The organism is Hyphomicrobium sp. (assembly GCF_019744875.1).
GTDB lineage: Bacteria > Pseudomonadota > Alphaproteobacteria > Rhizobiales > Hyphomicrobiaceae > Hyphomicrobium_C.
The window spans coordinates 451063-508323 of record NZ_JAIETU010000002.1 but is presented as its reverse complement, the minus strand read 5'-3'; the positions used below and the strand labels follow the sequence as shown (position 1 = coordinate 508323).

Genomic DNA, 57261 nt, shown 5'->3' with positions numbered 1-57261 from the left:
CGCAGGAGCTACAACGCGGGCTACGGCGTGCGCTCGCTCGATGCGCTGCATGAGGTGATCGCCTTTTTCGAGGAGCGGCGTGGACGCTTCCACGGGTTCCGCTGGCGCGATCATGCGGATTGGAAATCCGGCCCGCCCGGCGCTGCCACGACGCCGCTCGATCAGGTCATCGGCACCGGCACCGGAGCGGCGCTGACGTTCCAGCTTAAAAAGACCTACGGCGCCGCGCACGCGCCCTACGCGCGCGATATCAAAAAGCCTGTGTCAGGCACCGTGAAAATCGCGGTCGCCGGCGCGACCAGGACCCTCGGCACGCACTTCACCGTCAACGCCTCAACCGGGCTCATCACGTTTGCGGGCGGGCAAGCGCCTGCCAATGGCGCGCTCGTCACGGCGGGCTTCGAGTTCGACGTGCCGGTGCGCTTCGATACCGACAAGCTCGAGATCAACCTGTCCGGCTTTCAGAGTGGCGCCATTCCGAGCATTCCCGTGGTGGAGATCCGCCTATGAAGCAGCTCGAAAGCGGGCTTGCCGCACACATTGCAACGGGGGCGACGACGCTGTGCTGGTGTTGGCGGCTGGTGCGCCGCGACGGCACGGTGCAGGGCTTCACCGATCACGACCGCGACGTGGTGTTCGACGGAACGACGTTCGAAGCCGCCAGCGGCATGACGGCAAGTGAAATGCGGGAGTCGGTCGGGCTCAGCGTCGACAACCTCGAGATCACGAGTGCGGTCACGTCCGACAGCCTGGATGAGGAAGATCTGGCGGCTGGCGTCTACGACGATGCGTCGGTCGAGATCTTCCGCGTCAACTGGACGGCGCCCGCGCAACGCGCTCTCATGCGCAGCGGCAACCTCGGCGAGGTCAAGCGCAGCGGCATCGTGTTTGCGGCTGAAGTGCGCGGCCTTGCCCATCGGCTCGGCGAAACGAAGGGGCGGCTGTTTCAATACGCCTGCGATGCCGATCTCGGCGATACGCGCTGCGGGATCGGCCTCACCAATCCGGCCTATCGCGGCACGGGCGCGATTGTGAGCGTCCAGAGCCCGCGGCGCTTTACGGTGAGCGGTCTCTCGGCCTTCCAGGATGCGTGGTTCACGCACGGGCTATTGACGTTCACGTCGGGCGCGGCCAGCGGCCAGGCCATCGAAGTGAAGAGCCACGGCAAGGCCGGCGGTGTCGTGACGATTGAAATCTGGAGTCGCGCGCGTCTGCCTTTGACGCCGGCGCAGACATTCACGATCACGGCCGGATGCGACAAGCGCGTTGAGACCTGCCAGGCGAAGTTCGCCAACGTCGCGAACTTCCGCGGCTTCCCCGACATGCCCGGCAACGACTTCCTGACGGCCATTCGCCGGCCCGGCAAATCGCGCTGAGGACTAACCATGGCCAATCTGACAGGACCGCGCCCCGCACCACTCTCTCTTGCGAGAGCCGGGGAGGGAGAAAGCCAGCACGCGCGCGAGATCCGCCCAACGCCTGACGACGTGGTCGCGGCCGCGCGAAGCTGGATCGGAACGCCCTATCATCATCAGGCGAGCCTGAAGGGTGTGGGTACGGATTGTCTCGGGCTCATTCGCGGCGTCTGGCGCGATCTCTACGGCACGGAAGCGGAGCGCCCGCCGGGCTACTCGCGCGACTGGGGTGAGGCGAGCGGAGAGGAAACGCTGATCGCAGCCGCCACGCGCCACCTCGTCCGCAAGGACATCGCGCGAGCAACGCCCGGAGACGTGCTCGTTTTTCGCATGCGGGAAGGCGCCGTCGCCAAGCATGCGGCCGTGCTCGCGACGCCGGGCACCATCGTGCACGCCATCGAGGATCGCCTGGCGGCCGAGATTCCGTTCACCGCATGGTGGCGCCGCCGCGTCGCCGCCGTTTACTCCTTTCCTGGGATTGAGACCTGATGGCCACGCTCGCACTCGCAGCCGTCGGCGCCGCCGCCGGCGGAGCTCTGCTGCCGACCGGCCTCTCCGTGCTCGGCATGACGCTGACCGGCGCCACCATAGGCAGCCAGATCGGCGCGTTCGCGGGATCCTACATCGACAACGCGCTGTTCGGCGCGTCGGGCCAGAAACGCAGCGTCGAGGGGCCGCGCCTTTCCGATCTGCACATCACGTCGTCGACCGAAGGCGCGCCGATCCCGCGGCTGTTTGGGCGCGCCCGCCTCGGCGGCCAGATCATCTGGAGCGACGACATTCGCGAGACGATCCGGACGTCGCGCTCGGGCGGCAGCGGCAAGGGCGCGCCGCAGTCCGGCCCCGTGACGGAAACGACCGAGTACAGCTATTCGGCCACGTTCGCCGTGGCGCTGGCCGAGGGTGAGATCAGCGGCATCGGCCGCATCTGGGCCGACGGCGCGGAGCTCGACCTCTCGCGGCTCACCTATCGTCTTCATGAGGGAAGCGAAACGCAGGCGCCCGATCCGGCGGTCGTCGCCATCGAGGGCGCGGCGCGCGCGCCCGCCTATCGCGGTCTCGCCTACGTCGTCTTCGAGAACATGGCGCTTGCGGATTTTGGCAATCGCATCCCGCAGCTCTCATTCGAAGTGCACCGCTCCGTCGAGCCGTTCGGAGAGGACATCAAGGGCGTCGTGCTGATCCCAGGATCGGGAGAATTCGTCTACGCGACGAGCGCCGTTTCGAAATCCATCGGCCGGGGCATCTCGGATGCCGAGAACGTTCACACCAAGCAGGGCGGCGCGGATTGGAACGTCGCGATCGATCAGCTTCAGGCAACACTGCCGAATGCGAAATCCGTGTCGCTGGTCGTGAGCTGGTTCGGCACGGATTTGCGCGCGGCGCAATGCCGGATCAAGCCCGGCGTCGACACCACCGCCAAGGTCACGACGCCCGTGACATGGAGCGCAGCCGGACTCACGCGCGCGACGGCTCATCTCGTCAGCCAGAAGGACGGCCGGCCCGCGTATGGCGGAACGCCGTCGGATGCGTCTGTCGTCCAGGCGATTACCGACCTCAAGGCGCGCGGCCTGAGCGTCGTGCTGACGCCGTTCATTCTGATGGACGTGGCGGACGGCAACGCGCTGCCGGATCCCTATAGCGCGGCGGCGTTCCAGCCCTCCTATCCGTGGCGCGGTCGCATCACGTGCTATCCCGCGCCGGGCCGTCCGGGCACGGCGGACAAGACGGCGACCGCCGCCAGCCAGATCGCGGCCTTCGTCGGCACCGCGGCGATCGGACATTTTTCCATCTCAGGCACGAACGTCACCTACTCCGGTCCCAACGAGTGGACGTTCCGGCGCATGGTGCTGCACAACGCGCACCTGGCCAAGGCGGCGGGCGGCGTCGATGCGTTCGTCATCGGCACCGAGTTGCGCGGGCTAAGCTGGGTTCGCAGCGCCGCGTCCACCTATCCGTTCGTCACGGCGCTGATCGCGCTTGCAGCAGACGTGAAGACCGTGCTCGGGCCAGGCACGAAAGTCGTCTACGCCGCCGACTGGTCGGAGTACTTCGGCCACCACCCGGGCGACGGCACGGGCGACGTCTATTTTCATCTCGATCCGCTCTGGGCCTCCGCCGGCATCGACGCCATCGGCATCGATCTCTACTGGCCGCTTGCCGATTGGCGTGACGGCACGACGCATCTCGATGCGCAGGCCGGCGCGAGCGCCATCTACGATGGAGACTACCTGCGCGCCAACGTGGCCGGCGGCGAGGGCTATGACTGGTATTACGCCAACACGTCGAACCGCGAGCTGCAGGTGCGCACGGCGATCACGGATGGGCATGGTAAGCCGTGGGTCTTTCGCTACAAGGACATCAAGTCGTGGTGGCTCAACCTCCATCACAACCGCCCGGCGGGCGTGCCGAGCGGATCGCCCACCGCGTGGGTGCCGCAGTCGAAGCCGTTCTGGTTCATGGAGATCGGCTGCCCCGCAGTCGACAAGGGCGCCAACCAGCCGAACGTGTTCATCGACCCGAAGAGCGCCGAGTCCGCCTATCCCTATTTCTCGCGTGGCGTACGCGACGACCTGGTGCAGCGCCGGTATCTGATGGCGCTGATCGATGCCTTCGATCCGGCGAGCCCGCGCTACGTCACGGGGCTCAATCCCGTATCGAGCGTGTACGGCGCGCGCATGGTCGATCTGGCGCGCATCCACGTCTATTGCTGGGATGCGCGGCCTTATCCGGCCTTCCCCTACAACCTTGAAATCTGGAGCGACGGCGAGAACTGGCGGCTCGGCCATTGGCTCAACGGACGCTTCTCGGCCGCCCCGCTCGCCGAGCTGGTCGACCAGATCATGACGGACTATGGCGTCTCAGGCCCCGATGCGTCGAAGCTTGCGGGCGTCGTGCCGGGCTACGTCATCGACCGCCTGATGTCACCGCGCGATGCCTTGCAGCCGCTCGAGCTGGCCTACTTCTTCGACAGTCTCGAAAGCGAAGGGCGCATTCTGTTCCGCCATCGTGGAGCCGCAGCCCCCGTGCTCGACCTGACGGAGGACGATCTCGTCGAGGAGCGCGCGGGCGATGCGCTCGTGACGCTGACGCGCGCGCAGGAAACGGATCTGCCCGCCTCCGCCAAGGTCAACCACATCGCGGCGAGCGGCGACTACCGGCAGGCCGTATCCGAGGCGCGCCGTCTTGCGGGCGCGAGCGGGCGCGTGGCGCGCGCCGACCTGCCTATCGTGCTGGAGCACGAGAGTGCGTCGCAGATCGCGGACTCATGGCTGTTCGAAGCCTGGGCCGCGCGCGAGCGGGCGGCGTTCAAGTTGCCGCCGAGCGCGCTTGCCATCGAGCCGGGTGATGTCGTCTCCGTCGACAAGGGCGGATCGAGCCTGCTCGTGCGTGTGACGGAGGTGGGCGAGCGCGGCCTGCGGGAAATCGAAGGCCGGAGCATCGATCCCGATGTCTACGGTGGCGTTGCCCCGCGCCCGCGTGGAAGCCCGGTCGACACGCCAGTCTTCGAAGGCGCGCCGTATCTCGAATTTCTCGACCTGCCGCTCCTGCGCGGCGATGAAGCGCCGGACGCCGGATATGTCGCGGCGTTCCAATTGCCCTGGCCGGGCGCGATTGCGGTTTATGGCTCGCCCGAGGTCGCGGGCTACGATCTGCGTGCGCGCCCGCTGGCTCCCGCCGTCATGGGCGAGACGCTCGATCCGTTGCCGCGGGGCGTCGTGGGCCTTTTGGATCGCGGCACGCGCGTGCGCGTCAAGCTCGGCAGCGGCGCGCTGGAATCGGTGACGCGCACGCAACTGCTGGCTGGCCGTAACGCCGCCGCGATCCGCAATCCGGACGGCGGTTGGGAGGTGCTGCAATTCGAAACGGCGACCCTCGTCGGCGCGAGCACGTATGAATTGTCGAACCTGCTGCGTGGGCAGGCCGGCACCGAGAACGAAATGCGCGCACCCCTCGCGGCAGGCGCATCGTTCGTGCTGCTCGGCCCGGAGGTCACAGCCGTGCCGCTCGCGGCGGGCGAGGTCGGCGCTCCGCTCAATTGGCGCTACGGTCCTGCCACGCGCGACATCTCTCACGCGTCCTATCAGACGGCGATCCATGCTTTTACGGGCCGCGGGCTGCGCCCGCTGTCTCCGGCGCACGTTCGTGCAGCACGGAGCGCGGGCGACATCGCGATGACCTGGAAGCGGCGGACCCGCATCGGCGGCGACAACTGGGGCGCAACGGAAGTGCCCCTCGCCGAGGACAGCGAGCGCTACGAGGTCGATGTGCTGTCCGGCCTTTCGGTTGTGCGGACGCTGTCCGTCACGGCGCCCGCGTGCGCGTATTCCGCCGCGCACCAGACGGCCGATTTCGGCGCGCCGCAAAGCACACTGTCGGTCGCGGTCTATCAGATCAGCGCCACCTATGGCCGCGGTACGCCGAAGATCGCCGTCGTCTAGCTAACGAACAACGAGACCCTCATGGATAGCGAACGCTGGCTCAGTCAGGCCTGGCGCGAGTTCGGCCAGGCCGAGCACGCGGGCGCGAAAGAGAACGCGCGCATCGTTGCGATGTTTCGCGATGCGGGGCACGCGTCCGTCGTGCGCGACGAGGTGGCATGGTGCGCGGCGTACTGCGGGGCATCCCTCGAAAGAGCAGGCATCCGTTCCACGCGCTCGCTGATGGCGCGCTCGTATCTTGCGTGGGGTGAAGCGCTTGCGGAACCGCGCATGGGCGCGGTGGCGGTGTTCTCGCGCGGCAGCGATCCCGCGCTCGGCCATGTCCTCGAAATGGAAGGGGGCTTTACAGATGATCCACATGACCCTGGGGGCCCGACAAATCTCGGCATTACGCTCGCGGTGTTCGCGGCATGGCGCAAGACGGCGGTCAGTGCTGCAAATCGCGCCCGCTTGATCCGCGACCTCAAGGCGATCGATCGCGCGACGGTCACGGCGATCTACCGCACCCGATACTGGGACGCAGCACACTGCGATGCGCTGCCGGCTCCAATCGCCTTCATGCATTTCGATGCGGCCGTGAACCACGGCGTCGGCACTGCGATCCGTTGCCTGCAGGAGGCGCTGGGCGTGTCGATCGATGGCGAGGTCGGCCCTGAGACGCGCGCCGCCGCCGCGCGCGCATCCATAGCCGCGACGCTCGACGCCTACGCCGCGATCCGCGAACGCCGCTACCGCGCGCTTCCGCACTTCTGGCGCTTCGGACGCGGCTGGCTGCGCCGCGTCGACGTCACGCTCTCGCGCGCCCGCGCCGCGCTCGACACCCATCGTGAAACTTCAAACACAGAGCAAGGAGATGCCGATATGAACCTGACGCCCAGCATGCCGTCCGACGGAAAGTGGTGGGGGCATTCCCTCACGATCTGGGGCACCATCGTGACCGTTCTGTCGAGCGTTCTGCCCGCGCTCGCGCCCGTGACCGGCATCGACGTGACGCCCGATCTGATCGAGAGCGCAGGCCGCGGCGTGGTCGAGACCGTCCAGGCCGTGGGCGCTCTGATCGGAACGCTGCTTACGATCTATGGCCGTGTGCGCGCCGATCAGCCGATCCAGCGCGTGATCCTGAAGCCGAAGCGGTGACGGCAGGGAGCATGACGTGAGCGGCTGATCAGAGCGCTGCAAATTCTCTCAACGCACCGAGCACGAGGGGCATGAAGTCGTTGCCCCCGCCGTGTCCGGCGTCGTCGAGGATGTGCAGCCGGCTGGTCGTCCAGCGGCGCGACAAATCCCACGCGGTCACCAAGGGTCCGCTGACATCGTAGCGCCCGTGGATCAACACGCCCGGGATGCCGTTCAAACTGGCGGCATCCCGGATCAGTTGGTTCTCTTCAAGGAACGCGGCGTGGCGCCAATAGTGCGTCACGAGGCGCGCGAACCGCAGGCGGAACGGCGGGTCCTGATAGCGCCGATCTGGCGTATGCCCAGGCGTGAGCGAGACGTGAGCATCTTCCCACGCGCACCACGCGATTGCCGCGCGATCGCGAACGGCAGGGTCGGGATCGGCGAGCAGGGCGGCATAAGCATCGACGAGCCGGCGTTGGCGCAAGTGGCCGGGAACGGCGCTCGCAAACTGCTCCCACTCGCGTGGAAAGATGCGCCCGACATCCTCCGTGATCCATTGCACCTCGCGGCGCGAGGTCGTCGTGACGAACCCCAGCACCATCGCCGTCACACGATGGGGATGCGCCTGCGCATAGGCCAGGCCGAGCGTGGTGCCCCAGGACAGGCCGAGAATGGTCCAGCGATCCACACCCAGCCTCTCGCGCAACATCTCGATGTCGGCGATAAGGTGAGCGGTGGTGTTGGCGCCGAGGTCGGCATCGGGCTCGCTCGCGAGCGGCCGGCTGCGCCCCGAACCGCGTTGGTCGAACAGCACCGCGCGATAGAGGCTCGGATCGAAGAAGCGACGCTGACCGGGCGAACAGCCAGACCCGGGACCGCCATGCAGAAAGAGCGCGGGCTTGCCGTCCGGAGCCCCGCAACTCTCCCAGTACACCTCGTGCCCACTGCCAACGTCGAGCCACCCGCTTGCGTAGGGTTCGATGGGCGGGAACTGCTCCGGCATGGACGGGCTCCACGTTCGAGGGTGAGGAAACAGCGCGCCATGACGGGAGGGCCGCTGGGGCAGTCTCGGCAGTATTGGCAGAGATTTGCCGGGCGGTTAGGGGTTTGTGCGGACACGGCCTAGGCTCCGCTCTCTCGCCCCTCTATACTCGGAGCCCTCGCAATCCCGAGGCAGCCTTCGAGAGACGAACCCCGTGAGAATACTCGTCGTTGAAGACGATAAAGACTTGAACCGGCAACTCAATGTCGCGCTGACCGGCGCCGGCTATGCGGTGGACGCCGCGTTCGACGGCGAGGAGGGGCATTTCCTCGGCGATACCGAGCCATACGATGTCGTCATTCTCGATATCGGCCTGCCGAAAATGGACGGCATCTCGGTGCTGGAGCAGTGGCGCCGCACCGCCCGCAACATGCCGGTCATTCTGCTCACCGCCCGCGACCGGTGGAGCGACAAGGTCTCCGGCATGGACGCGGGCGCCGACGACTATCTCGCCAAGCCCTTCCACATGGAAGAGCTACTCGCGCGCGTGCGCGCCCAGGTGCGCCGCGCCTCGGGGCACGCCAAGAGCGAAATCGAATGCGGTCCCATCCGCCTCGACACCAAGAGCTCGCGCGTCACCTGCGACGGCCAGCAGATCAAGCTCACCTCCCACGAATACCGCCTGCTGTCGTATCTGATGCACCACGGCGGGCGCGTCGTCTCGCGCACCGAGCTCGTCGAGCACCTGTACGATCAGGACTTCGACCGCGACAGCAACACCATCGAGGTGTTCATCGGCCGTCTGCGCAAGAAGCTGCCCGACGACGCCATCGAAACCGTGCGCGGTCTCGGCTACCGCATGAGCCGCGGCGACGGCGACAATGAAGTTTAAGTCTCTCGCGTTCCGGCTGCTCGCGACGTCGGCGGGGTGGGTGCTGCTTGTGCTGCCGATCGCCGGCTTCATCATCTATCAGCTTTACCGCGACGACCTGCAGACCGCGTTCGACGCGCGCCTCGAAAAGCTGGTCAACTCCATCGCCATCGACAGCATGGGCAGCGGCGGCCAGCCCATCGCGCCCAAGAACCGCTACGAGCCCCTCTTCGAGGATCCCCGCTCGGGCTGGTACTGGCAGATCAAGCCGCTCGATCCGACCGGCGGCCCGCCGCTGCGCTCGGTCTCGCTGGGTGATGCCGCAATCGATCTCCCCATTGAACGCAAGGTCAAGGCGGACGAAGACGGCGCCCGCTGGATGAACGCCGTCGGCCCCGCGCACGAAGGCATCCGCATGGTCGAGGTGATCGACGGTCCCGATCCGCTCGGCAAGGGACCGCGCTATTCGGTCATCGTCGCGGGCCCCATCGATTGGCTCGACAGCCGTCTCGCCAACTTCATGACGCGCCTTTCGATTGCGTTGTTCCTCACCGGCGTCGGGCTCGTGGCCGTGACGCTCTTCCAGGTCCGCTTCGGGCTGCTGCCCTTGCGGCGTATCGAGCAGGGGTTGGCCGAGGTCCGCTCGGGGCGCGCCACGAAGCTCGAAGGCGCGTTGCCGGCCGAGATCGAGCCGCTGCAGCAGGAGCTGAACGCGCTGATCGAATCCAATCAGGAGATCATCGACCGCGCCCGCACGCAGGTCGGAAACCTCGCCCATGCGCTGAAGACGCCGCTCGCGGTGATCACCAACGAGGCGCGCGAGGACAAGGGGCCGTTCGGGACGAAGATCGCAGAGCAGGCCGCGATCATGCGCGACCAGGTCACGCACTATCTGGATCGTGCGCGTGTGGCTGCCCAGGTGGGCGTGATCGGCCGCGCGACGCCCGTGCACGAGGTGCTGGAGCCCCTGGCCCGTGCGCTCGAGCGAATCCACCGCGAGCGGAACATCTCGGTCAGCATCGAGTGCCCCCCCGGCGTCCGGTTCGCGGGCGAACGGCAGGATCTAGAGGAGATTCTGGGGAATGTGTCCGACAACGCCTGCAAATGGGCGAAATCGCGCGTCAGCGTGAAAGTGACCCCCGGCCCGGCCCGAACCGGGCGCGCCCGCCTCTCGATTTTCATCGACGACGACGGCCCGGGTCTCTCCGCCGACCAGCGGGCCAGGATCGGCAAGCGGGGCGTGCGTCTCGACGAAAGCAAGCCCGGCTCGGGACTTGGCCTCTCGATTGTGACAGATCTTGTTCAATCCTATCTAGGCAGTCTGCAACTGGCGCGCTCGCCGCTTGGTGGGTTGCAGGTCGAGATCACGCTTCCCGCCGCGTGAAAGTGACGGCGCTTTTTCGGTGATAAGTGCCGAATTTCCGCCTGATTCCCCGTAGAAACCGAGGGGCGGATGTGCTTGAAGTCGAGTCAACATTCTAGGCAGTGTTTGGGCGTGTGGAGTTTAGCTCGGCAGTGCTGAGGCCGAGATGTGCTCTCGGGCAAACACGGGGATCTTCATGCGCTCTCTTTGCGCTACCGCAATTTTGATCGTCTCGATCGGCCTCGTCGGCTGCAGCGGGGAAGGTCCGAACAAGGCTGACACGGGCATGGTCGTTGGCGCCGTAGCCGGCGGCATTCTCGGCAACCAGGTCGGCAAGGGCACGGGCAACATCGCAGCGACCGCCCTCGGCGCCGTGGTTGGCGGCATCGTCGGCAGCGAAATCGGCCGCTCGCTCGATGCACAGGACCGCCGTCTCGCACAGGATGCCGAGTTCGAAGCGCTGGAGCGTGGCCAGTCGGGTGTTTCCCGTCAGTGGCGCAACCCCGACAACGGCCGCTACGGTGAAGTTGTGCCGAGCCGGCCCTACAAGCGCGGCGCCATCGACTGCCGCGACTACACCCACAAGATCTACATTAACGGCCAGCCCCAGTCGATGCGCGGCACCGCCTGCCGCAATCCCGACGGCACTTGGAGCAATGTCAGCTAACGCTGACATTAACGGGGGCCATACCCTCCCGATCACCTTCAGATTGTTATCGTTGCGGCGCAGCATAATGATTGCGCCGCACGACATTTAAGGCTGTGTGCGACCTTAGCGGCGCGCCCAAACGGCCCTGCGCCTCTTGTCGGCCCAAGTCTCACCCCCTATTGAACCGGGACACTTAGGCGACAAGGCTTCAAATGCTCCTTTGGCTTTGCTTTGCATTTTTGACGGCGGCCGTGGTCGCGATGCTTCTTCGCCCGCTCCGCGCTGGCGGCAACGGAGCCGTTGCGCCCGCTGAAGCCGACCTCGCGGTCTATCGCGATCAGCTCCGCGAACTCGAAGCGGAACGCGAACGCGGCCTGATCGGCGACAGCGACGTCGAAGGTGCCCGCGCGGAAGTTGCGCGCCGTCTCATCAAGCGCGCGAACGCCGGGCCGGATGCCGGCCCCGCGGCCCCCTCCGATCCCGCCCGAGCCCGCACCATCTACACTGCCGTTGCCATCGCGTTGCCCGTGCTCGCCATCGGCCTCTACGTGTTCACGGGCTCGCCGCAACTTCCGGCGCGCCCCTTTGCCGAGCGCCAGAGCAAAGACATCCCTGATGCAAACCAGGCGGCCGGGATTGTCGAGCTCATCCAGCGGGTCGAGGCCCGTCTCAGGGAGGATCCGCAGGACGGTAAGGGCTGGAACGCAATCGCGCCCGTCTATCTGCGTCTCGGCCGCTTTGCGGACGCCGCGCACGCCTTTGCGGAGGCCAATCGCCTCGAAGGCGAGACCGTGCGCCGCCTGACCGGCTTTGCCGAGGCGACGCTGATGGCGGAGAACGGCATCGTGACCGAGCCTGTCCGCCGCGCGACGCTCCGCATTCTCGAACTCGAGCCGAGCAGGATCGAGGTCCGTGTTTGGCTGGCGCTCGCCAAGGAGCAGGACGGCGATCTTCAGGCCGCCGCCGCCGAATATCGCGACATCCTGACGAAGAGCGCCGCCGACGCACCGTGGCGCAAGGCCGTGTCCGATCGGCTGGCGCTGGTCGAAAAGAGGATCGCGGGCGTGCCGGACGAGCCCAAGCCGTCTGCCGCCGCGCCCGCCGCCGCCGCCCCCTCTCAACCTCAGACGCCCGGCGCATCTCAGGGCGACGCTCCCCCCGACATCGCAAAGATGTCGCCCGCCGAGCGCGATGCCTTTATTGCCTCGATGGTCGGACGGCTGGCCGACCGCCTCGAAAAAGACGGTAAGGATCTCGACGGATGGCTCCGCCTCGCGCGCGCCTATAAGGTGCTGGGCAAGGATGACGAAGCGCGCGGCGCGCTGAAGTCCGCTCGTACCCATTTCGCGACCGAGACGGCAGCGCTCGCCGAAATCGATAAAGCCGAGCAGGCCCTGAGCCTGCCGACAAAGGAATGAGACGAGACGCATGACGAGGAAACAACGGCGCGGACTTGTGATCGGTTTGGGAGTGGGCCTGCTGTCGGTGGCCGCCATTCTGATGATGTTCGCGTTCCGCCAGTCGGTGGTTTTCTTCCACACGCCGACCGATGTCGCCGAGCACAAGATCGCGCCCGGCATGCGCTTCCGCCTCGGCGGCCTCGTCAAGGCCGGTTCCGTCGTGCGCGGGCAGGGAACGAAGGTGCAGTTCTCCGTCACCGACACGCTGCAGGCCGTGCCCGTGAGCTATGAGGGCATTCTGCCGGATCTGTTTCGTGAGGGGCAGGGCGTTGTGACCGAAGGCACGCTCGGGCCAGACGGGCACTTCGTGGCCGACACCGTGCTCGCCAAGCACGACGAGACTTACATGCCGCCCGAGGTTGCCAAGGCGTTGCAGGAGAAGGGCGTGAAGCTCGGCGAAGGGGCAACCCATCCCGAAGCGGTCACGCAATGACGCGAGCGAGGTTGCCGTCGTGATCATCGAGTTCGGACACTTCGCGCTGATCCTGGCGCTGCTGGTCGCGGTGGCGCAGATGATCGTGCCCGCCTGGGGCGCGCACATGCGCGATGAGCGCCTGATGGCGTTTGGCGCGCCGGCGGCCGTGGCGCAGGTCGCCCTCGTGCTGATCGCGTTCCTGTCTCTGATGTACGCCTACGTCACGTCGGATTTTTCCGTCGCCAACGTGGCAGCCAACTCGCATTCGTCGAAGCCGCTGATCTATCGCATCTCGGGCGTCTGGGGGAACCATGAGGGCTCGATGGTGCTCTGGGTGCTCATCCTCGCCATCTTCGGCGCGGCGGTGGCGCTGTTCGGGCGCAATCTGCCCGCGAGCCTCAAGGCCAACGTGCTCTCCGTGCAGAGCTCGATTGCCGTCGCGTTCCTGCTGTTCATCCTGCTGACGTCGAACCCGTTCGAACGCCTGGATCCGGCTCCGTTCGATGGCCGCGGCCTGAACCCGATCCTGCAGGACCCCGCGCTCGCCTTCCACCCGCCGTTTCTCTACATGGGCTACGTCGGATTCTCGCTCGCGTTCTCGTTCGCTATTGCTGCGTTGATCGAAGGACGTACCGATGCGGCCTGGGCGCGCTGGGTGCGCCCGTGGACACTGCTCGCCTGGATGTGCCTCACGATCGGCATCGCGATGGGCTCCTGGTGGGCCTACTACGAGCTCGGCTGGGGCGGCTGGTGGTTCTGGGACCCGGTCGAGAACGCATCGTTCATGCCGTGGCTCGCGGGAACCGCGCTTCTGCACTCGGCCCTCGTGATGGAAAAGCGCGAGGCCCTCAAGGTCTGGACGATCCTGCTCGCCATCCTCACGTTCTCGCTCTCTCTCATGGGCACGTTCCTCGTGCGCTCGGGCGTGCTCTCGTCGGTCCACGCCTTCGCCGTCGATCCGGAGCGCGGCGTGTTCGTGCTGGCCATCATGGTGCTGTTCACCGGCGGCGGCTTGGCGCTGTTTGCGCTGCGCGCACGCGATCTCGCGCAGGGCGGCGTCTTCTCGCCGATCTCGCGGGAAGGCAGCCTCGTGCTCAACAACGTGCTGCTGACGATCGCCTGCGTCACCGTTCTCGTCGGCACGCTCTATCCGCTCGCGCTCGAATCTCTGACGGGCGCGAAGATTTCCGTCGGCGCGCCGTACTTCAACATGACGTTCGTGCCGCTCATGATCCCGTTGCTGCTGGCGTTGCCGTTCGGCCCCCTGATGGCCTGGAAGCGCGCCGACATCGCAGCCGCCCTCGAGCGGCTGGTCGCGGCCGGGCTTCTCTCCATCGTGGTCTTCGTGGCGGCCTTCGCGGTGACGGAGCGCGGGCCGTGGCTCGCGCCGTTCGGCTTTGCCATCGGCGTCTGGGTGATGGCGGGCGCGCTGTCGGAGACGGCCTTCCGCATCAAGCTCGGAAGCGTGCCGCTGAATGAATCCGTGCGCCGCTTGACCAATCTCCCCCGCTCGGCCTTCGGCACGATGCTGGCACACTTCGGCGTCGGCCTGATGGTATGCGGCATCGTCGGCACGACGGGCTACAAGAGCGAAGAGATCCTCCTGATGCGCCCCGGCGAGACGAAGGAGATTGCGGGCTACGCGCTCACCTTCCGCGGTGCCGCGCCGTCCAAGGGACCGAACTATACGGAAACCATCGGCGCCTTCGACGTCACGCGCAACGGCGCGCCGGTGACGCACCTCGAACCCTCGAAGCGCCTCTACGACGCGCCGCCCCAGCCGACCAGCGAAGCCGGCATCTATGCCGCCTGGACCGGAGATCTCTACGCCGTGCTGGGCGACCAGCAGCCGGACGGCGCATTCGCGGTGCGGTTCTATTTCCACCCGCTCGTGCGCTGCATCTGGATCGGCACGCTCATCATGTTCCTCGGCGGCGCGATCTCGCTTTCCGACCGGCGCTTGCGGGTTGGCGCGCCGCGCCGCGCCGGGCGGGCCCCGGTTGCCGTTCCCGCAGAATGAAGGCGCGCATGGCACGAACTCGCACACGCTATGCTTTGCTCGCCGCATTCGCGATCGGAGCCGCCGTCTCCGCCGGCCAAGCACACGCGGTCACGCCGCAGGAGATCCTGCCCGACAAGGCGCTCGAGCACCGCGCGCGCGAGATTTCAGGCGGCCTTCGCTGCCTGGTCTGCCAGAATCAGTCGATCGACGATTCCGATGCGCCGCTCGCCCACGATCTCCGTGTGCTGGTGCGCGAGCGCCTGACGGCCGGCGACAGCGATCAGCAGGTGCGCGATTTCATCGTCGCCCGCTATGGCGAGTTCGTGCTTCTGAAGCCGCCGTTCTCGGCCGAGACGCTGCTGCTGTGGTTCATGCCGTTGATTGCGATGCTCGCCGCGGCCGGCATCCTCTGGACGAGCTTCCGCCCGCGCGACGCGGCAGTTCCGTCGAGCGCGCCGGATCTCTCGGCGGAAGAGCGCGCCGCGCTCGATACGCTGATGAGCGACGACGACACCAAGAAAAGCTAGCTAGCGCGGCACGCGCGGCGTGCGCCCCATGATGTCGTTGGTGACGTCATGCGAGCCGACGCTGCCCGTTTCGACGTTGGGCGGGCGCGCGCGAACGCCCGGCGATTTCCCGCGCCGCTCCGCATCGAGCGCGTTGAGCCGGCGCAGCAGCACCGTCGTGGCAAGCCCCGTTTCCTTGCGCCCCTCGGCGCGCTCGAACGCGCGGATGGCCGTGTTGAGCCGCCCGCCGTAGACGCCGTCGCGTGGGCCCGCGTCATAGCCGGCCGCCGCGAGCAGCGTCTGCAACTCCATGATCTCGGTGCGCGCGGCGAGAATGTCCGCACGCGCCAGCGCATCGAGCGTGTCGCGGAATGCGCCCGCCGCAACGCCCGTGTTGGCCACCGTCTCTGATTTGTAGCGGTGCACCACCTCGCCGTGCTGCGTCAGCACGCGCGACTGCAGGTACGTCCCGACGTTGATGCCGATCACCTCCGGCCCCGATGGCCCGTCGATCAGCATCGGCGAGCCGGACGAAGCCCCGCCCGTGTCGCACGTGTGCAGGATGACGTGGGCCGCATCCACGAAGTCCTTCGAGATCGCCGACCAGTCCGCGCCGTTGAACGAGCGGCGAATGGCGCAGGGCGCCCCGAGCGCCAGATCCCAGTTTCCGAAATCGCGATGGTAGGCGACCTGATAGACGCGCTGCGCCGCAGAGAGCTTGATCAGCTCGTCTTCGGGCTGGCGGCTGATCGCGAGCGCATGCCCTTTGCACACCGGCTTCATGAGCCGCACGAGCGCCCAATCGGCCGCCGCGTCGATGGGTGGACGCACGCGCAGCTTCTGCGATCCGTTGGCCACGTGCTGGGCTTCCGCGTTGCGCCCCGAGCCTGCGATCGGCGAGGACTGGGGCGGCGCATTGCGCGGCTGCAACCGGAACTGAAATCCCTTCAGCCGGAGCGGGCGCTCGTCGGCCGTGCGGAAGAGGCAGTGCCCGGCGGTCGCGATCACGTCGTCGCCGACGCAGAAGGCGGTGCAAACCGAATGCGAGCGGGTGTCGTAGAGAAGGCCGATGGACTTCGTCAGCGCGTCCTTGTCGGCGGGTAAGGCAAGCCGGTCGTCGGTGCCGAAAACGGCGACCGGGCGCGCAAGCGTGCCGGTCTCATTTTCGGACAGAAAGCGCGCCCTGCCAATCGGTTCGGCCTGCGCGCCAGTCGCGGCGAGGCCCGCGAGAATGAGTGCGATCGCAGCCCGCAGGCGAGGGGCCGGACGCGGTGCATCCCCCTCCGATCGGCGGCTCGCGAAGTGAATAAAATCCCTCATTACCAACTCTTAACGTACCCGAAAGGCAGCCGTAAGGCCGGACGGTCTACCTCTGCGATCGACAACAACTGCATCGCTTTTGAAAGCGGAGGACTTGAATGCTTAATTCCGGTGACGTGATGTCCCCAGCTCAGACCGGAGCAAAGATTGGGCCAAAGCCGGCTCGGGTCGGGGGAAGCCGCCTTGCTCAGGCGACCGTCTCGGCCATGGTTTCTGCGGCCCTCCTGAGCGGCGTCATGACGGCCACGCCGTCTTATGCTCAGCTCGCACCCGACGCCCCCAGCGTCGAGACGCCGTTCGGACGCGCTCCCCTGAGCTTCGCCGACGTGATCGAGAAGGTGAAGCCTTCGGTGGTCTCCATCTCCGTCGTCGCCGGCGGCGGCAAGACCGCGGGCAAGACGGGCAAGAACGGTTTGCCGGAAGGCTTCCCGGACATTCCCGAGGACAGCCCCTTCTATGACTTCTTCAAGAACCTGCCGAAGGAGTTCCGCAACGCGCCGCAGCAGCAGCGCCCGACGCAGGCGCAGGGCTCCGGCTTCATCATTTCGACCGACGGCTACGTCGTGACCAACAATCACGTCATCGACGGCGCCAACAAGATCCAGGTCAGCTTCGACGATCAGGAGAAGCTTGACGCCGAGTTGGTCGGCACCGACCCGCGCACCGATATTGCGCTTCTGAAGATCAAGGCGAACGGCAAGTCGTTCCCGGCCGTCAAGTTTGCCGCCAAGCCCGCCCGCGTGGGCGACTGGGCACTGGCCGTCGGCAATCCGTTCGGCCTCGGCGGCACGGTGACGGCAGGCATCGTCTCGGCGCTCGGCCGCGACATCGGCTCCGGCCCCTATGACTTCCTCCAGATCGACGCGGCCGTGAACAAGGGCAACTCCGGTGGCCCGACGTTCAACCTGTCGGGCGAAGTGCTCGGCGTGAACACCGCGATCTTCAGCCCGTCGGGCGGTAACGTCGGCATCGCGTTCGCGGTCCCGGCCGTGACGGCCACCGAGGTGATCGATCAGCTCAAGAAGAGCGGCACCGTGAGCCGCGGCTGGCTGGGTGTGAAGATCCAGAACGTCGATGAGGACACGGCGGCAGCCATCGGCCTCAGCGAGCCGAAGGGCGCACTCGTGAACGAGATCACCCCGAACGGTCCCGCGATGAGCTCGGGCCTCAAGGTTCAGGATGCGATCATCGCGGTCAACGCCGAGAAGATTGCCGACAGCCGCGACCTTGCCCGCAAGATCGCGAACTATGCACCCGACACCACGGTCGACGTGAAGGTCTGGCGCGGCAACAAGGAAGAGAACGTCAAGATCAAGCTCGGCAAGTTCCCGGGTTCGAGCGACGAGATCGCCAAGCTCGAGCAGGGCGGCGGCGCGCCGGACGACCAGACCGGTACCGAGCTCGAGCAGCTCGGCCTCAAGCTGGCGCCTGTGCGCGGCGGCGAGGGTGTCTCGATCATGGACGTCGATCCGGACTCGGATGCCGCTCAGAAGGGCCTCAAGGCCGGTGACGTGATCATCGAGGTTGGCGGTTCGTCCGTCTCGGGTGCTTCCGACGTCGCCGACGGCGTGAAGAAGGCCAAGGACATGGGCCGCAGCGCAGTGATGCTGTACATCAAGTCGGCTGAGCAGCGTCGTGTCGTGGCCCTCCAGCTCAAGAAGAGCTGATCCCGCCGAGGGTGAGTGACAAAAATGGGGCGGCGCGGCTCTTGAGGAGCCGGGCCGCCCCGATGTATCTCGAAGTGGCGTACGAGGCGTAACAAACGCTATCCCTGGGAGGCCGCGACCGATGCGCGTGTTGGTGATCGAGGACGACCGCGAAACGGCGCAGTTCCTGCAGAAGTCGTTGAAGGAAAGCGGCCACTCGGCCGACCTCGCGGGCGACGGCGAAACTGGCCTCGCCATGGCCCAGAGCGGCACCTACGACATCCTGGTCGTCGACCGCATGCTGCCGCGCCTCGATGGCCTCACGGTGATCAAGACGCTGCGCACGGAAGGCAACCGCACGGCGGTGCTGATCCTCTCGGCGCTGGGCGACGTCGACGACCGCGTCAAAGGCTTGCGCGCCGGCGGCGACGACTACCTGACGAAGCCCTATGCCTACACGGAGCTGCTGGCCCGCATCGAGGCGCTTGCCCGCCGCGCCATTCCCGAAGAGCAGGAGACGCGCTACGCCGTGGGCGATCTCGTGCTGGATCGTCTGTCCCATCGCGTGACGCGCGCGGGCGAAGCGATCCAATTGCAGCCGCGCGAGTACCGCCTGCTCGAATACCTCATGAAGAATGCCGGCCAGGTCGTGACGCGCACGATGCTGCTCGAAAACGTCTGGGACTATCACTTCGATCCTCAGACCAACGTCATCGACGTGCACGTCTCGCGGCTCCGCTCCAAGATCGACAAGGGCTTCGACAAGCCACTGCTGCACACCGTGCGCGGGGCCGGATACATGGTTCGCGACGGTGCTGTCTGACCTCACGCGCGGAATGGGAACGCAGGCGTTTCGCCTCGCCGCCGCGAGCGCGGCCGCTTTCCTGATCGTGTCCGCGCTCATCGTCGGCGCGCTGTTCCTGCAGACCAATACGCTTCTGACCGATCACGTCGTCGAAGAGCTGCACGGCGAGGCGGCGGAGCTGGCCCGCGAGTCTCAGGGCCTCGACACGGAGGCGTTGGCCGACAAGATCCGCCAGCGCGCCGCGGCAACCGGCACCGGCCTCTATCTGCTGACCGACGCCAACGGCAAGAAGCTCGCAGGAAATCTCCCGGAGTTTCCGGCCGCGCTCGCCGAGAGCCCGACAGGCGGCGTTTTCCGCTATCCGCGCGCGGGCGATGCGCCGGGCATCGAGCGCCTTGCCGTCGCGATTCCCGCCGACGTCGGCCATGATCGCCGCCTGCTGATCGGCCGCGACATCGCTGAGCAGGTCGAATTCGCCGCCCGTGTGAAGCGCACGTTCCTGTGGGGCTTCGGCGCGCTCGCTCTTGCCGCCATGATCGCCGGTCTCGCCATGGGCCGTTCCGTGCTGAGCCGCATCGAGGTGATCAACGCGACCAGCCGCTCCATCATGGGCGGCGATCTCTCGCGGCGCATTCCGCTGAGCGGCCGCGAGGACGAGCTGGATGACCTGTCGCAAAGCCTCAACGGGATGCTCGATCGCATCGAGCAGCTCATGAATGGGTTGCGCGAGGTGTCGGACAACATCGCCCACGACCTCAAGACGCCGCTCAACCGCCTGCGCAACAGCGCCGAGGCGGCGCTGCGCGACCCGCGCGGCGCGGACGCCTACCGGGAAGGTCTCGAAGGCAGCATCGAGAAGGCCGACGACCTCATCAAGACCTTCAATGCCCTGCTGCTGATCGCGCGCCTGGAAGCGGGTGTCGTGGAGGAAACGGCCGAGCGGTTCGATCTCGGCCGCCTGGTCCACGACGTGGCCGAGCTTTACGAGCCCGTCGCCGAGGAGCAGGGCCTGACGCTGAACATCGAGACGGAGCCGGGCATCGAGGTGCGCGCCAACCGCCAGCTCATCGGGCAGGCCGTGGCCAATCTCGCCGACAACGCGATCAAGTATTCGGCCGGCATGGACCGCCCGCTCGAACTCAGGGTGGTGGCGGTGAAGGCCCGCGCAAAGTCCGGTTTTGCAGAGATTTGCGTGGCCGATCGCGGCCCGGGCATCGAGGACAAGGATCGCGAGCGCGCGCTGCGCCGTTTCGTGCGCCTCGAAAAAAGCCGCACCCAGCCGGGCACCGGGCTCGGCTTGAGTCTCGTGGCGGCCGTTGCGCGCCTGCACGCGGGCGCGGTTCGCCTCGAAGATAATGATCCCGGCCTCCGGGTCGTGCTAACTCTGCCTCTGGCGCCGCCAAGTCCATAATGGCGACCCGGTCCTCGCAGGTCCAAGACGGGGATCGAGAATAAACGCACGAGGGAGAGACCATGGCGGACACGCCCGGGGGTGACGGCGCGCTGATCGATCGGCTGGGCGCGGACACGCGCTGGCCACAGGATCCTCTTGCAGGCGCGAGCCTCGATCCTCTGATCGAAGACTGGCGCAAGGACGCCGCCGCCGAACACCTCCTCGCGACGCTGGAGCATCCGCGCGTACGCGCGCTCATCGCTGGCATCGTCGCGGGCTCGCCCTATCTCCGCAGCGAATTCGCCCGCCATCCCGCCCGCCTCGACGACGCGCTGCGCGCCGATCCCGACAGGCGCTTTGCTGAGCTCACCGCCTCGCTTGCCGCCGAGCTCGAGGCGACGGACGCGTTTCCCGCTGCCATGACGGCGCTGCGGACCTACAAAGCCTCCGTCGCTCAATTGATCGCGCTCTGCGATCTCGCCGGCGTCTGGGATGTCGTCGCCGTGACGCGCGCATTGTCCGCCACGGCCGATGCCGCGCTTCAAGGCGCGGTTCGGTTCCTGTTCCGGCAGGCAGCCGCGAAGGGCGAATGGCTCGCCGACGCCGCAGGCGCCGATCTCGCTTCGGGATACATCGTGCTGGCCGTCGGCAAGTACGGCGCCTGCGAGCTCAACTATTCGAGCGACATCGACCTCATCGTTTTCTTCGAGCGCGCAAAGGCGCGGCTCAAGGAGGGCGTCGAGCCGCAGACGTTCTTCGTTCGCCTGACGCGCGATCTCGTCCGCCTGATCGATGAGAGAACGGCGGCCGGATATGTGTTCCGCACCGATTTGCGCCTGCGCCCCGACGCGGGTGCAACGCCGATTGCGCTCTCGACCGATGCGGCCGCGCTCTACTACGAGAGCTTCGGCCAGAACTGGGAACGTGCCGCCCTCATTAAAGCGCGCGCCGTCGCCGGAGACATCGAGGCGGGAGACGGGTTCATCGCCGAGCTGGCCCCGTTCATCTGGCGCCGCAATCTCGACTTCGCAGCCATTGCCGACATCCATGCAATGAAGCGCCAGATCCACGCGTTCCGCGGCTTCGGCGGCATCGGCGTGGCCGGCCACAACATCAAGCTCGGCTCGGGCGGCATTCGTGAGATCGAGTTCTTCGTGCAGACGCAGCAGCTCATTGCGGGCGGGCGCCAGCGCAATCTGCGTACGCGCAGAACTCTCGAAGCGCTGGGCGTGCTCGTCGAGGCGGGGTGGATCGAAAGCGCGACGGCGGCGGATCTCGCCGACGCGTATCTCTACCTGCGCTGGATCGAGCATCGCCTCCAGATGGTCGCCGACGAGCAGACGCAGGAAGTGCCGTCCGATCCCGCGCCGCTCGAAAGCTTTGCGCGGTTTGCAGGCTACTCCGGTGTGGATGCGTTCTCCGAAGCGCTGCGCTCCGTCCTGTCACGCGTGCAGCGCCACTATGCCGGGTTGTTCGAGGATGCGCCCGAGCTGACGTCAGAAGGCGAGAATCTCGTATTTGCCGGCGAGAAGGACGACCCGGGCACCGTCGCCGCCCTCACGCGCCTGGGCTATCAGCGCCCCGCCGACGTGCTGGCGGCCGTGCGCGGATGGCATCACGGGCGCTATCCGGCCGTGCGCTCGCCGCGCGCGCGCGAGCTTCTGACGGAGGTGCAGCCGCTGCTCGTCACGGCCTTGGCCGCGACCACAGATCCCGACCGCGCCATCGCAACGTTCGACACCTTTCTGGCCGAGTTGCCGGCCGGCGTGCAGCTCTTTTCGTTGCTCAAGGCCAATCCCGCATTGATGCGCCTTGTCGCCGACATGATGGGCACGGCGCCGCGCCTGTCGCGCATCCTCTCGCGCCGCCGCCGCCTGCTCGATGCCGTGATCGACCCGCGCGCGTTCGGTGCGCTGCCGTCGGCTGCGGATCTCGACGCTCTTGTGGCCGCCGAGATGGCGCAGGCGCGCGATCCGCAGGACGTGCTCGACCGCGCGCGCGTGGTCGGCAGCGAGCAGTCGTTCCTGATCGGCGTGCGCGTTCTCTCTGGCTCGATCAACGCCAGCGAGGCAGGCATCGCCTACGCCAGGTTGGCCGAAAGCCTGATCGCCGCGCTCGCCGCCGACGTCGAACACGAGCTTGAGCGCGTCCACGGCCGCGTGCCGGGCGGCGGAGCCGTGGTGCTGGCCATGGGCAAGCTCGGCGGTTGGGAGATGACGGCGTCGTCCGACGTCGATCTCATCGTCGTCTACGACTACGACCAGGCCGCCACCCAATCGGACGGACTCAAGCCGCTCGCGCCGAGCCAGTACTACGCGCGCTACACGCAGCGGCTCATCTCGCACCTCTCCGCGCCGACCGCCGAAGGCAGCCTCTACGAGGTCGATATGCGGTTGCGTCCCTCCGGCCAGAAAGGCCCGGTCGCTGCCCAGCTCTCCACCTTCCGCGACTATCAGGCGAACGAGGCCTGGACCTGGGAGCACCTGGCGCTGACGCGTGCGCGCGTCATCTCGGGCCCGCCGGAGCTGCGCCGCACGGTCGAGGAGGCCATTCGCGCCACGCTGACGCGTGCGCGCGACGCCACCGTCATCGCCAAGGACGTGCAGGACATGCGCGCGCGCATCGAGGGTGAGAAGGGGACGGACAACATCTGGGACCTGAAGCAGGTCCGCGGCGGTCTCGTCGACCTGGAGTTCATCGCTCAGCATCTGCAACTTGTGCATGCGGCCCGCCACCCCGATGTGCTCGACCAGAACACTCTGGCCGCGTTCCGCAAGCTCGCCAGCGCTGGCGTCCTCGATGCCGCCGATGCGGACCGGCTGGTCCAGGCGACGCGCCTCGTCCACAATCTGACGCAGGTCGTAAGGCTCTGTATCGAAGAGGCTTTCGATCCCGCGACCGCGCCCGTGGGCCTCAAGGTGCTGCTGGCCAGGGCCGGCGGCGCGCCGAACTTCCAGTCGCTCGAAGGCGACCTGCGCGAGAGCCTGGCCGGCGTCCACGGGCTCTTTTCCAGGCTCGTGACCTAGCGAGCATCCGAAACGTGTGTTTTCGACGACAAAACAGAGGGCTGGAGCGTTTCAAGCGGGCGCCCGAAGTTAGAAAGACTCTCGTCTGCGACGGATTTTTTGTGTGACGCCCGTTCCGCATTAGACATTAAACTGCGGAGCAGGACATGGCTGCGCTGCTGAGCGGGCGACCGCGAGACAAGAGCGCCTTTGTGAGATCGGGGCCAGACGGACGGATGGGGACGACGACACCCGGATCGAACGTGCGCGCTGGCCCTTGGCCGGACGCGCCGGATGACAAGGTGCTGCTGACCCGTCTCGCGCGCCAGGACAGCCAGGCCTTCCGGATCCTCGTCGACCGCCACCTGGGTTCCATCGCCGTTCTTGCGCGCCGCATGCTGCGCGACGAGGCGGAGGCCGAGGACGTGGCGCAGGAGGCCCTGCTGCGGCTGTGGCGCGCGGGCGAGACGTTGGAAATCGGCCCGCACGGGCTGCGGCCCTGGCTTCGCAAAGTGACATCCAACCTCTGCCTCGACCGGATCCGGTCCCAGCGGCGGACGGTGGTGACGGACGAGGTGCCCGAGGTGGCCGATGCGCCGACCCAGGCCGTGAGGCTGGAAGAGCAGGACCTGTCGAAGCGGGTCGCCGCGGCCATGCAGGCGCTGCCCGAGCGCCAGCGGCGCGCGCTGACGCTGTTTCACCACGAGGGCCTGAGCCAGGCCGAGGTGGGCGAGGTCTTGGGAGTATCGGACGAAGCCGTCGAGTCGCTCTTGGCGCGTGCCCGCCGCACGCTCAAGGCCGAGCTCGAAAAAGACTGGAAGAGCTTGCTCGAGAGCGAGAGTTGAACATTGAAAGTGCTGGATCACGGCCATGACTGAGAAAACGACAGGAGAAGGAGCAGGCCTCGCGGCATTCGCGCAGGTCCTCGAAACCTTCGGCAGCGATCGCACGCGCTGGCCGGCGCCGGTGCGCAGGGACTTCGCGGGCCTGCTCGCGACGAGCGCGGAAGCGCAGGCGCAATTGCGCGAGGCCGAAGCGCTCGACCGGCTGCTGGATTTTGCTCCGCCCCCGCCCATCGACACGGGCGCGCTCGCGTCGCGCATCTTGGCTGCGGCGGCCGCCGAAAGCGTCGCCCCTGCCGCGCCTCAGGCCGCCCCGCGCGCAAGGAGCATCTTCGAGCGCAGCCCCAACAAAGGCGCTAACGCGACCCGCAACGCGGAGCAATGGCCCGCCGCCGCGTTGCTGGCTGCGTCCCTCGTGCTCGGCGCGATTTTTGGGTTTTCCGGAACGTTCGACCGGCCGGCCGACACCGCGGTCGCCGAAGCGTCGTCCGATCCCGACATGGACCCGGCTCAGATCGCCTTCGACAGCGGCGAGATCAGCATGTTTGAGGGAGATATGCTGTGAGCGACCTGCCTCAGCCGCCGAGCGCCGCGCCCGATCCTGGAAAGCGCCGTTTGAAGTACGCCCTGATCGCGTCGCTGGCGCTCAACCTGCTGATCCTCGGCGCGGTGGCGGGCACGATGCTGGGACACCGCCAGCATATGCCGCGCGGGGGCCCGGGCGGCGGCGAGGACTTCGGCATGATGGGCCTCACCCGCGTGCTCCCGGACGAGCGGCGCAAGGAGATGCGCAAGCTGCTTCGTGAAGATCGCGCGAGCCTGCGCCCGCTGATGGACGACGTGAGAACCGCGCGCCGCGCCGCCGCCGACAAGCTGGCCGCTGAACCTTTCGATCGCGCGGCGCTGGACGCCGCCATCTCCTCCGTAGCCGAGAAGGAGCGGACGCTGCGCCAGACCGCCGTCAAGGCCTTCCTGGGTCACGTCGAAACCCTGAAGCCCGACGAGCGCGCCAAGCTCGCGGAGTTCTGGCGGAAGAAAAGCGAGCCGCCGCATCGGAAGAAGAAGGACGAGAAGGGCGACGACGATAAGGGCGAAAACGACAAGGCCGATAAATCCCCCGTCGAAGCTTCGCCGCCGCCTGCGCCACCCACCCCTTAAGCCGTCCGCCCCGTATGCTGTCGACCGCCAGCGGTGCGTGCAATGTCATCCTAGGCCTTGTGCCTAGGACCCATTCTTCCGCTTGGGAAAGCCGTCGTCGCGGCGCGCGTCGGCGCAATCACCTCCGCTTGTCCTCTTAGCCCGATGGATCCTCGGGACAAGCCCGAGGATGACAGGTTGGGGATGCGCTCACATCGCGCCGCCGCCTCTTGAGGTGTCAAACGCGAGCGGTCGCGCAGTATGCCGCTGTGTCATCCTAGGCCCTGTGCCTAGGATCCATTCTGTCGCTTGGGAAAGCCGTCGTCGCGGCGCGCGTCGGCGCAATCAACTCCGCTTGTCCTCTGAGCCCAATGGATCCTCGGGAGTCCGTGCGGAGCATGGCTGCGCCATGACCCCGAGGATGACAAGGTGTGGACGCGCGCACATCGCGCCGCCCATCGAGCGATCACCCCGAAAAAACTCTAGCCGAATGGACGAACCGCGGTAGGCCTACTGCCTACTGCCTACTGCCTACTGCCTACTGCCTACTGCCTACTGCCTACTGCCTACTGCCTGCTGCCCTCAGCACAAATGCGCCTGGGTCTCCGTCACGGCGACGCGATCGGGCAGGGTGAAGAAGTCCGACTGCGCCGCGCACGGCAACACGGTCACCGCGCGCCACGTCGAGTAGGGATCTTCGACTTCGATGAGCGAGGCCCCGTGCAGCTCAAGCAGCGCGCGCGCGAGGCAGATCGGCAGCGACGCCTGTCCGGCCATCGAGCTGTCCGGCCGGCCGCGCAGGTAGACTTCGATCTGAACGAGGTCGCCGTCGACCTTCGCGCCGAAGCCGACGGTGCCGCGGGCGTCCGAGCGGCGAACCGCTTCCGCAAAGAGATTGATGAGGATCTGGCGCATCGGACGGCGGTCGATGAGCACCTCGAGCGTGTCCGGCAGGTTGGCTTCGAGCGAAAGTCCCGTCGCGCCGCCCGGCGGGCCGACGTGGAACTCCCACGCGTCCTTGACGATCGGCGCGAGGTCGATGCCGGTTTCGAGGCGCACGTTCGGATCGTGGTCGAGGAGATAGGTGATCGCCAGCGTGTCCTCGGCGGATTTCAGAAGCTCGCGGCCGCTGTCGCAGATGTGCTGCACGTACTCGCGGTAGCGCGGATGGCCGACGGGCCCGAGCAGCTCGGACTTCATCACATCGGAAAAGCCGATCACGGCGTTGAGCGGCGTGCGCAGCTCGTGGCTGACGCGGGCGATGAGGTCGCCCCAGGGGTGGCTGCGCGACGACGGCAGGCGGCTGAGCCGGGCGGCGGCGCGGGCGAGGCCTTCGAGCTGGGCGGTGTTCGGATTGAGCGTGATGCGCTCCCCGATGAAGGGCAGCAGGGTGGGCGGACCCTCGCTGCCCTTTTGCGCCGGGGAGAGATCGGCGGGTTCGGAAACGGACGAAAGCTTCGCGGAGCGCTGTGCCGTAGGGACGGACGGCAGGTGCCCGCGAAGGGCAAGAAGCGTGACGGCAAGACCGGTAAGCAGAACGAACGGCAACGGCAGAACGTAGATTTCAAGCAACGCGAGCACCAGCGCACCCACATAGAAGACAGCGGCCGTCTGAAGAAAACGCTCGGCCCGGATACCCCCCAGAAGGCGGCTTTCCGGCTCCTGATTTTCGGAGCCGTCGTGCGCGACAAAGCCGTTTTGCAGCGCGGCCACGGGGGTGCCAGCCATGCGAATCTCCTAGCGAATTTTTTGAAGCTTTGCGCGACCGGGACTTCGCCGCTACACAGGCGAATCACTCCTCCAGTTCACCGATTCGGCGGCATTGTGTCGAGGGAGATTAAATCAGCGCAATCATCGTTTTCGGACGTGTGGCTAATCGAGCATCTTCGTTGCGATCTCGAACGCGTCCCGGGACAGATTTTCGGTCTTGACGACCATTTGGAGCACCTTTCGGGCCGCTCCGCGCCGCTCAGCCTCCAGCACCTGCCACGTCCGGAACGCCCCCAGCATGCGGGCCGCAATCGAGGGGTTGAGCCGGTCGATGGCCAGCACCTGCTTGGCCACGAACTCGTAGCCCGCCCCGTCCGGCCGGTGGAACTGCACCGGGTTCTGCATGGCGAACGTGCCGATCAGCGCGCGCACCTTGTTGGGGGTGGCGAGGCTGAATAAAGGGTGCCGCGTCAAGGCCTTGATCTGCGAGATGACCGGGCGCTGCGGGGACTGCGCCTGGGCCGCAAACCACGTGTCGATGACCAGGTTGTCGCCCTTCCAGCGGTCATGGAAGCGATCCAGCGCCTTCTGCCGCTCGGGGTGCGAGCCGGTCGCCAGCAGCATCAGCGCATGCTGCTCGTCGGTCATGTTCCGGGCCTTGAAGAAGTGCTCGGAGAGCCGGGTTTCGTCGCCGCCCGTGCCGCGCGCCGTGAGCAGAGTCAGAACCGCGTTGCGCAGCGACCGCCGCCCGGCGCTCTTGGCGTCCGGCGAGAACGCCGCCTCGGGCCGCATGTCCCGGTAGAGGTCTTCGAGCAGGTCTCCCAGCACCGTGCCCGTCAGCTTGGCGAGCTGGCGGTGTGCCCGGAAGATGAGGCCCGGATCGACGTTACGGCCGATGATGCGGGCGATGTCGGACTGGCTCGGCAACTTGAGGAGTTCCGCCTGGTAGGCAGGCTCCAGCCCGCCACCGCCGACGGCAGCCCCGAGCGCCTTGGCGAACTGCGTCGCGCGCGGCCCCGCCCGCTCGCCCTTCTTGAGCGCCTTGACCATGTCGATCAGCGTGCGCGTGGCATAGGTGTTGGCGGCCTGCCAGCGGTTGAAGAGGTCGCTGTCGTTGGCCATCAGGAATTCGAGATCGCGGTCGGAGGTGCTGACCGTGAGATTGACCGGCGCCGAGAAGCCACGCAGCAGCGACGGCACAGGAACGGACGGCACGTCCTGGAAACGGAAGGTCTGCGTCCGGCGCGTGACATGCAACACGCCGTCTTCGACAGCTTCGCCCGTGTCGCGCACGAGCGCGATGTCCTGGCCGTTCGATCCGATGAGCCCGACCCGCAACGGAATGTGCAACGGCTTCTTCTTCGTCTCGCCGGGCGTCGGCGGCAGGACCTGCTCGATCTTCAGCTCCGCCTGCTTCTTGGCCTTGTCGAAGGAGAGCGAGCAGACGAGCTCGGGCGTGCCCGCTTGCGAATACCAGAGCTTGAAATGGGCGAGGTCGCGGCCAGAGGCCTCCTCGAAGCAGGAGATGAAATCCTCGATCGTCGCGGCTTGCCCGTCATGGCGCTCGAAATAGAGATCCATGCCGCGGCGGAACGCATCCGCGCCGAGAATGGTCTCGATCATGCGCACCAGCTCCGCGCCCTTCTCGTAGACCGTCGCCGTGTAGAAGTTGTTGATCTCGATGTAGCTCTCGGGCCGCACGGGATGGGCGAGAGGGCCTGCGTCTTCCGTGAACTGCGCCGAGCGCAAGAGACGCACGTCCTGGATGCGCTGCACCGTGCGCGAGCGCGCGTCCGCCGAGAACTCCTGATCGCGATAGACCGTGAGCCCTTCCTTGAGGCAGAGCTGGAACCAGTCGCGGCAGGTGATGCGGTTGCCGGTCCAGTTGTGGAAGTACTCGTGCGCGACCACCGCCTCGATGGATTCGAAGTTGGCATCCGTCGCGGTTTCGGGAGACGCGAGGATCAGCCGGTCGTTGAAGATGTTGAGCCCCTTGTTCTCCATCGCGCCCATGTTGAAGTCGGACACGGCGACGATGTTGAACACGTCGAGATCGTACTCGCGCCCGAAGCGCTCCTCGTCCCACCGCATCGAGCGCTTGAGGCTGTCCATGGCCCACGCGGCGCGCTCTTCCTTGCCGTGCTCCACGTAGATCTTGAGGTCGACCTTGCGTCCCGACTGGGTCTTGAAGGTGGACGCGACATGCCCGAGGTCGCCGCCGACGAGGGCGAACAGGTAGCAGGGCTTCGGATGCGGATCGTGCCAGACGGCGAAATGGCGGCCGCGCTTGAGGCGCCCGCGCTCGACCGGATTGCCGTTGCCGAGCAGGATCGGCGCGATGGCCGTCTCGGCTTCGATGCGGCACGTGTAGGTGGCGAGAACGTCGGGGCGGTCGAGGAAATAGGTGATGCGGCGGAAGCCTTCCGCCTCGCATTGCGTGCAGAACACGCCGCGCGAGCGATAGAGCCCCTGCAGCGCCGTGTTGGCTTCGGGGTTGATGATGGTTTCGATAGCGAGCGTGAAGGGCTTGGCCGGAGGCTTGGGGATCGTGAGCGACGTGTCGGTGCGGCTGTAGGCGGAAGGCGCGAGTGCCTCGCCGTCGAGCGAGATCGAAGTGAGCTCGAGCTGCTCGCCGTCGAGCACCAGCGGCGCCTTGCCCGCGCTTGCCGCCGCCGGATTGGGCCTGAGCTTCAGCACCGCCTTGACGGCCGTGCGCGCAGGGTCGAGCGCGAAATCGAGATCGACATGGTCGATCAGATAGGCCGGCGGGCGATAGTCCTTGAGGCGGCGGGGACGAGGCGTATCGGCGGTCATGGGAGCTCCGGGGAAGCTGGACGGCGGCCAGCGAACCACCGAACGCATCGCGCTTCGCCGGGCAAATTGCAACAGGTCTCGCCGCTCTGATCGAGCGCGCGGGGCCTCAGCGGTTGAGCGCGATGACGAGCGTGCGCGGGTTGCCGCCGTTTTCGGAGATGTAGTTCTGGAACAGGTTGTTCAGGAACGACGTCATCTCGAAGCCGATGATCTCCGCATCGCGCACCTTGAACACGCTGCCGCGCCGCACGATGCGCCAGCGTACGTCATAGTTTTCGCCCGAGCGCAGTGAGATGCGGCTGTCGACGTAGATGCCGCCCGCCGTTTCCTTGGTCTGCCCGACCATGATGGCGCGCAGCACCGGATACTTCGGCGCTTCCTTGGCCGCATAGCGCGAGATGAAATTGATCATGCCGGCGTAGTAGGCGGGCCGGTCGGACTTGTTGAGGCTTTGCGCATAGGAGCCGAGCGCGGTGAGCGCGATCGTGGGCACGTCCGCGTGGCTGCGAATGACGGTCGCGAAGTCGCCCTCGGTGCCGCTCTTCTGAGCCTCGATGAGCTGGTTGGCGACGCGCTGCATGTATCCCGCAGGCGTCTCCGCGGCGGCCGAGCCGATCCCCGTGACAAGCATCGCTGCGATGAACGCCACAGTCTTGATCCAGGATGCCGCTCCTGCGAGGGGCAAGCGCTGGTGAAACGTCGTCATCAAACCTGAGCTCCCGCTACATCGCCCGCGGCACCCCTCCAGGGCCGATGGCTTCCCTACATTCAGCACGCACGCGGCGTCTCGTCAAAACTTGGCGCCAATCCGGCCAATCAAGCCCAGCCGAGCATGCCGGGCCAGATGGGGTGAGGCCGGCCGTCGAAAGTGCGGCCAGCCGCACGCGCGCGGCGCGCAAAAACGTGCAACCGGCCGGACGCTAGCGGCCTACCGCGACGGAATTTCGGCAAGGTTGAAGGCGTGGGCGAGGAAATCGACCTGCTCTTGGGAAATTTGCGGCGCAGATCGAACGACCACGGATCGTGCGCGGCGCGGATGAACCAGCACCAGCTCCTGCATAACGCCCGAATGGGACGAGCGAACACGACGCGAAAGGCCCCGGTAGGCGCTGATCGGCTCGACCCAGGAGCCAGATCCCGCAAGGCCGGTGACGGTCATATGCACGAAACCGCCGTCGATCGTGACGTGGCGCCGTTGCAGAATGCTGCGCGCGAGAGAGGCCAGCGGAACCGCGAAAATGGCCAGGAGCACGATCAATCCGCCACCGAGCAGCAGCGCGGTCATGGGCCGATGCGCCACGATTTCCCGCGCCGAGGGATCGGACGCGAGCTGCGAAGCCAGGAGCCAGAAGGGCGCCAGCAGCGCCAGAGTGGCCGGCACGAGCAGCGCCAGCAGCACCGGGCGGCCCATGCCAATCGGGCCGGGTGCCATGTAAAGGGTCTGAGACGGCAACGACGATGATTGGGCGCCCTGAGGCACACCGGTAAGCGACGCGGAGGCCGAAGCCACCAGGTTTGGTAACGTGCCGTGCATGAATGAGCCCCCGCCCCGAATACGACGCTCAGATTGATAGGGTTCTTGCCTTTAGCCAAAGTTACCGGGTGTTCAGAAAAGAGCCGTCCGCAAACATTTTTAATGCGCTTGACACATAAACATATCTTTATATCTTGTCCGGACTAGGCGGCTGACCGCCAGAGAGTCGAAATCGCCCCAGAAATCGTCAAAGACCAAGTCGTCAAAGCCCAGATCGTCAAAGCCAGAGATGTCCGGACCGCTTGAGATCCAGAAGCTTGTAACCGCGCTCAAGGCCGCGGCCGAGAGCACGCGTCTGCGGATCCTGTTGCTGCTGGCGGCCGGAGAGCTGAACGTCAAGGACCTGACGCAGATCCTGGGGCAAAGCCAGCCGCGCCTCAGCCGCCACCTCAAGCTGCTCGCGGAGGCAGGCCTGATCGAGCGCTTCCGGCAGGGAAGCTGGGTCTATTTCCACGTCTCGGACCGCTCGGACGGCGGCAAGCTGGTGCGCCGACTGCTTGAGACGGTCGACGGCCGCGACCCGGTCTTGCGCCGCGACAGCGAGCGCGCCGAAGCCCTCAAGCGCGAGCGCGAAGCCGCCGCCCAAACCTATTTCCGCGACCATGCCGCCGATTGGGACCGCATCCGCGCGCTCTATGTGTCGGAGAGCGCCGTTGAAGCCGCCATCGTTACCGCCTTGGCCGGGCCGACCTACAAGCTGCTCGTCGATCTCGGCACGGGCACGGGGCGCATTCTGGAAGTGCTCGCCGGGCGCTTCGAGCGCGGCCTCGGCCTCGACGTCAACCAGTCGATGCTGGCCTACGCGCGGAGCAAGCTCAAGACGGCCGGGCTGTCCCACGCCGAGGTGCGCCACGGCGACATCTATAACGTGGCGCTTCCCGACGGCGCGGCCGATGCGGTCGTCATCCATCAGGTGCTGCACTATCTCTCGGAGCCCGCCCAGGCCGTCCGCGAGGCCGCCCGCATTCTGGCGCCGGGCGGCCGTCTGCTGATCGTCGACTTTGCCCCGCACGATATCGAAGCGCTCCGCGACGAGCAGGCCCACGAACGTCTTGGTTTCGAGAGCGAGCAGGTTGCCGGATGGCTGGCCGAGGCAGGGCTCGGCAGTCCCGAGATCCTGAGCTTGGCTCCCGAGACGCACGACGACCGTCAGCAGCTCACAGTTTCCGTTTGGACCGCCCGCAAGCCGGACGCCGCCGCGGCTGCCCGTCAGCCCCAAAATCTGGAATGGATCGGATCATGACACCGCCCGCCAATGAAAGAAAAAGCCGTCTCCTCGGCGCCGGCGAGATCGACGTCTCCTTCGAGTTCTTCCCGCCCAAGTCGGAGAAGATGGAAGAAACGCTCTGGGCGGCCGTCAACCGGCTTGCGCCGTTGGCGCCGGAGTTCGTGTCCGTGACCTATGGCGCGGGCGGCTCGACGCGCGAACGCACGCACGCGACGGTTGCCCGCATCGTCAAGGAAACGGCGCTGCGCCCTGCCGCGCATCTCACCTGCGTCGATGCCACCCGCGAGGAAGTCGATGCCGTGGCGCGCGCCTATTGGGATGCGGGCGTTCGCCATATCGTGGCCTTGCGCGGCGACCCCGCGAGCGGCGTCGGCCAAAGCTATACGCCGACGCCCGGCGGCTATGCCAACGCGGCCGAGCTTGTCACCGGCCTGAAGAAGATCGCAAACTTCGAGGTGTCCGTCGGCGGCTATCCCGAGAAGCATCCCGAGAGCGCGTCTCTCCAGTCCGACATCGACAATCTCAAAGCCAAGGTCGATGCCGGCGCGGACCGCATCATCACGCAGTTCGGCTTCGACAACACGCACTATCTGCGCTTCCTGGAGCGCGCACGCGCGGCCGGCATCTGGGTGCCGATCGTGCCGGGCATCGTGCCGATCCATAACTTCCGCCAGGTGGCGGGCTTCGCCGTGCGCACCGGCGCGAGCGTGCCGGCCTGGCTTGCGCGCCGCTTCGAGGGTCTGGACGACGATCCCGCGACCAGCCACCTCGTGGCCGCGGCCGTCGCCACCGAGCAGGTGATGGATCTCGTCGACCAGGGCGCCAAGACCTTCCACTTCTACACGCTGAACCGCGCCGATCTCGTGTACGCCATCTGCCACCTGCTGGGCCTGCGCCCGCTCAAAACGGCGCCGCTTGAACAACGCCGGGCGGCCGGATAGGCGCCACAGAACTCCGCTCTCGCCGCGCGCGGAATGAGGGCGAAACGAGACATCACGTCAAAAAGAAATTCGAGTACGCCATGACCGAAACCGACATCGCCGCAACCCTCGAACGGGCCGCCGCCGAGCGCATCCTGATCATCGACGGCGCGATGGGCACCATGATCCAGCGCCACAACCTGGACGAAGCCGGCTATCGCGGCCAGCGCTTCGCCGATTGGCCGCGCGACGTGAAAGGCAACAACGACCTTCTCGTGCTGACGCAACCCGGGATCATCCAGGGCATCCACGAGGAATATCTCGCGGCCGGCGCCGACATCATCGAGACCAACACGTTCAACGCGCAGCGCATCTCCATGGCCGACTACGGCATGGAGGAGCTGTCGTATGAGATCAACGTCGCGGCCGCAAAGCTCGCCCGCGCCGCGGTCGACAAGTACACGGCGCTCACGCCGGATAAGCCGCGCTTCGTCGCCGGCGCCGTCGGGCCGACCAACCGCACGGCCTCGATCTCGCCGGATGTCAACAATCCGGGCTTCCGCAACGTCTCCTATGACGAGCTGCGCGACGCCTACAAGGAACAAGTGCGCGGGCTCATCGAGGGCGGATCGCAGATCATTCTGATCGAAACCATTTTCGACACGCTGAACGCCAAGGCCGCGGGCCTCGCGACACTCGAAGTGTTCGACGAGCTCGGTATCACGCTTCCGGTCATGATCTCCGGCACCATCACCGACCGCTCGGGCCGTACGCTGTCCGGCCAGACGCCGGAAGCGTTCTGGTATTCGATGCGCCATCTGAAGCCGTTCTCGATCGGCCTCAACTGCGCGCTGGGCGCGGACCTGATGCGCCCGTATCTCGCGGAGCTGTCTCAGATCGCGGACGTGCGCATTTCAGCTTACCCGAACGCAGGTCTGCCAAACGCCATGGGCGGCTACGACGAGACGCCGGACGACATGGCGTGCGCGACGGAGCCATGGGCCCGCGATGGCCTGATCAACGTCATCGGCGGCTGCTGCGGATCGACCCCGGACCACATTCGCCACATCGCCGAGCATGTGAAGCAGTATCCGCCGCGCCCGATCCCGAAGATCGCGCCCAAGCTGCGCCTCTCCGGTCTCGAACCGTTCGTGCACGGGTGAGGGCATGACAGCGTTGACGTTCGAGCACCAGAAACTGACCTCTCCCGAGAGCTGCGCCGCATCTCGCCTGCCCGTCATCCCACATACACAACGGAATTCGAATTCATGACATCTTCCGCAGCGCTGTCTTTCATCAACGTTGGCGAGCGGACGAACGTCACCGGTTCGGCGAAGTTTCGCAAACTCATCGAGGCGAACGACTACGCCGCCGCGCTCGCAGTTGCGCGTCAGCAGGTCGAGGCCGGCGCCATGGTGCTCGACGTCAACATGGACGAGGGCCTGCTCGACTCCGAGAAGGCGATGACCACGTTCCTCAATCTGATCGCCTCCGAGCCCGACATCTCGCGCGTGCCGATCATGATCGACAGCTCGAAATGGACGGTGATCGAAGCCGGCCTCAAATGCGTGCAGGGCAAGCCGATCGTCAACTCGATCTCCATGAAGGAAGGCGAGGAGGCGTTTCTCGAGCACGCGCGCAAGGTTCGCCGTTATGGCGCCGCCGTCGTCGTGATGGCCTTCGACGAGCAGGGCCAGGCCGACACGATCGAGCGCAAGGTCTCGATCTGCGAGCGCGCCTACAACCTCCTGACGGAGAAGATCGGCTTCCCGCCCGAGGACATCATTTTCGACCCCAACATCTTCGCCGTCGCGACGGGCATCGAGGAGCACAACGGCTACGGCATCGCCTTCATCGAAGCGACGCGCCAGATCCGCGAGAAGATGCCGCTCACCCACGTCTCGGGCGGCGTATCGAACTTATCCTTCGCGTTCCGTGGCAACGAGCCCGTGCGCGAGGCGATGCACTCCGTGTTCCTGTATCACGCCATCCGGGCCGGCATGGACATGGGCATCGTCAACGCCGGCCAGCTTGCGCTCTATGACGACATTCCCGCCGAGCTGCGCGAGCTTGCCGAGGACGTGATCCTCAACCGCCGTCCCGACGCGACCGACCGCCTGCTCGATGCAGCCCCGCGTTTCAAAGGCGACGGCAGCGGCCAGAAAGCCAAGGAAAAGGATCTCACCTGGCGCGAAGGCACCGTGGAATCGCGCCTCACGCATTCGCTCGTGCACGGCATCACGGATTTCATCGAGGCCGACACTGAGGAGGCGCGCCAGAAGCTCCCGAAGCCTCTCAACGTCATCGAAGGCCCGCTCATGGACGGCATGAGCGTCGTCGGCGATCTGTTCGGTGCGGGCAAGATGTTCCTGCCGCAGGTCGTCAAGAGCGCGCGCGTGATGAAGCAGGCGGTCGCCTACCTGCAGCCGTATCTCGAAGAGGAAAAGCGCCTGTCCGGCGTCGATCAGATGCCGGCTGCCGGCAAGGTCGTGATGGCGACCGTCAAGGGCGACGTGCACGACATCGGCAAGAACATCGTCGGCGTCGTTCTCCAGTGCAACAACTACGAGGTCATCGATCTCGGCGTCATGGTGCCGGCGTCGAAGATCCTGGAGACGGCCAAGCGCGAGAAGGCCGACATCATCGGCCTGTCGGGCCTGATCACACCCTCTCTGGATGAGATGTGCTTCGTCGCGGCCGAGATGGAACGCGAAAACTTCAGCGTACCGCTGCTGATCGGCGGCGCCACGACGAGCCGCGTGCACACCGCCGTGAAGATCAGCCCCAACTACAACAAAGGGCAGGCCATCTACGTGCTCGACGCGAGCCGCGCCGTGGGCGTGGTGTCGAACCTGCTGTCGGAGACGCAGAGCAAGAGCTATGTCGAAGGGATCCAGGCCGAATACGTGAAGGTGCGCGAAGCCCATCTCGCCAATGAGGCCAAGAAGCAGCGCCTGACGCTGACGGCCGCCCGCGCCAACAAGGTCGCTATCGACTGGGCGGCCTACACGCCGCCGAAGCCGTCGTTCCTCGGCACGCGCACGTATCGCAATTACGACCTCGCGAGCCTCGTGCCCTACATCGACTGGACGCCCTTCTTCCAGACCTGGGAGCTGACCGGTCGCTATCCCGCCATCCTCGACGACAACAAGGTCGGCGTGGAAGCGCGCAAGCTGTTCGAGGACGCGAAGGTGATGCTTGACCGCATCGTTCGCGAGAAGTGGTTCACCGCCAATGGCGTCGTCGGGTTCTGGCCCGCCAACGGCGTCGGCGACGACATCGAGCTTTATGCCGACGAGACGCGCAAGACCACGCGGGCGACGCTGTACACGTTGCGCCAGCAGATGGCGCGCGACCCGAGCCGCGATCGCGCCCACGTCGCGCTCGCCGATTTCGTGGCGCCGAAGGAGAGCGGCATTGCCGACTACGTCGGCGGCTTTGCCGTCACGTCCGGGCTCGGCGAGGAAGCCGCGATCGAGGCACACATCAAGACCACCGACGACTACAGCCGCATCATCGCCAAGGCGCTGGCCGACCGTCTGGCCGAGGCGTTCGCCGAAGCGCTGCACGCCAGGGTGCGCCGCGAGCTGTGGGGCTACGCAAAGAACGAGACGCTCTCCAACGACGATCTCATCCTCGAAAAGTACCAGGGTATCCGTCCGGCGCCGGGCTACCCGGCCCAGCCGGATCACACCGAGAAGGCCACGCTCTGGAGCCTGATGAACGTCGAGGAAGAGACCGGCATCCAGCTCACCGAGAGCTACGCGATGTGGCCGGGTGCGGCCGTTTCGGGGCTATATTTCTCGCACCCCGAAAGCCACTACTTCGGCGTCGGCAAGGTCGAGCGCGACCAGGCCGAGGACTACGCGCGTCGCAAGGGCTGGGCGCTGGAGGAGGCCGAGCGCTGGCTTGCGCCCGTGCTCAACTACGACCCTGTTTCCGCCAGAAAGAACGTGGCATGATCCCGACCTGAGACGGGACGTGGGAAGACCGGACGTGGGAAGATGTGAGACGTGCAGCGTCGCCAAGCGGCTGACGTGAACGCGGGAGGCGGAGAGGGGACATGCCGTTCGTAAATCTGACCGTGGCCCAGGCGGCAGCCGCCTGGATCGCTGCGCCAAACCTCGTGGGCTTCATCCTGCAGCAGGGCCCCGCCTTCAACTACGCCGTGGCGGCCGTTGGCGCGCTCATCATCCTGATTGGCGCCTTTATCGGATCGCGCATCACCAACACCATTGCCAAGCCGACGCTGCTGTCGCTGGTGGCGGCGGTGTCGTTTGCCATCATCGCTGCGTTTGCCGTGTCGGTGCTGATCGGAGAGCGGGCAACGCAATCGGAGCTTTTCGCGCACCTGTTCACGTTTGCGCCTGTTGCAGCCGCGATCGCCGGCTACTTCTACACCGCGCGCCCGCAAACGGCAGCGTAGAGCACGCGCCCACGATCATCAGCCAGAGATCATCCCGCGGCCCGCTCAAGAGCGCGTCCCGCGCCGAATTGGGCGCGCGTCATCCGCCATCGGAAAATGAAACAGGCGCTGACCGGGGGGCGGTAGCGCCTGCTCATGGACGTGACTGCTCGATCTCGGAGAGACGCAGCGCGGTTTCGACGTCAAACCATTCCCACCACGATTGCAGCCAGGAATCCGAAAGACATGAGAGCAGCAAGCATGCTCAGTCGCATCGAAAGTTCCATCGTTTCCTCCTGCCGGCATGGCGCCGGCTTGTCTTGGACGCCGGCTGATCCGGCTTGTTTCGGTACAAGGGCGAACTGGCCCTGAGGGAACGCTCATCGGTACGAGCAGACACGTCGGTCGGGTCGAGAGATCGGTAAAGTAGACAGGAGTGTGATACCGCCCGGGGTAGGGCGCCCGATGGACCAGAGCCCGATCGAGGGTTAAAGACTACGGAGCAAAATCGTTCCATGCCAAGTGAATAAGATCTTGCGGCGCAGCAACAGCCGCCGGGGTCGCGGCGTCAGGAGCGAATGTTTTTCCACGAATTGCGGGTAATGTTGATCTGTTGCGGCGCAAGCGGACGCCACGAAAAAATATGTGGCTTGGCAGTGTCCGAGCGCGGCGAGGCACGGCACGGCGAACACGCAAGGATTGCCGCCCGGCGTTTCTACTGGCCCGTGAACTGCGGCTTGCGCTTCTCGAGAAACGCACGGCGGCCTTCCGCATAGTCGGCGCTGGCGAAGCAGGCCTGCACGGCCGCGTCGAGCTTGCCGGCGTCTGCATTTTCCGGATGGCGAACCAACTCGTCGATGGAGAGCTTGGCCGCGCGCACGGTCAGCGGCGCATTGGCCGCGATCTCGTTGGCCAGGCTGCGCACGGCGAGTTCGAGCGCTTCGGTATCGACGAGGCGGTTGACGATCCCGATCTGATGGGCTTCCGCGGCCGGGACGCGCCGGCCCGTGAACAGCATGTCCTTGATGAACGACGGCGGGGCGAGCGCCAGCAGCGGCGGCACCCAGCGATGATTGTATCCAAGGCCGAGCTTGGCCGCCGGAATGGCGAACTGCGCCTTCTCGTCGGCGATGCGGATATCCGCGCACGCGGCAATGCCGAGGCCGCCGCCGAGGCAGAAGCCGTGGATCATGGCGATGACCGGCTTGGTCGCCGAGAGAAGCGCGGCGAAGGCCTCGTGGTTGAGGCGGTCGTACTCGGCGGCGGCATCACCCGTCCGCGCGTTTTCGAATTCGGAGATGTCGGCGCCCGCCGAGAACGCACGCGTCCCCGCCCCGCGCAGCACGATCACCCGAATGGCGGGGTTGCTTTCCGCCGCCGCGATGTGCTCCGGGATCTTGCGCCACATGCCGGCCGTGTAGGCGTTCATGCGCGTCGGGTTGCGCGCCGCGATCCAGGCAATCGGTCCATCGATCTCGAGGTCGAGATCCGGCGTATCGGCGAGCGTTTCGGTCATGAAGCGAGTCCCTTTTTCGATCCCGCGACCTTGCAGGCGAACGCGGCGGCGCGCAACGCGTCCACACGCCTCAAGGCGGTCGCCCGCCCTGGTGAAAAGGCCGCCCAGGAGCGACAAAAAGGACGTGTTGCGGGTGAGAGAAGAGAGGCCGCGCCCGGATGCCGGGAAGGAGCGAGGTTTAGATTGACGCCGCCGCCCCGCCCTTATACGCCGTAGCCCGAAATGGCGAGCGGCCCCCGGCAGGAAGCTTCTGACGGAACACCGCTAACGCTCTATAATCCGGCAGATTGTCCAAGGGCGGCAAAGGACGGAACGCCTGTTCGCAGGCGTCGCCCGCGCCCCCGGCAAAAGGAACAGCTGAGATGAGTGCCGCCAAGCACCTCACGGGCAAGCCCGAGCGATTGACCGTCCCTCGCCGCGCAGGCGACGATCCGATGTGGCTGACCCTGCGCGCCGAAGCCGAAGCGGCGATGGCAGCCGAGCCCGCGCTGACGGGCTTCATCCACGCCACCGTCATGAGCCACGATGTCCTCGAAGAAGCGATCTGCCATCGCATCGCGCAGCGTCTCGGCCATGCCGACGTCGACGCTGGTCTCATCTTCCAGGAATTCCGCGACGTGCTCGCCTCTCAGCCGGAGCTCGGGCGCGCCTTCCGCGCCGATCTCGCCGCAGTCCTCGACCGCGATCCGGCCTGCACGCGCTATCTCGAGCCGTTTCTCTACTTCAAGGGCTTCCACGCCCTCGTCACGTATCGCTTCGCCCACGAGTTCTGGCGGCAGGGCCGCGTGGACTTCGCGCTCTATATGCAGAGCCAGTCCTCGCGCATGTTCACGGTCGATATCCACCCCGCCGCACGCCTCGGCAAGGGCCTGATGCTGGACCACGCCACGGGCGTCGTGATCGGCGAGACGGCGACTGTCGGCGACGACTGCTCGTTCCTGCATGCCGTCACGCTCGGCGGCAGCGGCAAGCAGACGGGCGACCGCCACCCCAAGATCGGATCGTGCGTGCTGATCGGCGCGGGCGCGAAGGTGCTCGGCAATATCCACGTCGGCAACTGCTCGCGCATCGCCGCCGGCAGCGTCGTGCTTCAGGATGTGCCGCCACATGTCACGGTCGCGGGTGTGCCTGCACGCATCGTCGGCCCCGCAGGCACCGCCGAGCCCGGCCGCACCATGGATCAAACGTTCGATGCGCGTGACGCCGGCCACGGGCCGGACGATTACGCGATGCTGTAAACGCAAAGGAGCAAGCGGTGAAAAAGGAAGAGCTGGCCCGCCTGGAGGCCTATCTCCGCAAGACGTTCGGCACCAAGAACCTGACGGTGCGCGCGCGTCCCAAGAAGAACGATTCCGCCGAGGTCTACATCGGCGACGATTTCACGGCCGTTCTCTATCGCGAGGACGAGGACGGCGAGGTTTCGTACCAGTTCCAGATGGCCATTCTGGACATGGACCTCGAGGAAGCCTGAGAAGCGCGGCGAACGCCTTCCGCGACGCTTGTTGACCTCGCTCCGCGACGATACGTGAACGTCGCTCCGCGACGATGGGGGAAAGCGCATGGCGCTTTACGAGTTGGACGGCGTCGGCGTAACGACGCCCGCCGATGGCCGCTTCTGGGTCGCGCCGAACGCGGTGCTGCTCGGCAAGGTTACGCTCGAGACGGACGCAAGCGTCTGGTTCGGCGCGGTCCTGCGCGGCGACAACGAGATGATCACGGTGGGCGCGCGCTCCAATGTGCAGGACGGCTGCGTCCTGCACACGGACCCGGGCTATCCGCTCGACATCGGCGGGGACTGCACCATCGGCCATATGGTCATGCTGCACGGCTGCACGATCGGCCGCGGCACCCTCGTGGGCATCGGTTCCGTCATTCTCAACGGCGCAAAGATCGGCGAGGAGTGCCTGATTGGCGCCAACACGCTGATTGCCGAAGGCAAGGTGATCCCGCCGCGCTCCATGGTGCTCGGCTCACCGGGCAAGATCGTGCGCCAGTTGACGGACGAGGACGTGGCGCGCTTCGGCAGGGGCGCGGGCCGCTATGTCGCGAACTGGCAGCGCTACAAGGCCGGTCTCAAGCCGCAGGACTAGAAGAGCCTTCACTCACCGCGAGCGGAGAGGTGTCAGGCGCGCGCAACCGCGCCCTGTCGCTGCCGTGCGTTCGCGCCCGTAGATCTCCCTTCGCGAAGGCACGCGATGGAGACACAACGCGTCCCGCAAAAAATAGAGCCGGACGCGGGGGGGATCGCGTCCGGCTCAAGGGGAGCCCGGCTGAGGGGGTGGGGGCAGGGACGTGCCGGGCTCAAAGTCAAACAAGTCGTGCGACGGGCAGTGATCGAAAATTAGTGCGGTTCGCGAACACCGGCGATGGCATCCGGTGCGGTGCGGTCGTTGATGTCGAGAGACACCCAGACGCGCGGGTCCAGATACGACTGGCGCATGATGAAATAGTAGCCCGACGTGTTCCAGAGACGGACGTCGTCGACCTTGTTGTCGAGCACGAAGTCGCCCTGGGCCGTGCGTGCCGTCAGCACCGCGTGGCCTTCGCCCTTTTCGTCGCGGACGACGGTCAGCAGGAGCGAGCTTTTCGGCCAGCCGCGTGCCAGCAGCACGCTCTGCTTCAAGAGCGCGTAGTCCTCGCAATCGCCTCGGTCGACGGGGTACGTCCAGAACTCGCTGACGCCGTAGATTTCCTGATCGGTCGCGGGCGCGATGACGTGGTTGGCCCAGCGGTTGACCTCATCGAGCTCGCTGAGGCGCTCGGGCGTCGGCTGGAAACGAACGTCTTCCATGCGCTGGGGAGCACAGGCCTGCGGGTTGCTTTCGCAGAACCGGACGAAACCGTAAGGCGCCTGGGACGGGCCATAGACCCGCATGAAGGGCGAGGCCTTGCTGTCGAGCGAGGCCGGAAACGACGGGTCTGCCATGGCGCCCGAAGAGGCGACAATGCCGGCCAAGGCCCCCGCGATGCATACAACAAAACGCTTCATACTCACTACCCCTACTGTCCCTCTCACACGAAACACCGTAGTCGAGAAGTCTCGTGGTCTCCTGAAATACGCCGCCAGAAATCGAGCAAAATTTGAGCTAAATCGTTGTTCCCCACGGCACACGTTCGCCCAGCCTTTCAGCCGAAATAACGGCGCAAAGCTTCGGGGTCGGGAATGTCGAGAAACTGAACGCCGATACCCCGGTCGTGGTAGCGCATCACCTTGCAGCGCAGCTTCCCGAACATGACGATGTCTCCGATGGCCGGCCGCACGAGCGTGCCGATCGAGGCCCCGGAGAGCGAAACGTCGAGCACTCGGCAGTCCACGGGCGATCCGTTGGGCAGCACGAGCGTTTGCAATTTGTTGACCACTTCGAGACGCTGGTGCCGCCGGCCGGCGGCACCGCCCAGTTCGTCTTTGTTCACGAGCCAGGTGATTTGAGCGGCGAGTTTCTCGCGCTTGTGCTGGCTGACCTTGAGTTCGATGGCGAACCCGCCGTCGAAAATGCGCGTCACGCGCCCTTCGAGGCCGCCGAGCTCGTCCAGATACGCCACGATCCGCTCGTCGAGCTCAACCTCGACAGGCGCCATGATGGCCGCGCCGCCGACCGAGATGTCGGCCAGCCGGCAGGGGTATTCTTGCTTGTTGGCGCGCATGAAACGGCCGAGCAACGCCACCTGAAACCGCTTATGGCGGCGGCGGTCGGGTACGATCCGAGGATCGGGACGGAGAGACGATCTGGCGCTGGCGGCAGGAGCAGGACACATGGACAGATTCCGAACACCGAAACGAACAAACCTGGCCCCTCGTCGGATTTGCACCGCTCGTGACCGTCGGAGTCTCATTCTGAGACAACAGACTTAACGAACGACTAATTCGTGACCCGATCCCGCACGACCGGATTGCAGCAGATAGGTTGCAGTAGACAGGCCGAAACGGCCTGATGGCGAAGCAACGCGGATCGCGCCGCCAAAGTTGCAGCCGTCAGTTTGCAGCAGGAATTGCGGCGAGCCCGCGGCCGGCTCGACGGTGTCGAGACGGGCAGGCACGCCGATGCTGGCGCTTCCTTAGATAAGAAGCGGGACAAAACAGTGGGCTAGAGTTTTTCCCCGAGTCAGAGTCTTTCGCGCGCGTCGAGACCGGCCGCGCTCGTGTCCAGGCCCCCGTCATAGACGCGGAACTGCCGGCGCCCCTGGCGGACGATGCGGGCCATGCGCACGCGCGGATTCAGCGGCGATTGGCGGTCGGCGTCGCCGTGGGCCTGATACAACTCGGAATCGGGCCAGATCGCCTGGGCAGCCGACAGCCTCAGGCCCTGAAACTTGGCGTGTGCCGGCAACGTGTCCTCGTCCAGCGGCACGATGAGGCAGAGCAGCCGGTCGATGCTCTCGCCGGTATGGGCCAAGGGCAGGATCAAGAGCTCGAACGCACAAACGCCGGGGAGCGGGCTGGAGTCGGGGGCGATGAGGCGCGCTTCGCCGGTAAAGAGCCCCGCGCGCCCGAGATCCGTGATGGCCGCCAGGTGGTGCTCGAGCATGGCCCGGTCGCCGTCGGTCCAGCAGCTCAGGAAGTCCTGTGCCCGCAGATCGAGCCCGAACCGGGTCGTGACGCGGGTCCCGGTGAGCCGGAAGCGGAACGCTGAAGTGCCGGTGCGTTCGAGAATGAACGTGTCGAGCAACTGCTCGCTGATGCGGGCCGGCTCGATTTCCAGCCGCCGCGGGGCCACCCGGTCGCGCCGGATTTCGTTCCAATAGGCAAACAGCGCCTGTGTCGCTGGATGATGCATCGTGTCCGCCCTCCGTTGGCCGCAGCTCGTCGTCCGGCGCAGCCAAGGCGCGCCGGCGATCAAGAGCCCAGGCTCTCGAGAAATTGAGAGGGGCCGTCCCGGAAAGGGGCGGCGCCTGCTTCAAGACGGGTAGAGCAGCTTCCGTGCCATCCCGGCGGGGGACGCGTTAATTTGGCCCGGGAACGCCGCGAGCCGATGCCGTATCGTTAAGGCGAGGGGCGCCCCGGGGCGCCCGCGCAGCTTTGAGCCCGACCCAGGAGACACGCGTGATCCCAACGGAGCCGTCGAAAGAGCCGATCTTCAATGTGCACGCGTCAGTCGTCGCCATCCTGGCGGTTCTCGTGCTGGTCCACGTCGGCCGTGGCTTGCTCTCTCCGGATGACGATCTGTGGGTCGTGCTGGCCGGCGCCTTCATCCCCGCCCGCTACGGTCCGCTCGCCGCCGAGCTGCCCGGCGGCACGCTGGCGATGTACACCTCGCCGATAACCCACATGTTGTTGCACGGCGACTGGGTGCATCTCGCGCTGAACTCCGCCTGGCTGCTCGCGTTCGGCGGTGCAATAGCGGAGCGCACCGGTACGATCCGCTTTTTCGCGTTCTTCACCCTGTGCGGTCTCGCGGGCGCGCTCGCGTTCTACCTCTTCAACGCCGATCTGGTGCAGCCCATGATCGGCGCGTCCGGCGCCATATCGGGCCTCATGGGCGGCACGTTGAGGTTTCTGTTTCCTGCCATGGATTCCGGTGGGTTTCGCCGTTTGCGTGAGGCGCCGCGATCGGTGCGTCTGATGTCGCTCGCCGAGACGCTGACAGACCGGCGCGTGCTTGTGACGAGCGCAATTCTGGTCGTCATAAATCTTCTCACAATCGTCGGTTTCGGCAGTGCACAAAACGCGGCGGGAATTGCTTGGGAAGCGCACCTCGGCGGCTATATCGTAGGGATATTTACTTATGCCTTCTTCGATGATGTTCGCGTTAGCGAAGAAAATCGGCAACCAATTGAATATTGAAACTCTTGCAAGCCGTAGGAGTTTGCATCACTCTTGAAGTGCGGGTTTGGAAACGGACTCGCTGAGGTTCGAAGGAAGCGTCTATCGATAAAGATGCGTTTCGGATCGCGTCGATGGGGAGCCGTCCGCGGTGGCAGAGATGCCCTCGCGAGATGGGTAGATCGGCCAAGGCAAGGGTGGAGGATACGTTATGAACGTTGCATCGATTTTGAAATCAAAGGGCAGGGCGGTTTCGACCGTACGTCCGAACGCATCCCTGCTGGATTGCACCAAGAAGCTCGGGTCCAAGAAAATCGGCGCCATCGTCGTTGTCGGCGACAGCGGCCTCGTGACCGGCATCATCTCCGAACGCGACATCATCCGCGCGATTTCCGAGAACGGCGCACAGGCCCTGAACCTGATGGTGTCGGAAGTCATGACGCGCAACGTCGTCTCGTGCCAGGAGACGAGCGAGCTCGATGAGCTGATGGAGATGATGACCAAGGGTCGCTTCCGCCATCTTCCCGTGCTCGAAGACGATGCTCTCGTCGGCATCATTTCGATCGGCGACGTCGTGAAATACCACGTGGCGGAAGTCGAAATGGAAGTCTCCGCCATGCGCAACTATCTGGCGACGGGCTGATCGCAATTCGCCCGCGAATAAACGCGCGAAATTGAAATTGAAAACGGCGCATCTTTCGAGATGCGCCGTTTGTGTTTTTCCGATCCGGTGACGTCGCGGAACCATAGTCGGAGAGAGCCGCTAAGGCGCGGGAAGTTCCTCGCGCCGTGTCCCGCCCTGGTGGCGCGTATCCAATTCGCGGGTGAGGTCGTCGATTTCGCGCCGCGCCGCTGCTTCGCCACGCGCGATCAACTCGTCCGCGCGGTGGAAGTCGAACAGGCCGATGCCATGCAGCCGTGGGCTGATCATGCAATCCGGCGGATCGCCCGCGAGCCGCGAGCGCGCGATGCGGTCCTGCACGATATTCAACGCGTCGACCATCACGGTCGAAATGCCGGGCACGTCCTCGCCCCGGCCGAGAATCTGCCGCTGCAAGAGGCGCCGTACCGCGACGCCGTTCTTGCCGGTGACGGGAGGCGTGTCTTCAAGCACGCCGTCGGACTCCGGCATCGGGTTGACGTTCGAGATCGTGCCCCGATGGGAGATATCGATGTTGAGGTTGACGGCGATGACGTAACGCGCGCCGAGCGCCCGACAGACCGAAACCGGGATTGGATTGACCAGCGCGCCATCGAAGAGCCACCGCCCGTCGACCTTCACCGGCCGGAAGAGGCCGGGAAGCGCATAGGACGCGCGCACCGCGTTGACGAGGCTCCCGCGCGACAGCCACACTTCGTGGCCGGTGCCGATCTCGGTTGCCACCGCAGTGAAGCGGCGTTGCAGATCTTCGATGTTGGCGTCGCCGATGTGCTTGTAGAGCCGCTCGGCGAGCTTGTGGCCGGTGATCAAACCGGTGCCGGCGAGATTGATGTCGAGAAAGCCGAGCACGCGACGCCGCGTCAGTTCACGCGCGAAGGCCTCGACCTCGTCGAGATGCCCCGTCACGTCGCATGCGCCGACAACCGCGCCGATGGACGTGCCTGCGATGATGTCGGGGACGATGCCGGCTTTGTGGAGGGCGCGAAGAACACCGATGTGGGCCCAGCCTCGCGCGGCTCCTCCGCCGAGAGCCAGGCCGATCTTGAACTTGTTTGCGCCAGCTTGTGCCATGGCGGTCTCCACTCTTCTGGCCACCCGTTTGGGCGGGTCGCCAGTGCGAGGTCCATGAAACCCAACGCAGTCTCGTGTCGGATTCCCCCTCAAACCTTACATGGAACCTAACAGATTCCGATTAAAGGCCCCCTACCAACAAGGTGAAGCAACTTGAGAAATCGTTGTTGCAGTGCAGCTCGAAGGGCCGCTTCTTAAACGTCTCGAACGACCGAAAGGTTTCGCGCGCGAGAGATGGCGAGGCAGGGAAGGCGGGCGCACGACGAGGCTTAGTGGTCCGACGCCACGAGGCGGAAGCCGCCGGCGTCGCCCGGCACGATCGCCCGGTAGAAGCAGGACCTGGCGCCCGTGTGACAGGCCACGCCCGCGCCGTCGACCGCAACTTTGAGCCAGAGGGCGTCCTGGTCGCAATCGATGCGCGCCTCCCGGATCCTGAGGACGTTGCCGCTTTCCTCGCCCTTCACCCATATGCGATTACGCGAGCGGCTCCAGAAGTGCGCCACGCCCGTTTCGAGCGAACGCGCCAGCGCCTCGGCGTTCATCCAGGCGAACATCAGCACGGCGCCTGCCTCGTCGGTCACGATGGCGCCGAGCAGCCCGTCCTTGTCGAACTTGGGCAGCAGCTCGTCACCCGCTTCGATGTCGGCCTTGGTCCGGCCGGCCGGATCGCGAAAAATGGCAGTGTCGCCCATATGCAGCCTCTCGTCGCCTCGCGGCGTTGCACCGCGCTGATGCAACTCGAACAGCCGCACCAAACGCCCTATATAGACAAGGCGCTTAGTTATAGAAGCGATTGCGGCAAAGGCGAAGGAACGGCACGCGACCCATGGCCGATCTTGATGACATCTACAACCAGCGCATTTTCGAGCTTGCGGCGGCCATCCCGCATACCGAGCGGCTGGAGCGGCCGGACGCTGCCGCCAGCGCCCATTCCAAGCTCTGCGGCTCGACGATCGAGGTCGAGCTGAAGCTCGATGGCGACCGGATCACGGATTTCGGCCAGAAGGTAAAGGCCTGCCTGCTGGGCCAGGCATCGGCTGCCATCGTGGGGCGGGAGATCATCGGCACGCGCGAGGCAGAGCTTCGCAGTGTCGCCGCAACCATGCGCCGGATGCTCAAGGAAGGCGGCGCGCGCCCCGACGGCCGCTGGTCGGACCTGGGCCTCTTGCAGCCCGTCAAGGATTACCCCCATCGGCACGCGTCGACCCTGCTGGTCTTCGAGGCCATCGAGCGCGCCCTGGATCAGGCTCATGACGCCCGCGCGAAGCGCGACATGACCCCGGCCGCCGAGCGGGCGTGAGGCTGGCCCGCAGCGAGGACAGACACGAGGGCAGACGGATGTCGTGGAGCAAGGCCATCGCCAAGGCGCCGATCCACGCCTACCGATGGACGCTGAAGCCCATCATGGGCCTCGAATGCCGCCACCTGCCGACGTGCTCTGAATATGGGCTCGAAGCCATCGAGACGAACGGCGTCTGGCGGGGCCTGTGGCTGATTGCGGCGCGTCTCTCGCGCTGCCATCCCTGGGGCAGCGCCGGTTACGATCCCGCCCCCGACATCCGCGCAGAACGCCACCCGTTCGCCCCCTGGCGCTACGGCCGCTGGCGCATGGCTACCGGCCAGCCTGCTGGGTCCCAATCCCCCGCGCGCAAGTGCGGCTGTCCGGACCACCACCCGGACTAGGGCGGCGGCCCCCAAGCCCGTGTGCTGCAGGCCGTCCTCCCGGCCAAAATTCGGAGCGCTTTCTTAGGTCTAATGCCATCCATGCGTTCTGGGACGCGCGGCGCGTGGTAGAACGGCCGGATCTGATTTCCCAGGGAGTGCACGGTGAAGCGGAAGATCGCAGCCGTCCTGATGGCCGATGTCGCCGGGTTCGACCTCGCCCTCGCAGAGGACGAGGCGGCGGCCCGGTCGCGCCTTGCTGCCAACCGCACCGTGATCGAAGGCATCGTCGTGCGCGGCGGGGGACGCATCGTGCCCGCTGCCGGCGAAGCGGTGGTGGCGGACTTCAATAGCGCCGTCGAAGCCGTGCGCGCCGCGGTTGACGTGCAGGAGACGCTGCGGGCGCGCAACAAGCCGCTCGGCCCCGCGCAACGCGTCGACTTCAAGCTCGCCATCACCATCGGCGAGGTGATCGACCACGCGCAGGGCGGGGAGGTGACGCCGGAAACGCTGGCCGGCGCGGCTCAGCTTGTCTCGCTCGCGGTGCCGGGCGGCGTCTGCATTTCGCGCTCCGTGCAGGAGGCTGTCTCCAGCAAGCTGAAACTCAAGTTCCAGGACGTCTCGGAAGCGGGTGGGGACGCCGATCTGAAGTCGGCCGCCACCTATCGCGTCGCCTCGGAACGGCCGGTGCCGCCCGCGCATGCGCCGAGCAGCGCGGCTGGACGCCTGGGCGCGTCCGCCGCCTATGCCGGTCTCACGCTTGCCGCCATCGTCGCTGTGATCGTCGCCATCCCGCGCACCAATACGCCCGCGCCGAAAGAAACCCCGCAGGCTGCAGCCGTCGCACCTTCAGCGCCCGCCGCGACCGCACCGGCTCCCGCACCCGTGACGCACGGTTCGCTCGTCAAGCCTGCCCCGAACAGCGGCCGCGTGGAATTCTTGCCCGCTCAGCCCGGCGCGTCAGAGAACGGTGACGCATCGCTACCGCTTGATGCAAACGCCGCGCCGCAAGCTCCCGCACCGGATCCGGCCAGCATCCTGACCGCGCGCCGCATGCTTCCGCAGGCATGGCGCGACTGCCATTCCTCGCAACCTGCGTCCGCCGTGACGGCGTGCAAGACGCTGATCGACAGCGGCATCGCCAAGGATGAGGAACTGGCCCACGTCCAGGTCGTCTACGGCAAGGCGCTGCGCGATACGGACCAGCTCGACGGCGCGCTGCAGGCATTCAATGCCGCCATCGCCGCCAAGCCCCAGGCTGTCGCCTACGGCCTGCGCGGCACCGTGCAGTATCAGAAGGGCGATCTTGAAAAGGCGATTGCCGACTACAGCGAAGCGATCCGCCTCGATGCCGGCAACGGCGAAGCGCTGAACAACCGCGCCTGGACGTACTACCGCACGGGGCGCGCCGCGCAGGCCCTCTCCGACGCGGATGCCGCTGTTCGTTTGCTCGCGAAAGAGGCTTACGTCTGGGACACGCGCGCGCACATTCACGCCAAGCTCGGCAACCGGGATCTCGCGATCCGCGACTTCCGGGCGGCGCTGAAGATCGATCCCACCAGCACCACCAGCAAGGATGGGCTGACCGCGCTCGGCGTGAACTGAGGCCGCGTTGTCACGTGACGCGCGTGACGTGAATGGAGTGAGAGCGGGCGGCGTTCTCAAGAGCGCGTGTCACCCGCGAAACATCGCGGCGCGACGCGTCCGGTTAGCCTGTCCTGCCGGCCCGCAACGGGGCCGATCCGCAATGGGATGAAGCCGCCATGACCGCACCCACTCCCAATGGTCCAACTGAGGGCGTTTCCACGCTCAAGCCCGACACCAATGGAGCGCAAGCGAAATCCGGCATTGTCCGCCGCATCGCCGGCGCCGCCCTGCTGGCAGCCCTCGTTTTCGGATTGCTCTGGTACACGGTCTTCAACGCCGTCACCGCCGCGCTCGTCGCGTCCGGCGGCACGGTCGTGCTGCTCGCGGGCGCGTCCGCCTCGGACACGCTGGAGACCGTCTTCGAGATGATCGCGAACGTCCTGCTCGCCATCCTCGGCGCCATCGTCGCCGTCTTCGCCGCCGTCATGAGCTTCTTCGACTGGTAGCGGACGGGCCGTGTGCGTCGGCGCCGCCCGCTCCAGAGATCGCCTTCACCCATGCTCCCCGCTGGCCTCGTGCCTTGCCGCGGACAGGAGGCATTCCGTCTCTCCTTCCTGTCATCCTAGGCCTTGTGCCTAGGATCCAACCCTCCACGAGCGGCGGGGGCAATGTTGGCCGCCACCGTCGCCTCTTGCACCCGAGGCCTTCCCGCGCGGCCCGCTGGATCCTCGGCATAAAGCCGAGGATGACAGAGAGGACCGAACCAGTAGCCTTGCCTACTGCCTACTGCCTACTGCCTACTGCCTACTGCCTACTGCCTACCGCCTGCTGCCCCCTCCTTGACTTCCCGCCCGTTTCCGACGAATTAACCGGCTCCATAATCTTACGCGGATCGGTAAGCCGCGAGTGAGAGGAGCTGCACATGTCGGATGCTTCCGAAGTCACGATCACGTTCCCCGATGGCAAGAGCCGCCAGGTCGCCGCGGGAACCACGGGCCTTGAGATCGCCAAGTCGATCTCGCCGTCTCTCGCCAAGCGCACCGTCGCGATGAGCCTCGACGGCCAGCTCGCCGATCTCGCCGACCCCATCACCAAAGACGTTACGATCAAGTTCGTCTCGCGCACGGACCCGGAAGCCCTCGAGCTGATCCGGCACGACAGTGCACACGTGATGGCCGAAGCCGTCCAGGCGCTGTGGCCCGGCACGCAGGTGACGATCGGCCCGGTCATCGAGAACGGCTTCTTCTACGACTTCGCGAAGGAGCACCCCTTCGAGCCGGACGATATTCCGCGCATCGAAAAGAAGATGGCTGAGATCATCGCCAAGAACGCGCCCTTCACGAAGCAGTTCTGGAGCCGCGAGAAAGCCAAGCAGGTGTTCCGCGACAAGGGCGAGATGTTCAAGATCGAGCTCGTCGACGCGATCCCCGAAGGCGAGGATCTCAAGATCTATAACCAGGGCGAGTGGTTCGACCTCTGCCGCGGCCCGCACATGACGTCGACGGGCCAGATCGGCAAAGCCTTCAAGCTGATGAAGTTCGCGGGCGCCTACTGGCGCGGCGACAGCAACAACCCGCAGCTCCAGCGCATCTACGGCACGGCCTTCGCCACCGAGGAAGAGCTGAAAGAGTATCTGCATCGCCTCGAGGAAGCCGAGAAGCGCGATCACAGGAAGCTCGGCCGCGAGATGGACCTGTTCCATTTCCAGGAGGAAGCGCCGGGCTCCGTGTTCTGGCATCCGAAAGGCTGGACGCTGTTCCAGACGCTGATCGCTTACATGCGCCGCGCCCAGCAGCGTGCGGGCTACCAGGAAGTGAACTCTCCCGACATGATGGAGAAGCATTTCTGGGAGCTCTCCGGCCACTGGGAGAACTACGGCGAGAACATGTTCACGACCACGCTGCCGGACGAGCGCGTGTTCTGCTGCAAGCCGATGAACTGCCCGGGCCACGTGCAGATCTACAAGCACGGCCTCAAGAGCTACCGCGACCTGCCGCTCAAGATCGCCGAGTTCGGCAAGGTGCATCGCTACGAGCCGAGCGGCGCGCTGCACGGCATGCTGCGCGTGCGCCACTTCACTCAGGACGACGCGCACATCTTCATCACCGAAGATCAGATCATGGAGGAATGCCTCAAGATCAACGATCTGATGCTGTCGATCTACAAGGACTTCGGCTTCGAGGACATCTTCATCAAGCTCTCGACGCGCCCCGAAAAGCGCGTCGGCGCCGATGAGCTGTGGGACAAGGCCGAAAAGGCGCTGGGCGACGTGCTCGAAGAGGTCAAGCGCCAGTCGAACGGCCGCGTCAAGACGGCGTTGCAGCCGGGCGAGGGCGCGTTCTACGGGCCGAAGCTCGAATACGTGCTGCGCGACGCCATCGGCCGCGAATGGCAGTGCGGCACGACGCAGGTGGACTTCAACCTCGCGGGCCGCCTCGGCGCGTTCTACATCGACGAGCATTCGCAGAAGAAGACGCCGGTGATGATCCACCGCGCGATGTTCGGTTCGCTAGAGCGCTTCACGGGCATTCTGATCGAGAACTTCGCGGGCCATTTCCCGCTGTGGCTCGCCCCGCTGCAGATCGTCGTCGCACCGATCGTGTCGGATGCGAACGACTACGCGTTGGAAGTGGTGGCCGCGCTGACGGCTGCGGGCCTGCGCGTCGAGAGCGATCTCAGGAACGAAAAGATCAACCTCAAAATCCGCGAGCACTCTCTGGCGAAGGTGCCGGTGATCGTGGTCGTCGGCAAACGCGAAGCCGAGGAGCGCAAGGTCTCGATCCGCCGCCTCGGCTCGCAGGACCAGACGGTGATCTCGCTCGACGAGGCGCTGGCCTCGCTCAAAGCCGAAGCCACCCCGCCGGATTTACGGTGATGAACTTCTCCCTCTCCCCATTGTCTTCACTTTAACGGGGAGAGGGTCGGCATCCCCGTCACGGCGTTTGACTTCAAACTTCCCACCTCGAAGGGCTGATCGTGTTGCAACGGGCAATGCCCGCTGATCAACGTAAGAAAGTGCCGCAAAATTATCGCGCCCCCTCCACCTGCCGCGACTTGATCTTCTCCACCACCGCGGATGAAACGTCGGCGTCGCGCGAGCGCGCCATCTCCTGCAGCGCCGCCTTCGCATATGAGTGCGCCGTATCCGACAAGAGCGGCTCGATCTGCGCGGCGGCGAACGGGCATCGCTCGAACACGAACGGCGGCACGCCTTTGAGCGCCTCCGCCGTTTCCTCGCCGAGCGTCAGCATCGCCACCGTATCGCGATCGAGCACGGTGACCTTCGCCCTATCCGGCTTCTCGGAAATGGCGCTGATGTGATTGACGTTCGCGACGCAATTGTCGATGCCCGTCGCCGCGTCGAACGTGCAGGTGCCGTGCTTGTAGCGGATGAAGCGCGCCTGCCCCTGGGCCTCCCAATGCGCACGGTCGAGAATGTAGCCGCTGAACGCGCCGCCGTGCGTCTGGTGCAGAACGTCGAAGCCGCATCCCGCGTGCGCGGCGCCGGGCGTGCGGAGCGCGAAATAACCTTCGAACGGATACGGATCCGTGTCAGCCGCGGCGGCCCCAGCCGTCACCAGGCCCGCAACCACCACACACGCACGCAGCTTCATGCTTTTCCTCACACCGTCGAGCGCAACCAAAACGCGCCCGCGCGCACGACCTTAGCGAACGTGATTGCTCGCGAAAGAGGCAAAGGTTCCCGGCGTGCCGGGTCAAGCCAGCCCGGCGGCTCCCTGCGGCAGTCGCCGCGATCAAAAAGCGACCCCAGCCTCCACCGACTTATCCGCGATGTAAACTGCGGCCCTCTTGGCGCGCGCACCCTGGCGGCATAGGTGTCAGGCGAGCTGCGGGCGAACCTCCGAGGGGCCATCATGACGCTGCTGGCATTCGCGCAATCCAAGGACCGATACGAAGCCTGGCTCAAAGCCGGAGTGGGCCAGGATTTCGTCGCCGCCGATCTGGCGGAAAAGAACCGCGTGATGCGCGCCAGTGCCTTCGTGTTCCTGCGCGGCACGTACTGGCGTTGGGCCGAGCTGGTTCGCGAGCTGTTCCCGGAGGAGGCGAGCGCGCCTGCAGTGCTGGCCGTGGGCGACATTCATCTCGAAAACTTCGGCACCTGGCGCGACATCGACGGACGCCTGGTCTGGGGCGTCAACGATTTCGACGAAGCGGCCCACATGCCCTACGTCGAGGATCTGGTGCGCCTTGCAACAAGCGCGGCGCTTGGCGCCGATCAAAGCAAGCCCGATCCGAAAATGTGCGACGCCATTCTCGCCGGATACCGCGATGGCCTCGCGACGCCCAAGCCGGTCGGGCTGGATCGCGACTGGGCGTGGCTGCGCGAGAAAGTCGTCGTCCCGGAGGAAAGCCGGCAGAAATTCTGGAAGAAGATCGACGCGCGCAAACCCGAGCGTGCGCCCGAACACTTTCGCGATGCGCTGCAAAGCGCAATGCCGGAGCCGGGGCTGGCGTTCGATACTGCGCGCAGGGTGGCGGGCACCGGCAGCCTCGGACGCCCGAGATGGATCGGCGTGACGGAATGGCAGGGTGCTCCGATCGTGCGGGAGGCTAAGGCGCTGCTGCCGTCGGCATGGAGCTTCGCCCACGGCAAGCGCACGACGCGGATTCTGAGCGGCGAGATCGCCGCTGGGCCTTACCGGTCGCCCGATCCCTGGATGAAAGTGACTGGCGGCATCGTGATCCGGCGGTTATCGCCCAACAACCGCAAGATCGAGGCCACGACGAGCGACGTCCGCCTGCATGGCCTGCGCATGTTGTCCGTGATGGGCTATGAATTGGCCAACGTGCATACCGGAACGGAGGGTGCAGCCGCCGCGATCAAGAAGGACTTATCTGCGCGCAAGCCGGCTTGGCTCGCGTCCGCCGTTGAAAAGGCCGCGAAAGCCGTGCTCGCGGACTACAAGCAGTTCAAGAAAAGCTGAGGCGGGCGTCGAAATCCAGGTCGCCAGGGTGCGGCGCGCCGCAGCGACGCCGCAGAAGGCGTCGGTTTGAAACGCTAAAGCGCTGCCGTGGCGTTCTCCGCCAGCGTCTCGCGCTCCACGCCGCCCTCGTCATCCGCGCCAAAGGCCTGCTGGATGGCCGCCCGGATCTCGTCCTCGATGGCCTTGCGTTCCGCAGGCGGGAGGTTCTTTAGAGAGTCCTCGTCGAGATTGTGCGCGCCGAGAACGCGCTCGCGAATTTTCTCGGCCGGGGATTTCTGCTGCCACTCCATGAACTCGCGCGCGATGGCTTCGTTCGCCCGCTGCGTCGCGCGCCGTTCGCTTGCAGCGTCTGCGGCGGCAGGCTTGGCGCCGTCTTTCGCCTGCTCGTCGAAGAGCGAGATGTCGAACGAGGCGGCAGCGCTGGTTTCGCGCTTGCCATCCTGCGAAGCCGAAAACGGCGAGGTGTTGAACGATCCGACCAGCATGAGAAGATCCCCCAGTTTTGATCAGTGTTGGGAGAAAAGCTTGCGCGGAGCTTGTGACGGCTCATCGAGCGCGCGGTCTACTCGCCGCGGCCGTCCGGCGCGCCTGCTGCGAACAGAAATCTCTGCCAGCCCGACGCAAAGTCCACGGCCACGCGAGCCGGGGCCGACGCCTGCTGCGCCGCTTTGAAGGCCGCCCGGTTCACGGGACGCGGACCTTCGACAAGGCGTGGGCCTTCGACGAGACGCGGGCTTTGTTCGAGCCGCGTATCCTGGTTGGTCGCCAGCCGCGGAGGCGAACGCAAAATCATCAGCTCCCGCGCGAGCGAGGGAGAAACCGCCAGCCGCGGCTTCGGCACCAGGCCGTCCTCTCCGAGGGCGGCTGTTTCGAACGCGGCGTCGGCTGCACCGTCGCCGTCGTCACGGCCGCCGAAGCGCGCCTCGGCCGCGTCGAGCGCAATGTCGACGGTCTCGAACTGGCCCAGATAGCCCGGCACAGGCGCATAGACGCGCTTACGCACGTAGCTCGCCTCGGCGCTCGTTGGCGACTGCAAAACACTGATGACGAGCGCAGCCACGCCCTGTTTGCGGAAGCCGAGTTTCTCGGCCGCGGCGCGCGACACGTCGAGCTTGCGCTTTCCGCTATAGGGCCCCGCATTGGTCACGCGCAGCACGGAGGCATCGCCGGTCTTGGGATTGTAGGCGAGGATCACGGTGCCGTCCGGCAGCAGCGGGCTCGCCGCGTTGTCGGCAAGGTCCGGGCGGAAGACGGCGCCCGAGCTTGTCAGCCCGCACGGGTTCAAGCGATCGAGCTTGCAGCTGTCGTAATAGGAGGCCAGCAGAAAGCCGCGCCAGCCGACCAGCGTGTCGGTCTGCGCCAGGGTGCCGACGCGATGGCAGAAACCGTTGAAGCAGTAGCGGGAGCCGGGGGACTTGGCGTCCGCAGTCGGCGCAGCGACGCCGACGACGAGGCTCGCGACGGCACCGACGAAGGCCGTCAGCGCTAGCCGCCGGCCAGTTGTAAAATACGAGGCTGCCAGACGCAGCCGACGTTTCCCCCGTGCCATGCGCGCGACCCGATTCCCTAAATCAGTTCTCCGCCTTTGCGAGACAACCGTGGCAAATGTTTGAGCGAGCCTCGCTCAGGCACGGTAAACGCGCGCTTAATGGCGGGGGAAAGCGAGGCCGGCCGCCACCTATTCGGGAATGTCCGGTTCAACCAACGTCACGAGTTGATTGAGAGAATTCTGCCAGCCGAGATAGCAGGCCTCGGGCGGAATAACGGCCGGCACACCTGCTTGTTCGATGGCGACCTCGGTGCCGACGGAGACGGCCTTGAGCTTCGCCGTCACCGTGATGACGCCGGGAAGGTTGGGATCGTCGAAGCGATCCGTGTAGCGGATCAACGTGTGTGGCACGAGCTCCAGAAACTCTCCGCCGAAGGACTCGGCCTTCTGCGTCGTGAAGTTCTGGAACGACATTTTGAAGGTGCCGCCGACCTTGGGCTCGAAGTGGTGGACCGTGCACGTGAACCCGTACGGCGGCAGCCACTTGGCGAGCGCGGCCGCATCGAGAAACGCGCGGTACACCTT

Annotated in this window: 50 protein-coding genes and 1 pseudogene (2 of these 51 cut by a window edge); 35 read left to right on the top strand and 16 right to left on the bottom strand. The window is 66.0% G+C overall.

Annotation, left to right across the window (positions count from 1 at the left end; translation table 11 throughout):
* The 5 genes in view from K2Y42_RS02455 to K2Y42_RS02435 are tightly spaced (at most 21 nt apart) and all read left to right on the top strand, a layout consistent with a single transcriptional unit that may run on beyond the window.
* On the top strand, nt 1-510 hold the 3' portion of the coding sequence (locus K2Y42_RS02455; RefSeq protein WP_291148045.1) for a DUF2460 domain-containing protein. The gene continues 129 nt to the left of window position 1, outside the view; the window shows 510 of its 639 coding nt (coding positions 130-639); the start codon falls outside the window, past its left edge; it ends in the stop codon at nt 508-510.
* Entirely contained in the window at nt 507-1376 is an 870-nt protein-coding gene (locus K2Y42_RS02450) for a DUF2163 domain-containing protein (protein WP_291148043.1), read from the top strand. The genes K2Y42_RS02455 and K2Y42_RS02450 overlap by 4 nt, the downstream gene beginning before the upstream one ends.
* Before the next feature lie 9 nt (nt 1377-1385).
* Nucleotides 1386-1904: an NlpC/P60 family protein gene (locus K2Y42_RS02445; RefSeq protein WP_291148041.1), complete on the top strand. Its 519-nt coding sequence runs from the start codon at nt 1386-1388 to the stop codon at nt 1902-1904.
* On the top strand, nt 1904-5857 hold the full coding sequence (locus K2Y42_RS02440) for a glycoside hydrolase/phage tail family protein (protein ID WP_291148039.1): 3954 nt from the start codon (nt 1904-1906) through the stop codon (nt 5855-5857). The genes K2Y42_RS02445 and K2Y42_RS02440 overlap by 1 nt, the downstream gene beginning before the upstream one ends.
* Nucleotides 5858-5878: 21 nt before the next feature.
* On the top strand, nt 5879-6994 hold the full coding sequence (locus K2Y42_RS02435; RefSeq protein WP_291148037.1) for a glycosyl hydrolase 108 family protein: 1116 nt from the start codon (nt 5879-5881) through the stop codon (nt 6992-6994).
* Between the two features lie 28 nt (nt 6995-7022).
* Here K2Y42_RS02435 and pip read toward each other — a convergent pair whose 3' ends face one another.
* The gene (pip, locus tag K2Y42_RS02430; RefSeq protein ID WP_291148035.1) at nt 7023-7979 is read right to left on the bottom strand and encodes a prolyl aminopeptidase; all 957 of its coding nucleotides are present in this window, start codon (nt 7977-7979) and stop codon (nt 7023-7025) included.
* A 193-nt stretch (nt 7980-8172) separates the two neighbouring features.
* Here pip and K2Y42_RS02425 point away from each other — a divergent pair, with 193 nt between their 5' ends.
* The 7 genes from K2Y42_RS02425 (at nt 8173) to K2Y42_RS02395 (ending at nt 15245) form a co-directional block, all read left to right on the top strand.
* The gene (locus K2Y42_RS02425; RefSeq protein WP_291148033.1) at nt 8173-8850 is read left to right on the top strand and encodes a response regulator transcription factor; all 678 of its coding nucleotides are present in this window, start codon (nt 8173-8175) and stop codon (nt 8848-8850) included.
* Nucleotides 8840-10213: a sensor histidine kinase gene (locus tag K2Y42_RS02420; RefSeq protein ID WP_291148031.1), complete on the top strand. Its 1374-nt coding sequence runs from the start codon at nt 8840-8842 to the stop codon at nt 10211-10213. The genes K2Y42_RS02425 and K2Y42_RS02420 overlap by 11 nt, the downstream gene beginning before the upstream one ends.
* A 175-nt stretch (nt 10214-10388) precedes the next feature.
* Nucleotides 10389-10859 carry a glycine zipper 2TM domain-containing protein gene (locus tag K2Y42_RS02415; RefSeq protein ID WP_291148029.1) on the top strand — a complete coding sequence of 157 codons (471 nt, stop codon included), beginning with the start codon at nt 10389-10391 and terminating at the stop codon, nt 10857-10859.
* A 194-nt stretch (nt 10860-11053) separates the two neighbouring features.
* Entirely contained in the window at nt 11054-12259 is a 1206-nt protein-coding gene (ccmI, locus tag K2Y42_RS02410; protein WP_291148027.1) for a c-type cytochrome biogenesis protein CcmI, read from the top strand.
* 10 nt (nt 12260-12269) lie between these two features.
* Nucleotides 12270-12734, top strand: coding sequence for a cytochrome c maturation protein CcmE (gene ccmE / locus K2Y42_RS02405; RefSeq protein ID WP_291148025.1), 465 nt, complete (start codon nt 12270-12272; stop codon nt 12732-12734).
* A 19-nt stretch (nt 12735-12753) separates the two neighbouring features.
* The gene (locus tag K2Y42_RS02400; protein ID WP_291148023.1) at nt 12754-14736 is read left to right on the top strand and encodes a heme lyase CcmF/NrfE family subunit; all 1983 of its coding nucleotides are present in this window, start codon (nt 12754-12756) and stop codon (nt 14734-14736) included.
* Nucleotides 14737-14744: 8 nt separating this feature from the next.
* A complete protein-coding gene (locus K2Y42_RS02395; RefSeq protein WP_291148021.1) occupies nt 14745-15245 on the top strand; it encodes a cytochrome c-type biogenesis protein in 501 nt (166 codons plus the stop codon).
* Here K2Y42_RS02395 and K2Y42_RS02390 read toward each other — a convergent pair whose 3' ends face one another.
* Nucleotides 15246-16544 (bottom strand): peptidoglycan-binding protein, encoded by a 1299-nt coding sequence (locus K2Y42_RS02390; protein ID WP_291148019.1) that lies wholly within the window; start codon nt 16542-16544, stop codon nt 15246-15248.
* 206 nt (nt 16545-16750) lie between these two features.
* On the opposite strand from K2Y42_RS02390, the gene K2Y42_RS02385 reads away from it, so the two are divergent.
* The 7 genes from K2Y42_RS02385 (at nt 16751) to K2Y42_RS02355 (ending at nt 25393) form a co-directional block, all read left to right on the top strand.
* Entirely contained in the window at nt 16751-18211 is a 1461-nt protein-coding gene (locus K2Y42_RS02385) for a Do family serine endopeptidase (RefSeq protein ID WP_291148017.1), read from the top strand.
* 121 nt (nt 18212-18332) lie between these two features.
* Nucleotides 18333-19013, top strand: a complete 681-nt coding sequence (locus K2Y42_RS02380; protein ID WP_291148015.1) for a response regulator transcription factor — start codon at nt 18333-18335, stop codon at nt 19011-19013.
* Nucleotides 19003-20406 carry an ATP-binding protein gene (locus tag K2Y42_RS02375; RefSeq protein ID WP_291148013.1) on the top strand — a complete coding sequence of 468 codons (1404 nt, stop codon included), beginning with the start codon at nt 19003-19005 and terminating at the stop codon, nt 20404-20406. The genes K2Y42_RS02380 and K2Y42_RS02375 overlap by 11 nt, the downstream gene beginning before the upstream one ends.
* A gap of 62 nt (nt 20407-20468) precedes the next feature.
* A complete protein-coding gene (locus K2Y42_RS02370; RefSeq protein WP_291148011.1) occupies nt 20469-23414 on the top strand; it encodes a bifunctional [glutamine synthetase] adenylyltransferase/[glutamine synthetase]-adenylyl-L-tyrosine phosphorylase in 2946 nt (981 codons plus the stop codon).
* Between the two features lie 146 nt (nt 23415-23560).
* Complete coding sequence (locus tag K2Y42_RS02365) at nt 23561-24238, top strand: sigma-70 family RNA polymerase sigma factor (protein WP_291148009.1); 678 nt, start codon at nt 23561-23563, stop codon at nt 24236-24238.
* Between the two features lie 25 nt (nt 24239-24263).
* Nucleotides 24264-24800 carry a hypothetical protein gene (locus tag K2Y42_RS02360; RefSeq protein WP_291148007.1) on the top strand — a complete coding sequence of 179 codons (537 nt, stop codon included), beginning with the start codon at nt 24264-24266 and terminating at the stop codon, nt 24798-24800.
* Complete coding sequence (locus tag K2Y42_RS02355) at nt 24797-25393, top strand: periplasmic heavy metal sensor (RefSeq protein WP_291148005.1); 597 nt, start codon at nt 24797-24799, stop codon at nt 25391-25393. Before K2Y42_RS02360 ends, K2Y42_RS02355 begins: the two co-directional genes overlap by 4 nt.
* A gap of 561 nt (nt 25394-25954) precedes the next feature.
* Here the strand turns inward: K2Y42_RS02355 and K2Y42_RS02350 are convergent.
* The 4 genes from K2Y42_RS02350 to K2Y42_RS02335 all read right to left on the bottom strand — a co-directional run bounded on the left by K2Y42_RS02350 (nt 25955) and on the right by K2Y42_RS02335 (nt 31328).
* On the bottom strand, nt 25955-27100 hold the full coding sequence (locus tag K2Y42_RS02350) for a HAMP domain-containing sensor histidine kinase (RefSeq protein WP_291148003.1): 1146 nt from the start codon (nt 27098-27100) through the stop codon (nt 25955-25957).
* 144 nt (nt 27101-27244) lie between these two features.
* Nucleotides 27245-29896 (bottom strand): aminopeptidase N, encoded by a 2652-nt coding sequence (gene pepN / locus K2Y42_RS02345; RefSeq protein WP_291148001.1) that lies wholly within the window; start codon nt 29894-29896, stop codon nt 27245-27247.
* Nucleotides 29897-30002: 106 nt separating this feature from the next.
* On the bottom strand, nt 30003-30602 hold the full coding sequence (locus K2Y42_RS02340) for an ABC transporter substrate-binding protein (RefSeq protein ID WP_291147999.1): 600 nt from the start codon (nt 30600-30602) through the stop codon (nt 30003-30005).
* Nucleotides 30603-30824: 222 nt separating this feature from the next.
* Nucleotides 30825-31328 (bottom strand): hypothetical protein, encoded by a 504-nt coding sequence (locus tag K2Y42_RS02335; RefSeq protein WP_291147998.1) that lies wholly within the window; start codon nt 31326-31328, stop codon nt 30825-30827.
* A 331-nt stretch (nt 31329-31659) separates the two neighbouring features.
* Here K2Y42_RS02335 and K2Y42_RS02330 point away from each other — a divergent pair, with 331 nt between their 5' ends.
* The 5 genes and pseudogenes from K2Y42_RS02330 to K2Y42_RS02310 all read left to right on the top strand — a co-directional run bounded on the left by K2Y42_RS02330 (nt 31660) and on the right by K2Y42_RS02310 (nt 38004).
* The gene (locus K2Y42_RS02330; RefSeq protein ID WP_291147996.1) at nt 31660-32673 is read left to right on the top strand and encodes a metalloregulator ArsR/SmtB family transcription factor; all 1014 of its coding nucleotides are present in this window, start codon (nt 31660-31662) and stop codon (nt 32671-32673) included.
* On the top strand, nt 32670-33599 hold the full coding sequence (gene metF / locus K2Y42_RS02325; protein ID WP_291147993.1) for a methylenetetrahydrofolate reductase [NAD(P)H]: 930 nt from the start codon (nt 32670-32672) through the stop codon (nt 33597-33599). Before K2Y42_RS02330 ends, metF begins: the two co-directional genes overlap by 4 nt.
* Nucleotides 33600-33679: 80 nt before the next feature.
* Nucleotides 33680-34729 (top strand): annotated as a pseudogene (locus K2Y42_RS02320) (homocysteine S-methyltransferase family protein); the annotation flags it as partial.
* Nucleotides 34730-34792: 63 nt separating this feature from the next.
* On the top strand, nt 34793-37540 hold the full coding sequence (gene metH / locus K2Y42_RS02315) for a methionine synthase (RefSeq protein ID WP_291150142.1): 2748 nt from the start codon (nt 34793-34795) through the stop codon (nt 37538-37540).
* 101 nt (nt 37541-37641) lie between these two features.
* On the top strand, nt 37642-38004 hold the full coding sequence (locus tag K2Y42_RS02310; RefSeq protein ID WP_291147991.1) for a hypothetical protein: 363 nt from the start codon (nt 37642-37644) through the stop codon (nt 38002-38004).
* Between the two features lie 694 nt (nt 38005-38698).
* Here the strand turns inward: K2Y42_RS02310 and K2Y42_RS02305 are convergent.
* Nucleotides 38699-39499: an enoyl-CoA hydratase gene (locus K2Y42_RS02305; RefSeq protein WP_291147989.1), complete on the bottom strand. Its 801-nt coding sequence runs from the start codon at nt 39497-39499 to the stop codon at nt 38699-38701.
* 434 nt (nt 39500-39933) lie between these two features.
* On the opposite strand from K2Y42_RS02305, the gene cysE reads away from it, so the two are divergent.
* From cysE to K2Y42_RS02290, 3 genes are all read left to right on the top strand, one after another.
* On the top strand, nt 39934-40737 hold the full coding sequence (cysE, locus tag K2Y42_RS02300) for a serine O-acetyltransferase (protein ID WP_291150140.1): 804 nt from the start codon (nt 39934-39936) through the stop codon (nt 40735-40737).
* Between the two features lie 17 nt (nt 40738-40754).
* Nucleotides 40755-40970, top strand: a complete 216-nt coding sequence (locus tag K2Y42_RS02295) for a DUF3126 family protein (protein ID WP_291147987.1) — start codon at nt 40755-40757, stop codon at nt 40968-40970.
* Nucleotides 40971-41058: 88 nt separating this feature from the next.
* Nucleotides 41059-41589: a gamma carbonic anhydrase family protein gene (locus K2Y42_RS02290; protein WP_291147986.1), complete on the top strand. Its 531-nt coding sequence runs from the start codon at nt 41059-41061 to the stop codon at nt 41587-41589.
* 251 nt (nt 41590-41840) lie between these two features.
* On the opposite strand, the gene K2Y42_RS02285 is transcribed toward K2Y42_RS02290, so the two are convergent.
* The 3 genes from K2Y42_RS02285 to K2Y42_RS02275 all read right to left on the bottom strand — a co-directional run bounded on the left by K2Y42_RS02285 (nt 41841) and on the right by K2Y42_RS02275 (nt 44337).
* Nucleotides 41841-42488 (bottom strand): transglutaminase-like cysteine peptidase, encoded by a 648-nt coding sequence (locus K2Y42_RS02285; RefSeq protein ID WP_291147984.1) that lies wholly within the window; start codon nt 42486-42488, stop codon nt 41841-41843.
* 137 nt (nt 42489-42625) lie between these two features.
* Nucleotides 42626-43255, bottom strand: coding sequence for a PilZ domain-containing protein (locus tag K2Y42_RS02280; RefSeq protein WP_291147982.1), 630 nt, complete (start codon nt 43253-43255; stop codon nt 42626-42628).
* 347 nt (nt 43256-43602) lie between these two features.
* Complete coding sequence (locus K2Y42_RS02275; protein ID WP_291147981.1) at nt 43603-44337, bottom strand: PAS domain-containing protein; 735 nt, start codon at nt 44335-44337, stop codon at nt 43603-43605.
* A gap of 278 nt (nt 44338-44615) precedes the next feature.
* On the opposite strand from K2Y42_RS02275, the gene K2Y42_RS02270 reads away from it, so the two are divergent.
* Nucleotides 44616-45281: a rhomboid family intramembrane serine protease gene (locus K2Y42_RS02270; protein ID WP_291147979.1), complete on the top strand. Its 666-nt coding sequence runs from the start codon at nt 44616-44618 to the stop codon at nt 45279-45281.
* A gap of 190 nt (nt 45282-45471) precedes the next feature.
* Entirely contained in the window at nt 45472-45903 is a 432-nt protein-coding gene (locus K2Y42_RS02265; RefSeq protein ID WP_291147978.1) for a CBS domain-containing protein, read from the top strand.
* Between the two features lie 120 nt (nt 45904-46023).
* On the opposite strand, the gene K2Y42_RS02260 is transcribed toward K2Y42_RS02265, so the two are convergent.
* Nucleotides 46024-46992: a patatin-like phospholipase family protein gene (locus K2Y42_RS02260; protein WP_291147977.1), complete on the bottom strand. Its 969-nt coding sequence runs from the start codon at nt 46990-46992 to the stop codon at nt 46024-46026.
* Between the two features lie 269 nt (nt 46993-47261).
* Complete coding sequence (gene hisI / locus K2Y42_RS02255; protein WP_291147973.1) at nt 47262-47684, bottom strand: phosphoribosyl-AMP cyclohydrolase; 423 nt, start codon at nt 47682-47684, stop codon at nt 47262-47264.
* 134 nt (nt 47685-47818) lie between these two features.
* Here hisI and K2Y42_RS02250 point away from each other — a divergent pair, with 134 nt between their 5' ends.
* The 5 genes from K2Y42_RS02250 (at nt 47819) to thrS (ending at nt 53116) form a co-directional block, all read left to right on the top strand.
* A complete protein-coding gene (locus K2Y42_RS02250) occupies nt 47819-48292 on the top strand; it encodes an iron-sulfur cluster assembly scaffold protein (protein WP_291147972.1) in 474 nt (157 codons plus the stop codon).
* 38 nt (nt 48293-48330) lie between these two features.
* Nucleotides 48331-48675: a membrane protein insertion efficiency factor YidD gene (gene yidD, locus K2Y42_RS02245; protein ID WP_291147970.1), complete on the top strand. Its 345-nt coding sequence runs from the start codon at nt 48331-48333 to the stop codon at nt 48673-48675.
* Between the two features lie 144 nt (nt 48676-48819).
* Entirely contained in the window at nt 48820-50259 is a 1440-nt protein-coding gene (locus K2Y42_RS02240; protein WP_291147968.1) for a tetratricopeptide repeat protein, read from the top strand.
* A 158-nt stretch (nt 50260-50417) separates the two neighbouring features.
* Entirely contained in the window at nt 50418-50747 is a 330-nt protein-coding gene (locus K2Y42_RS02235) for a hypothetical protein (protein ID WP_291147966.1), read from the top strand.
* Nucleotides 50748-51163: 416 nt separating this feature from the next.
* A complete protein-coding gene (gene thrS / locus K2Y42_RS02230; protein WP_291147964.1) occupies nt 51164-53116 on the top strand; it encodes a threonine--tRNA ligase in 1953 nt (650 codons plus the stop codon).
* Nucleotides 53117-53267: 151 nt separating this feature from the next.
* Here thrS and K2Y42_RS02225 read toward each other — a convergent pair whose 3' ends face one another.
* Entirely contained in the window at nt 53268-53855 is a 588-nt protein-coding gene (locus K2Y42_RS02225; RefSeq protein WP_291147962.1) for a hypothetical protein, read from the bottom strand.
* 261 nt (nt 53856-54116) lie between these two features.
* Between K2Y42_RS02225 and K2Y42_RS02220 the strand changes: the two genes are divergently transcribed.
* Complete coding sequence (locus tag K2Y42_RS02220; RefSeq protein ID WP_291147960.1) at nt 54117-55187, top strand: DUF2252 family protein; 1071 nt, start codon at nt 54117-54119, stop codon at nt 55185-55187.
* Nucleotides 55188-55261: 74 nt separating this feature from the next.
* Here K2Y42_RS02220 and K2Y42_RS02215 read toward each other — a convergent pair whose 3' ends face one another.
* The 3 genes from K2Y42_RS02215 to K2Y42_RS02205 form a co-directional block, all read right to left on the bottom strand.
* Nucleotides 55262-55672: a hypothetical protein gene (locus K2Y42_RS02215; RefSeq protein WP_291147959.1), complete on the bottom strand. Its 411-nt coding sequence runs from the start codon at nt 55670-55672 to the stop codon at nt 55262-55264.
* A 77-nt stretch (nt 55673-55749) separates the two neighbouring features.
* Nucleotides 55750-56736, bottom strand: coding sequence for a septal ring lytic transglycosylase RlpA family protein (locus K2Y42_RS02210; protein ID WP_291147957.1), 987 nt, complete (start codon nt 56734-56736; stop codon nt 55750-55752).
* Between the two features lie 129 nt (nt 56737-56865).
* Nucleotides 56866-57261, bottom strand: partial view of an SRPBCC family protein gene (locus tag K2Y42_RS02205; protein WP_291147955.1) — the 3' portion only. 63 nt of this gene lie beyond the right edge of the window; only the last 396 of its 459 coding nucleotides appear in the window; its start codon lies off the right edge, out of view; it ends in the stop codon at nt 56866-56868.

Coding starts and splice junctions, on each gene's coding strand:
- K2Y42_RS02265 (WP_291147978.1), top strand. CDS start 45,472: ATGAACGTTGCATCGATTTTGAAATCAAAGGGCAGGGCGGTTTCGACC.
- K2Y42_RS02360 (WP_291148007.1), top strand. CDS start 24,264: ATGACTGAGAAAACGACAGGAGAAGGAGCAGGCCTCGCGGCATTCGCG.
- pip (WP_291148035.1), bottom strand. CDS start 7,979: ATGCCGGAGCAGTTCCCGCCCATCGAACCCTACGCAAGCGGGTGGCTC.
- K2Y42_RS02250 (WP_291147972.1), top strand. CDS start 47,819: ATGGCCGATCTTGATGACATCTACAACCAGCGCATTTTCGAGCTTGCG.
- K2Y42_RS02415 (WP_291148029.1), top strand. CDS start 10,389: ATGCGCTCTCTTTGCGCTACCGCAATTTTGATCGTCTCGATCGGCCTC.
- K2Y42_RS02370 (WP_291148011.1), top strand. CDS start 20,469: ATGGCGGACACGCCCGGGGGTGACGGCGCGCTGATCGATCGGCTGGGC.
- K2Y42_RS02340 (WP_291147999.1), bottom strand. CDS start 30,602: ATGACGACGTTTCACCAGCGCTTGCCCCTCGCAGGAGCGGCATCCTGG.
- K2Y42_RS02390 (WP_291148019.1), bottom strand. CDS start 16,544: ATGAGGGATTTTATTCACTTCGCGAGCCGCCGATCGGAGGGGGATGCA.
- K2Y42_RS02280 (WP_291147982.1), bottom strand. CDS start 43,255: ATGTGTCCTGCTCCTGCCGCCAGCGCCAGATCGTCTCTCCGTCCCGAT.
- K2Y42_RS02285 (WP_291147984.1), bottom strand. CDS start 42,488: ATGAAGCGTTTTGTTGTATGCATCGCGGGGGCCTTGGCCGGCATTGTC.
- K2Y42_RS02450 (WP_291148043.1), top strand. CDS start 507: ATGAAGCAGCTCGAAAGCGGGCTTGCCGCACACATTGCAACGGGGGCG.
- K2Y42_RS02310 (WP_291147991.1), top strand. CDS start 37,642: ATGCCGTTCGTAAATCTGACCGTGGCCCAGGCGGCAGCCGCCTGGATC.
- K2Y42_RS02420 (WP_291148031.1), top strand. CDS start 8,840: ATGAAGTTTAAGTCTCTCGCGTTCCGGCTGCTCGCGACGTCGGCGGGG.
- K2Y42_RS02330 (WP_291147996.1), top strand. CDS start 31,660: ATGTCCGGACCGCTTGAGATCCAGAAGCTTGTAACCGCGCTCAAGGCC.
- K2Y42_RS02225 (WP_291147962.1), bottom strand. CDS start 53,855: ATGAAGCTGCGTGCGTGTGTGGTGGTTGCGGGCCTGGTGACGGCTGGG.
- K2Y42_RS02220 (WP_291147960.1), top strand. CDS start 54,117: ATGACGCTGCTGGCATTCGCGCAATCCAAGGACCGATACGAAGCCTGG.
- ccmE (WP_291148025.1), top strand. CDS start 12,270: ATGACGAGGAAACAACGGCGCGGACTTGTGATCGGTTTGGGAGTGGGC.
- metF (WP_291147993.1), top strand. CDS start 32,670: ATGACACCGCCCGCCAATGAAAGAAAAAGCCGTCTCCTCGGCGCCGGC.
- K2Y42_RS02335 (WP_291147998.1), bottom strand. CDS start 31,328: ATGGCACCCGGCCCGATTGGCATGGGCCGCCCGGTGCTGCTGGCGCTG.
- K2Y42_RS02365 (WP_291148009.1), top strand. CDS start 23,561: ATGGCTGCGCTGCTGAGCGGGCGACCGCGAGACAAGAGCGCCTTTGTG.
- K2Y42_RS02350 (WP_291148003.1), bottom strand. CDS start 27,100: ATGGCTGGCACCCCCGTGGCCGCGCTGCAAAACGGCTTTGTCGCGCAC.
- K2Y42_RS02385 (WP_291148017.1), top strand. CDS start 16,751: ATGGTTTCTGCGGCCCTCCTGAGCGGCGTCATGACGGCCACGCCGTCT.
- ccmI (WP_291148027.1), top strand. CDS start 11,054: ATGCTCCTTTGGCTTTGCTTTGCATTTTTGACGGCGGCCGTGGTCGCG.
- K2Y42_RS02445 (WP_291148041.1), top strand. CDS start 1,386: ATGGCCAATCTGACAGGACCGCGCCCCGCACCACTCTCTCTTGCGAGA.
- K2Y42_RS02395 (WP_291148021.1), top strand. CDS start 14,745: ATGGCACGAACTCGCACACGCTATGCTTTGCTCGCCGCATTCGCGATC.
- K2Y42_RS02235 (WP_291147966.1), top strand. CDS start 50,418: ATGACCGCACCCACTCCCAATGGTCCAACTGAGGGCGTTTCCACGCTC.
- K2Y42_RS02260 (WP_291147977.1), bottom strand. CDS start 46,992: ATGGCACAAGCTGGCGCAAACAAGTTCAAGATCGGCCTGGCTCTCGGC.
- K2Y42_RS02290 (WP_291147986.1), top strand. CDS start 41,059: ATGGCGCTTTACGAGTTGGACGGCGTCGGCGTAACGACGCCCGCCGAT.
- K2Y42_RS02215 (WP_291147959.1), bottom strand. CDS start 55,672: ATGCTGGTCGGATCGTTCAACACCTCGCCGTTTTCGGCTTCGCAGGAT.
- cysE (WP_291150140.1), top strand. CDS start 39,934: ATGTGGCTGACCCTGCGCGCCGAAGCCGAAGCGGCGATGGCAGCCGAG.
- thrS (WP_291147964.1), top strand. CDS start 51,164: ATGTCGGATGCTTCCGAAGTCACGATCACGTTCCCCGATGGCAAGAGC.
- yidD (WP_291147970.1), top strand. CDS start 48,331: ATGTCGTGGAGCAAGGCCATCGCCAAGGCGCCGATCCACGCCTACCGA.
- K2Y42_RS02380 (WP_291148015.1), top strand. CDS start 18,333: ATGCGCGTGTTGGTGATCGAGGACGACCGCGAAACGGCGCAGTTCCTG.
- K2Y42_RS02210 (WP_291147957.1), bottom strand. CDS start 56,736: ATGGCACGGGGGAAACGTCGGCTGCGTCTGGCAGCCTCGTATTTTACA.
- K2Y42_RS02305 (WP_291147989.1), bottom strand. CDS start 39,499: ATGACCGAAACGCTCGCCGATACGCCGGATCTCGACCTCGAGATCGAT.
- K2Y42_RS02435 (WP_291148037.1), top strand. CDS start 5,879: ATGGATAGCGAACGCTGGCTCAGTCAGGCCTGGCGCGAGTTCGGCCAG.
- pepN (WP_291148001.1), bottom strand. CDS start 29,896: ATGACCGCCGATACGCCTCGTCCCCGCCGCCTCAAGGACTATCGCCCG.
- K2Y42_RS02440 (WP_291148039.1), top strand. CDS start 1,904: ATGGCCACGCTCGCACTCGCAGCCGTCGGCGCCGCCGCCGGCGGAGCT.
- hisI (WP_291147973.1), bottom strand. CDS start 47,684: ATGGGCGACACTGCCATTTTTCGCGATCCGGCCGGCCGGACCAAGGCC.